This window comes from Streptomyces lichenis (genome assembly GCF_023218175.1).
Lineage (GTDB): Bacteria > Actinomycetota > Actinomycetes > Streptomycetales > Streptomycetaceae > Streptomyces > Streptomyces lichenis.
Genome location: NZ_JALPTH010000017.1, coordinates 1 through 55,624 on the forward strand (window position 1 = coordinate 1; position 55,624 = coordinate 55,624).

The 55,624-nt window shown below is 75.3% G+C and carries 48 protein-coding genes and 2 pseudogenes (1 of these 50 cut by a window edge); 23 read left to right on the plus strand and 27 right to left on the minus strand.

All coding sequences use genetic code 11. The features are described 5' to 3' along the window. Window positions 1–229: 229 nt before the first annotated feature. On the minus strand, window positions 230–862 hold the full coding sequence (locus M1O15_RS17980; protein ID WP_248634952.1) for a VanZ family protein: 633 nt from the start codon (window positions 860–862) through the stop codon (window positions 230–232). A gap of 425 nt (window positions 863–1,287) precedes the next feature. Between M1O15_RS17980 and M1O15_RS17985 the strand changes: the two genes are divergently transcribed. Then, window positions 1,288–3,654, plus strand: coding sequence for a penicillin acylase family protein (locus M1O15_RS17985; RefSeq protein ID WP_372499498.1), 2,367 nt, complete (start codon window positions 1,288–1,290; stop codon window positions 3,652–3,654). 126 nt (window positions 3,655–3,780) lie between these two features. Here M1O15_RS17985 and M1O15_RS17990 read toward each other — a convergent pair whose 3' ends face one another. Both M1O15_RS17990 and M1O15_RS17995 read right to left on the minus strand, forming a co-directional pair. Beyond that, on the minus strand, window positions 3,781–4,629 hold the full coding sequence (locus M1O15_RS17990) for an alpha/beta fold hydrolase (protein ID WP_248634953.1): 849 nt from the start codon (window positions 4,627–4,629) through the stop codon (window positions 3,781–3,783). A gap of 143 nt (window positions 4,630–4,772) precedes the next feature. Further along, window positions 4,773–5,987, minus strand: a complete 1,215-nt coding sequence (locus M1O15_RS17995) for a calcium:cation antiporter (RefSeq protein WP_248634954.1) — start codon at window positions 5,985–5,987, stop codon at window positions 4,773–4,775. 203 nt (window positions 5,988–6,190) lie between these two features. Between M1O15_RS17995 and M1O15_RS18000 the strand changes: the two genes are divergently transcribed. The 3 genes from M1O15_RS18000 (at window position 6,191) to M1O15_RS18010 (ending at window position 8,697) form a co-directional block, all read left to right on the plus strand. Next, window positions 6,191–8,002: a serine hydrolase domain-containing protein gene (locus M1O15_RS18000; RefSeq protein WP_248634955.1), complete on the plus strand. Its 1,812-nt coding sequence runs from the start codon at window positions 6,191–6,193 to the stop codon at window positions 8,000–8,002. A gap of 164 nt (window positions 8,003–8,166) precedes the next feature. After that, complete coding sequence (locus tag M1O15_RS18005; RefSeq protein WP_248634956.1) at window positions 8,167–8,361, plus strand: antitoxin; 195 nt, start codon at window positions 8,167–8,169, stop codon at window positions 8,359–8,361. A gap of 159 nt (window positions 8,362–8,520) precedes the next feature. Continuing rightward, a complete protein-coding gene (locus tag M1O15_RS18010) occupies window positions 8,521–8,697 on the plus strand; it encodes a hypothetical protein (RefSeq protein ID WP_248634957.1) in 177 nt (58 codons plus the stop codon). Window positions 8,698–8,819: 122 nt separating this feature from the next. On the opposite strand, the gene M1O15_RS18015 is transcribed toward M1O15_RS18010, so the two are convergent. Continuing rightward, the gene (locus M1O15_RS18015; protein ID WP_248634958.1) at window positions 8,820–9,890 is read right to left on the minus strand and encodes a LacI family DNA-binding transcriptional regulator; all 1,071 of its coding nucleotides are present in this window, start codon (window positions 9,888–9,890) and stop codon (window positions 8,820–8,822) included. 252 nt (window positions 9,891–10,142) lie between these two features. On the opposite strand from M1O15_RS18015, the gene M1O15_RS18020 reads away from it, so the two are divergent. Continuing rightward, window positions 10,143–12,311 carry a discoidin domain-containing protein gene (locus M1O15_RS18020; RefSeq protein ID WP_248634959.1) on the plus strand — a complete coding sequence of 723 codons (2,169 nt, stop codon included), beginning with the start codon at window positions 10,143–10,145 and terminating at the stop codon, window positions 12,309–12,311. A gap of 91 nt (window positions 12,312–12,402) precedes the next feature. Here M1O15_RS18020 and M1O15_RS18025 read toward each other — a convergent pair whose 3' ends face one another. The 6 genes from M1O15_RS18025 to M1O15_RS18050 form a co-directional block, all read right to left on the minus strand. Next, on the minus strand, window positions 12,403–14,067 hold the full coding sequence (locus M1O15_RS18025) for a phytoene desaturase family protein (RefSeq protein WP_248634960.1): 1,665 nt from the start codon (window positions 14,065–14,067) through the stop codon (window positions 12,403–12,405). 87 nt (window positions 14,068–14,154) lie between these two features. Then, entirely contained in the window at window positions 14,155–15,033 is an 879-nt protein-coding gene (locus M1O15_RS18030; RefSeq protein ID WP_248634961.1) for an oxygenase MpaB family protein, read from the minus strand. 87 nt (window positions 15,034–15,120) lie between these two features. Then, a complete protein-coding gene (locus tag M1O15_RS18035; protein ID WP_248634962.1) occupies window positions 15,121–15,537 on the minus strand; it encodes a CBS domain-containing protein in 417 nt (138 codons plus the stop codon). A gap of 55 nt (window positions 15,538–15,592) precedes the next feature. After that, entirely contained in the window at window positions 15,593–15,841 is a 249-nt protein-coding gene (locus tag M1O15_RS18040; RefSeq protein WP_248634963.1) for a DUF6480 family protein, read from the minus strand. Between the two features lie 51 nt (window positions 15,842–15,892). After that, window positions 15,893–16,087 (minus strand): CDGSH iron-sulfur domain-containing protein, encoded by a 195-nt coding sequence (locus tag M1O15_RS18045; RefSeq protein ID WP_372499505.1) that lies wholly within the window; start codon window positions 16,085–16,087, stop codon window positions 15,893–15,895. Between the two features lie 169 nt (window positions 16,088–16,256). Further along, window positions 16,257–16,910 carry a HemK2/MTQ2 family protein methyltransferase gene (locus M1O15_RS18050; protein ID WP_248634965.1) on the minus strand — a complete coding sequence of 218 codons (654 nt, stop codon included), beginning with the start codon at window positions 16,908–16,910 and terminating at the stop codon, window positions 16,257–16,259. Window positions 16,911–16,974: 64 nt separating this feature from the next. On the opposite strand from M1O15_RS18050, the gene M1O15_RS18055 reads away from it, so the two are divergent. Continuing rightward, on the plus strand, window positions 16,975–18,645 hold the full coding sequence (locus M1O15_RS18055) for an FAD-dependent oxidoreductase (protein ID WP_248634966.1): 1,671 nt from the start codon (window positions 16,975–16,977) through the stop codon (window positions 18,643–18,645). Next, window positions 18,642–19,661, plus strand: coding sequence for an iron-containing redox enzyme family protein (locus M1O15_RS18060; RefSeq protein ID WP_248634967.1), 1,020 nt, complete (start codon window positions 18,642–18,644; stop codon window positions 19,659–19,661). The genes M1O15_RS18055 and M1O15_RS18060 overlap by 4 nt, the downstream gene beginning before the upstream one ends. A gap of 68 nt (window positions 19,662–19,729) precedes the next feature. Here the strand turns inward: M1O15_RS18060 and M1O15_RS18065 are convergent, their stop codons facing one another. Further along, window positions 19,730–19,933 (minus strand): hypothetical protein, encoded by a 204-nt coding sequence (locus tag M1O15_RS18065; RefSeq protein ID WP_248634968.1) that lies wholly within the window; start codon window positions 19,931–19,933, stop codon window positions 19,730–19,732. A gap of 58 nt (window positions 19,934–19,991) precedes the next feature. Beyond that, window positions 19,992–22,268: a SpoIIE family protein phosphatase gene (locus tag M1O15_RS18070; RefSeq protein ID WP_372499499.1), complete on the minus strand. Its 2,277-nt coding sequence runs from the start codon at window positions 22,266–22,268 to the stop codon at window positions 19,992–19,994. 159 nt (window positions 22,269–22,427) lie between these two features. On the opposite strand from M1O15_RS18070, the gene M1O15_RS18075 reads away from it, so the two are divergent. Both M1O15_RS18075 and M1O15_RS18080 read left to right on the plus strand, forming a co-directional pair. Then, window positions 22,428–24,500: a SpoIIE family protein phosphatase gene (locus M1O15_RS18075; RefSeq protein ID WP_248634969.1), complete on the plus strand. Its 2,073-nt coding sequence runs from the start codon at window positions 22,428–22,430 to the stop codon at window positions 24,498–24,500. A gap of 128 nt (window positions 24,501–24,628) precedes the next feature. After that, complete coding sequence (locus tag M1O15_RS18080) at window positions 24,629–25,669, plus strand: PHP domain-containing protein (RefSeq protein ID WP_248634970.1); 1,041 nt, start codon at window positions 24,629–24,631, stop codon at window positions 25,667–25,669. A gap of 330 nt (window positions 25,670–25,999) precedes the next feature. Here M1O15_RS18080 and M1O15_RS18085 read toward each other — a convergent pair whose 3' ends face one another. Continuing rightward, window positions 26,000–27,052: a helix-turn-helix domain-containing protein gene (locus tag M1O15_RS18085; protein WP_248634971.1), complete on the minus strand. Its 1,053-nt coding sequence runs from the start codon at window positions 27,050–27,052 to the stop codon at window positions 26,000–26,002. A 281-nt stretch (window positions 27,053–27,333) separates the two neighbouring features. On the opposite strand from M1O15_RS18085, the gene M1O15_RS18090 reads away from it, so the two are divergent. Together M1O15_RS18090 and M1O15_RS18095 are read left to right on the plus strand one after the other, a co-directional pair. Beyond that, on the plus strand, window positions 27,334–28,164 hold the full coding sequence (locus M1O15_RS18090) for a helix-turn-helix transcriptional regulator (protein ID WP_248634972.1): 831 nt from the start codon (window positions 27,334–27,336) through the stop codon (window positions 28,162–28,164). A 139-nt stretch (window positions 28,165–28,303) separates the two neighbouring features. Continuing rightward, window positions 28,304–29,305: a glutathione S-transferase family protein gene (locus M1O15_RS18095; RefSeq protein WP_248634973.1), complete on the plus strand. Its 1,002-nt coding sequence runs from the start codon at window positions 28,304–28,306 to the stop codon at window positions 29,303–29,305. 110 nt (window positions 29,306–29,415) lie between these two features. Here M1O15_RS18095 and M1O15_RS18100 read toward each other — a convergent pair whose 3' ends face one another. Further along, the gene (locus M1O15_RS18100; RefSeq protein WP_248634974.1) at window positions 29,416–30,807 is read right to left on the minus strand and encodes an NADP-dependent succinic semialdehyde dehydrogenase; all 1,392 of its coding nucleotides are present in this window, start codon (window positions 30,805–30,807) and stop codon (window positions 29,416–29,418) included. Window positions 30,808–30,919: 112 nt separating this feature from the next. On the opposite strand from M1O15_RS18100, the gene M1O15_RS18105 reads away from it, so the two are divergent. Then, entirely contained in the window at window positions 30,920–32,122 is a 1,203-nt protein-coding gene (locus tag M1O15_RS18105; protein WP_372499500.1) for a YihY/virulence factor BrkB family protein, read from the plus strand. Between the two features lie 263 nt (window positions 32,123–32,385). Here the strand turns inward: M1O15_RS18105 and M1O15_RS18110 are convergent, their stop codons facing one another. Further along, entirely contained in the window at window positions 32,386–33,600 is a 1,215-nt protein-coding gene (locus M1O15_RS18110; protein ID WP_248634976.1) for an FUSC family protein, read from the minus strand. Then, entirely contained in the window at window positions 33,597–34,481 is an 885-nt protein-coding gene (locus tag M1O15_RS18115; protein WP_248634977.1) for an SDR family oxidoreductase, read from the minus strand. The genes M1O15_RS18110 and M1O15_RS18115 overlap by 4 nt, the downstream gene beginning before the upstream one ends. A 289-nt stretch (window positions 34,482–34,770) precedes the next feature. Here M1O15_RS18115 and M1O15_RS18120 point away from each other — a divergent pair, with 289 nt between their 5' ends. The 5 genes and pseudogenes from M1O15_RS18120 (at window position 34,771) to M1O15_RS18140 (ending at window position 41,668) form a co-directional block, all read left to right on the plus strand. Next, window positions 34,771–35,730, plus strand: a complete 960-nt coding sequence (locus tag M1O15_RS18120) for a reprolysin-like metallopeptidase (RefSeq protein ID WP_248634978.1) — start codon at window positions 34,771–34,773, stop codon at window positions 35,728–35,730. A gap of 88 nt (window positions 35,731–35,818) precedes the next feature. Then, window positions 35,819–36,040 (plus strand): annotated as a pseudogene (locus M1O15_RS18125) (FHA domain-containing protein); the annotation flags it as partial. Between the two features lie 1,416 nt (window positions 36,041–37,456). Next, entirely contained in the window at window positions 37,457–39,703 is a 2,247-nt protein-coding gene (locus M1O15_RS18130) for an ATP-binding cassette domain-containing protein (protein ID WP_248635083.1), read from the plus strand. A 52-nt stretch (window positions 39,704–39,755) separates the two neighbouring features. After that, the gene (locus M1O15_RS18135) at window positions 39,756–40,721 is read left to right on the plus strand and encodes a hypothetical protein (protein WP_248634979.1); all 966 of its coding nucleotides are present in this window, start codon (window positions 39,756–39,758) and stop codon (window positions 40,719–40,721) included. Next, window positions 40,718–41,668: a serine/threonine-protein kinase gene (locus tag M1O15_RS18140; protein ID WP_248634980.1), complete on the plus strand. Its 951-nt coding sequence runs from the start codon at window positions 40,718–40,720 to the stop codon at window positions 41,666–41,668. The genes M1O15_RS18135 and M1O15_RS18140 overlap by 4 nt, the downstream gene beginning before the upstream one ends. A gap of 25 nt (window positions 41,669–41,693) precedes the next feature. Here the strand turns inward: M1O15_RS18140 and M1O15_RS18145 are convergent, their stop codons facing one another. After that, the gene (locus tag M1O15_RS18145; protein WP_372499501.1) at window positions 41,694–43,028 is read right to left on the minus strand and encodes a streptophobe family protein; all 1,335 of its coding nucleotides are present in this window, start codon (window positions 43,026–43,028) and stop codon (window positions 41,694–41,696) included. Between the two features lie 180 nt (window positions 43,029–43,208). On the opposite strand from M1O15_RS18145, the gene M1O15_RS18150 reads away from it, so the two are divergent. Next, the gene (locus tag M1O15_RS18150; protein WP_372499502.1) at window positions 43,209–44,525 is read left to right on the plus strand and encodes a DUF6777 domain-containing protein; all 1,317 of its coding nucleotides are present in this window, start codon (window positions 43,209–43,211) and stop codon (window positions 44,523–44,525) included. Window positions 44,526–44,755: 230 nt separating this feature from the next. After that, window positions 44,756–45,757 carry an ABC-2 transporter permease gene (locus M1O15_RS18155; RefSeq protein ID WP_248635085.1) on the plus strand — a complete coding sequence of 334 codons (1,002 nt, stop codon included), beginning with the start codon at window positions 44,756–44,758 and terminating at the stop codon, window positions 45,755–45,757. Between the two features lie 62 nt (window positions 45,758–45,819). Here the strand turns inward: M1O15_RS18155 and M1O15_RS18160 are convergent, their stop codons facing one another. The 3 genes from M1O15_RS18160 to M1O15_RS18170 all read right to left on the minus strand — a co-directional run bounded on the left by M1O15_RS18160 (window position 45,820) and on the right by M1O15_RS18170 (window position 47,791). Then, entirely contained in the window at window positions 45,820–46,515 is a 696-nt protein-coding gene (locus M1O15_RS18160) for a DUF305 domain-containing protein (protein WP_248634982.1), read from the minus strand. Window positions 46,516–46,638: 123 nt separating this feature from the next. Beyond that, window positions 46,639–47,082: a DUF6153 family protein gene (locus tag M1O15_RS18165; RefSeq protein ID WP_248634983.1), complete on the minus strand. Its 444-nt coding sequence runs from the start codon at window positions 47,080–47,082 to the stop codon at window positions 46,639–46,641. Window positions 47,083–47,341: 259 nt separating this feature from the next. Beyond that, on the minus strand, window positions 47,342–47,791 hold the full coding sequence (locus M1O15_RS18170) for an SRPBCC family protein (protein WP_248634984.1): 450 nt from the start codon (window positions 47,789–47,791) through the stop codon (window positions 47,342–47,344). Between the two features lie 196 nt (window positions 47,792–47,987). On the opposite strand from M1O15_RS18170, the gene M1O15_RS18175 reads away from it, so the two are divergent. Next, on the plus strand, window positions 47,988–48,389 hold the full coding sequence (locus tag M1O15_RS18175; RefSeq protein ID WP_248634985.1) for a ChaB family protein: 402 nt from the start codon (window positions 47,988–47,990) through the stop codon (window positions 48,387–48,389). Window positions 48,390–48,422: 33 nt separating this feature from the next. Here the strand turns inward: M1O15_RS18175 and M1O15_RS18180 are convergent, their stop codons facing one another. Next, the gene (locus M1O15_RS18180) at window positions 48,423–48,692 is read right to left on the minus strand and encodes a DUF1876 domain-containing protein (protein WP_248634986.1); all 270 of its coding nucleotides are present in this window, start codon (window positions 48,690–48,692) and stop codon (window positions 48,423–48,425) included. 179 nt (window positions 48,693–48,871) lie between these two features. Here M1O15_RS18180 and M1O15_RS18185 point away from each other — a divergent pair, with 179 nt between their 5' ends. Both M1O15_RS18185 and ppk2 read left to right on the plus strand, forming a co-directional pair. Further along, window positions 48,872–49,288 (plus strand): hypothetical protein, encoded by a 417-nt coding sequence (locus M1O15_RS18185; RefSeq protein WP_248634987.1) that lies wholly within the window; start codon window positions 48,872–48,874, stop codon window positions 49,286–49,288. Window positions 49,289–49,506: 218 nt separating this feature from the next. Next, window positions 49,507–50,493, plus strand: coding sequence for a polyphosphate kinase 2 (gene ppk2 / locus M1O15_RS18190; protein ID WP_248634988.1), 987 nt, complete (start codon window positions 49,507–49,509; stop codon window positions 50,491–50,493). Between the two features lie 264 nt (window positions 50,494–50,757). Here the strand turns inward: ppk2 and M1O15_RS18195 are convergent, their stop codons facing one another. Both M1O15_RS18195 and M1O15_RS18200 read right to left on the minus strand, forming a co-directional pair. Beyond that, a complete protein-coding gene (locus tag M1O15_RS18195) occupies window positions 50,758–51,192 on the minus strand; it encodes a VOC family protein (protein ID WP_248634989.1) in 435 nt (144 codons plus the stop codon). A gap of 49 nt (window positions 51,193–51,241) precedes the next feature. Then, complete coding sequence (locus tag M1O15_RS18200; protein ID WP_248634990.1) at window positions 51,242–51,793, minus strand: gluconokinase; 552 nt, start codon at window positions 51,791–51,793, stop codon at window positions 51,242–51,244. Between the two features lie 171 nt (window positions 51,794–51,964). Between M1O15_RS18200 and M1O15_RS31470 the strand changes: the two genes are divergently transcribed. After that, complete coding sequence (locus tag M1O15_RS31470; protein ID WP_282576905.1) at window positions 51,965–52,576, plus strand: YflT domain-containing protein; 612 nt, start codon at window positions 51,965–51,967, stop codon at window positions 52,574–52,576. A gap of 150 nt (window positions 52,577–52,726) precedes the next feature. On the opposite strand, the gene M1O15_RS18210 is transcribed toward M1O15_RS31470, so the two are convergent. From M1O15_RS18210 to M1O15_RS18225, 4 genes and pseudogenes are all read right to left on the minus strand, one after another. Further along, the gene (locus M1O15_RS18210; RefSeq protein ID WP_248634991.1) at window positions 52,727–53,062 is read right to left on the minus strand and encodes a DUF3072 domain-containing protein; all 336 of its coding nucleotides are present in this window, start codon (window positions 53,060–53,062) and stop codon (window positions 52,727–52,729) included. 77 nt (window positions 53,063–53,139) lie between these two features. Then, the gene (locus M1O15_RS18215; protein WP_248635086.1) at window positions 53,140–54,057 is read right to left on the minus strand and encodes an NADP-dependent oxidoreductase; all 918 of its coding nucleotides are present in this window, start codon (window positions 54,055–54,057) and stop codon (window positions 53,140–53,142) included. A gap of 218 nt (window positions 54,058–54,275) precedes the next feature. Continuing rightward, window positions 54,276–54,791: pseudogene (locus tag M1O15_RS18220) on the minus strand (CAP domain-containing protein); the annotation flags it as partial. A gap of 111 nt (window positions 54,792–54,902) precedes the next feature. Beyond that, window positions 54,903–55,624, minus strand: partial view of a TetR/AcrR family transcriptional regulator gene (locus tag M1O15_RS18225; RefSeq protein WP_248634992.1) — the 3' portion only. It continues 16 nt past the right edge of the window; the window shows 722 of its 738 coding nt (coding positions 17–738); its start codon lies off the right edge, out of view; the stop codon is at window positions 54,903–54,905.

Consider the following 55,624-nt stretch of genomic DNA (forward strand, 5'->3'; position numbering starts at 1 on the left):
CGGCTGACACCGGGCAACGGGCTACGGGCTACGGGCAACGGGCAACGGGCAACGGGCAACGGGCAACGGGCAACGGGCAACGGGCAACGGGCAACGGGCAACGGGCAACGGGCAACGGGCAACGGGCAACGTTACGGGAGTGGGGCCGGCCTCTTGTGGGCCGGCCCCACTCCCGTTCACCGCCGTGTGGAGCGGGTCCCCGGCGGGGACCTGCTCCCCCACCGTCTGGCTACTCCCCCACGGGCTGACGCGACCGGGAGAAGCGGTGCCACCAGTGGCGGCGCCGCGGGTGGACGGCGCGGCCGAGCCGGCGGCCCAGGAGCAGGTAGCCGAGGAGGGCGCCGGTGCAGTTGAGCAGGACGTCGTCCACGTCGAAGGCCCGGCCGGTGACCATGGCACCCTGGACGAGCTCGACCAGGATCATCACCAGCGCGGTGAGCAGCACCACCCGTACCAGGCCGCGGGCGCGCGGGAAGAGCACCGGCAGCAGCAGTCCGAACGGCACCCCGAGCACGATGTTGCCGCCCAGTTGCTTGACGGTGTCCCGGAAGGCGGGCTGGTCGAGGTAGGAGCGGATCGAGTCGCCGGGGCGCAGGTTGGTGTGGGTGAGGGGTTCGGAGGCGATGGAGGGTTCCAGCGTCAGCCGGGCCAGCACCACGGCGAAGCCCACCATGGCGGCGAAGGCGAGGACCACCGCCAGGGCGCGGACCACGGGCGACGGCCCCTCGCGCCGCGACGCGGAGGACTCCGGGGGCTCGGGCGCGGGCGGGCCTTCCTTGGGTGCCGGGGCGGGGTCGGCGGTACCGTCGCGGACGGTGGCGGTGCGCGTCGCGATGGACCCGCGCCTGGCTGATCGCAGCATGGGAGCTCCCGAGGCGGTGTTCGGTTCTGGCAGTCCTCGCCCGGTTACCCGGGGCCGTTGGCGGCATGCCGGTGCCGTGGGACGCGGCGGAAGAAGGGCCGGCGGTGGCGACCGCGGCGGCCCGCCCGGCCCTCACCGGCAGTCACCCGGGGCCTCCCTGATGCAGGGTCAGGGACAGTCTGATGGGTTGTCAGGGTCGGTCCCCGATCTTGCCCGTGGTTCCTGGAGCCGGTGTCCCTGAGCGGTCCCGGAAGTCGTGCTCGGACCCCCCGGGGCGGTTGACAGTGTGCGGGGCGGGATGGGTGCATGAGCCGAACGCCCGGTGATGGCGGAAGCGGTCGCCCGGTGCGTTGGCCGCGCTCTGCCGACTTCCGCTGGGAGGCACGTTGCTCGCCCGAAGCACTCGCAGGAGAGTCCTCGTTCCGGTGGTGGCCGCGTTGGCGGCGCTGATCGCCGGCACCGCGCCGTCCGCCGCCGGCCCGCCGGGGCCGGTGGCCACGGGAGCCGAACGGCACCGCCCCTCGGACGGGCGGCTGTCCGCGACGATCCGCTACACCGAGCACGGCATACCGCACATCCTCGCCCGCGACTACGCGGAGCTGGGCTTCGGTACCGGCTGGGCGCAGGCGGCCGACCAGGTCTGTGTGCTGGCCGACGGCTTCACGACCGTGCGCGGTGAACGGTCGCGGCACTTCGGGCCCCAGGGCAGGAGTGACGGCTCGCTCTCCTCCGCCTCCACCAACCTGGGCAGCGACCTGTACTTCCGCGGGGTGCGGGACGCGCGGACCGTGGAGCGGCTGCTCGGCCGGCCGTCACCGCAGGGCCCCAGCCGCCAGTCCAAGGAGCTGGTCCGGGGCTGGGCGGCCGGCTACAACGCCTGGCTGAAGCAGAACCGGATCACCGATCCGGCCTGCCGGAGCGCGGACTGGGTGCGGCCGGTGAGCGAGCTGGACGTGGCCCGCCGGCTGTACGCGCTCGCCGTACTCGGCGGCGAGGGAGGCGCGGTCGACGGCATCACGGACGCACGGCCGCCGACGGCCGGCAAGGCTGCGGCCGGGGCGGCGGCCGATCCGGCGCGTTCGGCCCGGGCGGCCCGGGAGCTGTTCGCGGCCGGCAAGGCCGGCATGGGTTCCAACGCGGTGGCCTTCCGGGGCAGTACCACGGCGAACGGCCGGGGACTGCTGCTCGGCAACCCGCACTACCCCTGGCACGGCGGTCGGCGGTTCTGGCAGTCGCAGCAGACCATTCCCGGCGAACTGAACGTGTCGGGCGGCTCCCTGCTCGGCTCGCCCTCCGTCAGCATCGGCTTCACCGACAAGGTGGCGTGGAGCCACACGGTCTCGACCGGGGTGCCGCTCAACCTGCACCAGCTCACCCTGGACCCGGCGGACCCGACGGTCTACCTGGTGGACGGGGCCCGGGAGCGGATGACCGTCCGGACGGTGGCGGTGCCGCTGAAGGACGGCTCCAGCGTGCGCCGCAGCCAGTACCGGACCCGGTTCGGGCCGGTGGTCACCTCGCTGGACGCCGAGCTGCCGCTGCCCTGGTCGGCGACGACCGCGTACGCGCTCAACGATCCCAACGCGGCCCATCTGCGGATGACGGACGCCGCGCTGGGCCTGGCCAGGGCCCGCTCGGTACGAGGGGTGCGCCAGGCGCTGGACCGGGCGCAGGGGCTGCCCTGGGTGAACACCGTCGCGGCGGACTCCTCCGGGGGCACCCTGTTCACCCAGGCGCAGGTGCTGCCGAGGATCACCGACGAGCTGGCGGAGCGCTGCTCGACGCCGCTGGGCAGGGTGGTCTACCCGGCCGCGGGGCTGGCCGTGCTGGACGGCTCGCGCGGGGACTGCGCACTGGGCAGTGACCGGGACGCGGCCCAGCCGGGGATCTTCGGGCCGGGGCGGATGCCGGTCCTCCAGGACGCGCCGTACGCGGTGAACTCCAACGACAGCGCCTGGCTGGCCAACGCCGACCGGCCGCTGACCGGCTACGAGCGGGTGTTCGGCACCGTGGCGACCGAGCGGTCGCTGCGTACCCGGGGCGGCACCGAGGACGTGTCCGCGATGGCGGCCCGGGGCGGGTTGACGGTGGCCGACCTCCAACGGCAGCAGTTCGCCAACCGGGTGCCCGCCGCGGACCTGGCCGTCGCCGACGTGGTGCGGGCCTGCCCGGCGGCGCTCCCGGACGAGCCGGAGGCGTGCGCGGTACTGGCCCGGTGGGACCGGACGACGGACACCGGCAGCCGGGGCGCCCTGCTGTTCGACCGGTTCTGGCAGAAGCTGAGCGCCCTGGTGCCCTCGGGGCAGCTGTGGAAGGTGCCGTTCTCGGCGGCCGATCCGACAGGCACCCCGAACACTCTGGACACCTCCCGCCCCGGCTTCGCGATGGCGCTGCGGCAGGCGGTGGCCGAGCTGCGGTCCGCCGGCACGCCACTGGACGCGCCGCTCGGTGCGCACCAGTACGTGGTGCGCGGCGGGGAGCGGATCCCGGTGCCCGGCGGCGCCGGCCGGCTGGGGGTGTGGAACATGATCGTCGGGCAGTGGGACCCGGCGAAGGGCGCCTACACGGAGGTGGTGCACGGGACGAGCCATGTGCAGGCGGTCGGCTGGGACGGCGGCCGCTGCCCGGTGGCGCGGACGCTGCTGACGTACGCGCAGTCGTCCGACCCGCGCTCGCCGTACTTCGCGGACCAGACGAGGCTGTTCTCCGGTGAGCGCTGGGTGACGGCCCGGTTCTGCGAGCGGGACATCCTGGCGGACCCGAAGCTGAGGGTGGTGCGGGTGCGCCAGTGACGGGCCGCCCCCGGTGGCCCCGCCACGCCGGTGGCTCCCGGCGCGGTGGGGCCGGGCGCGGGGGCGGGGGTGAGCGCCGGTCGAGAGCCTCGCCCGGCCGAGGGGGCGGGGACGGCCGACGCGCGGTCAGCGGGCCGGTGGTGGGGCTGTCTCGGCGAGGAATGAGCGGATTTCGGCGGCGAGGCGTTCGGGCTGGTCCTCGGGGACGAGGGTGGAGGAGCCGGCGATCTCGACCAGCCGCCCCCGGGGGTAGAGCGCGGCGAGCCGGGGGCCGTGCTCCCGGGGCATCAGCCGGTCCTCGGCCGCCCAGACGACCAGGACGGGGCGGTCGAAGGAGCGCAGCCGTTCGCTCCAGTCGAGGAGGGTGGCGCGGTCGGGTGCCGAGGCGGCGAACCTGGCGAAGTCCCGGCGGATGGAGCGGCTTCGCAGGGCCGGGGCGAACCAGTCGTCCATGATCTCGTCCGGTACGCCGCGCAGGCTCATCCCGCCGTAGGTGGCCTTGGCGTGGCGCACCGCCGGGATGCGCAGCAGGTTCATCAGCAGCCGGATGCCGCCGGGGACGCGGGCGATCGTCTCCAGCGCCTTTCCCGGTCCGGGCGGGAAGTTGTCGAACGCCTCGCAGGCCACCAGCACCAGCCGCCCGACGCGCTCGCCCCGGCCCTCGGACAGCAGGAACTGGCCGCCGCCCCAGTCGTTGAGGACGAGCGTCACCTCGTCCAGCCCGAGCCGTTCGATGAACTCGCCGAGCAGCAGCGCCACTCCGCGCTGCGTCAGGTCGGCGTCCGGGCGCATCGGGGTGCGGTGGCCGCCCAGGGGCAGGGTGGGCAGGACGCAGCGGTAGCCGGTCATCAGCGGCACCACCTTGCGCCACTGGGTCTCGTTCATCGGGACGCCGTGGCAGAACACCAGCACCGGGCCGTCCCCGCCGGTGTCCTGGTAGTCGACCGGTCCCGCGGACAGTTCGATCCTGGCCATGCGCACTCACTCCTCGGCTGGTGGTGCTTCCCCGTGCACGGTGCCGTCCGGCGGCCTGTCCGTCACCCTACCCGCGCCGGTGGACGGGGCGGCGGCGGGCTGCCGGAGGGAAGGGGGCGGTGCGGCCCTCCCGGGGGCGGCCGTCAGGGGCTGATGGAGAGGAACACGAACGCGGCGAACAGCACCAGGTGCAGTCCGCCCTGGAGGGAGGTGGCCCGGCCCGGCACCACGGTCAGGGCGCTCACCACCGCGGTGAGGGCCAGCAGTACCAGGTGCACCGCGCCGAGGCCGAGGACCAGGGGGCCGCTCAGCCAGACGGACGCCAGCGCGATGGCCGGCACGGTCAGTCCGATGCTGGCGATGGCGGAGCCGTAGGCGAGGTTGAGGCTGGTCTGCATCCGGTCGCGGCGGGCGGCGCGGACGGCGGCGAGGGTCTCGGGTGCCAGCACCACCAGGGCGATGACCACGCCGACCACCGCCTTGGGCAGTCCGGCCGACTCGACACCGTCCTCGATCGCCGGTGAGACCAGTTTGGCGTTGCCGACGACCGCCACCAGGGCCACCAGCAGCAGGGTGACGCTCCACCACATGGTGCGGGCGCCGGGCGGCGGGGCGTGCTCCTCGGGGTCCTCGGGGGTGGCGGTCGTGCCGCCGCCTTCCGGGTGGCGGGCGACGGGGAGGAAGTAGTCGCGGTGCCGGACGGTCTGCACGGCCACGAAGTTGGCGTAGAGGCAGAGCGAGGCGACGGCGGCGAAGACGAGTTGCGCGCCGGAGAACTCGGCACCGGAGTGGCTGGTCGTGAACGACGGCAGGACCAGGGTCATGGTGGCCAGCATGGTGACGGTGGCGAGCGCGCCCCCGGAGCCCTCGGCGTTGAACACCGCGACGCGTTCGCGTACGGCCGCGACGAGCAGTGAGAGGCCGACGATGCCGTTGCAGGTGATCATCACGGCGGCGAACACGGTGTCCCGGGCGTAGGTCGCGGCCTCCGGTCCCCCGCCGGCCATCAGCATCACGATCAGCCCGACCTCGATCACCGTGACGGCGACGGCGAGGACCAGGGAGCCGAACGGCTCGCCGACCCGGTGGGCGACGACCTCGGCATGGTGGACGGCGGACAGCACCGAGCCGATCAGGACGGCGCCGACCAGTGCCAGCACCGGTCCGGGCAGGTCCCGGCCCCAGCCGAGGGCGAGGACCACCACGGCGGCGACCGGTACCCAGGTGGTCCACTGGCGCGCCGGGAACCCGTCGGGAATTTGATCCGACCCGGTGCTCCCCTCCTCCGGTTCACCGCCGCGCCGCGCCGCGGGCCGCTCGCTCGCCGCCCCGTCCCTGCCCTCCGTGCCGCTGCCCATGGCCTCACGCTGTCATCCCGTCAGGTGATCCGCCAAACCGGGTGGGCCGATGGGGCCCTCCGGCCCCGGGTACGGCGCGGGTGACGGGTTCTTGACGCGGCACCGGCGGCGGTAAGAAAGTTTCACCTACTGCGCGGGGGTCCGAAGGATTCTTTCAGCGAGCGGCCGGTCCGTGCCGCCCGCGGCGAGCGGAGAGGGCGGCGATGGCCGAGGGGGCGGAGCATGGCGGCAGGCACCCGGAGATCAGCCGTCGCCGGCTGGGCGGCGGGATGCTGGCACTGGGAGGTGCCCTGGTGATCGGTGCGGTTCCGGGGGCGGCGGCGGCCGAGGCCCGGCCCGCGGGGCGTCCGCGGCCGGAGAGCCGCCCCACCCTGCGGCTGGGCTCCGCCGAGCGGGCCGGGCTGCTGCCGGCCGCGCTGGACGACCTGGTGGCGGAGGCCGAGCGCTTCCTCGGCCCCTCCCCCACCCACCCCTGGTACGCCGGGGCGGTGCTGCTCGCCGGGCGCGGCGGCACGGTCGCCCTGCACCGGGCGATCGGCCACGCGGTGCGGTATGCGGGCTACGACGAGAAGACGGACACCGGGGTGGAGCTGCCGCCCGAGCGGCGGGTGCCGATGGCCGAGGACACCGTGTTCGACCTGGCCTCGGTGTCCAAGCTCTTCACCTCCGTCCTGGCGGTGCGGCAGATCGAGCGCGGCCGGCTGGAGCTGGAGGAGAGGGCCGCGACGTATCTGCCGGAGTTCGGCGGCGGCGGGAAGCAGGACATCACCGTGCGGCAGCTGCTGACGCACACCTCGGGGCTGCGGGCCTGGATCCCGCTGTACCAGGAGCCGACCCGGGAGGGGCAGCTGCGGCTGCTGTGGAAGGAGGCCCCGGCCGACCCGCCCGGTTCGGTCTACCGCTACTCCGACCTCAATCTGATCACGCTCCAGCTCATCCTGGAGGAGATCACCGGGCAGGCGCTGGACGGGCTGCTGCGCAACGAGATCACCGGCCCGCTGGGCATGCACCGCACCCGCTACAACCCGCCCGCCTCCTGGCGGCCCAAGATCGCCGCCACCGAGGACGCCCGCCCGCCGTGGTCTGGTCTGGACCGGGGCCTGGTGTGGGGCGAGGTGCACGACGAGAACGCCCACGCGATGGGCGGGGTGGCGGGGCACGCCGGGGTGTTCTCCTGTGCCTGGGACCTGGCCGTACTGGCCCGCACCCTGCTCAACGGCGGGGTGTACGGGCGGGCCCGCATCCTGGAGCCGTCCTCGGTCACCCTGATGTTCACCGACTTCAACACGGACTTCCCGGGCGACGAGCACGGACTCGGCTTCGAGCTGAACCAGCACTGGTACATGGGGGCGATGGCCACCCCGCTGACCGCCGGTCACACCGGCTTCACCGGGACCAGTCTGGTGATCGACCCCACCACCGACTCCTTCCTGGTGGTGCTCGGCAACTCGGTGCACCCGGTGCGCTCCTGGCGCTCGGGCTCGGCGCCCCGGGTCGCCACCGCCGACCGGATGGCCCGCGCCGTCGCCGTACGCCCCGCGCACGGGCGCACCGCCTGGTTCGGCGGGATGGCCTCCGGCCGGACGGCGGTGCTGGCGCTGCCCGCGCTCACCCCCCGTTCGCCCCGCCCCCGGTTGCGCTGCTCCCTGTGGTGGGACACCGAGCCCCGTACCGACGCGGTGTTCCTGGAGGCGTCGGGGGACGGCGGGGCGAGCTGGCGGCCGGTGCCGTTCACCACCGCGCGCCCCGGCGCGGCCGCCGAGTCCCGTCCGCAGGGGACGGTCACCGGCTGGTCCGGACGGGTGTGGCACCGGGTGGAGGCGGACCTGTCCGGCTGGCGGGGCACCGAGGTGCGGCTGCGCTGGCGGTACACCACGGACCCGCGGTACGTGGGCCGGGGGGTGTACGTGGACGGGATGCGGGTCCTGGACGGTGCCCGGACCCTCTTCGACGAGACCCGGCCCGCGGACGCCGCGCGCGTCGAGGCGGACGGCTGGACGCTCTCGGCGGACTGACCGGCGGGGGCGGGGAGTCACTTCTGGGCCTGCGGCGCCGGGAAACCCCCTCTGACGTGCGATTTCGCCGATGGGGAAACCGGGGGCGGCCGCGCGCGGATGCGAAGCCCGGACCGCCGCGTGAGACTGAGGGGCGGGGGATCGCTCGGCGAGGAGGATGACCCATGTCCATGATGGACAAGATCAAGGCGAAGCTCAAAGGCCACGAGTCCCAGGTCGACAAAGGTGTCGAGAAGGGCGGTGACTATGTCGACAAGCGGACCGGGGGCAAGTACAGCGGCCAGGTCGACTCCGCCCAGGACCGGATGAAGGACGAGTTCGGCAGGGACCCGAACCAGGACCCGCCGACCCGTACGTGAGCCGCGCGCTCCTTCTCACCCGCGCCCCCGTCCCGCGCCCCGAGCGCGGCGGCGGGGGCGCGTCCGTGCGCGGCGCCACCCGGGCGGACCGCTCGGGGTGCGGGGGCGCGCGGGGTGGTGAACAGTCGTCACGGAAGTCCCCACTCGAAGGAGAAACCCATGCTTCGGCGTATCGCTTTCGTTCTGGCCGGTCTGATGGCCGTCGGCCTCGCCGCCGCCGGTCCCGCCGCCGCCCACACCTCCGATGTCGAGGGCGCCTGGTTCGACGCCGGTCGGGCGCAGGCCGGCGACGTCCGGGTGGAGTGGATCCACGGCGGCGAGTACGAGATCGACTGACGTGGCGCTCCGGGTGCCGGTGTGACCGGCGCCCGGGCCCCGCACCGGCCGTCCCCTCGGGGGCGGCCGGCGGCATGTCCGGAGGCGTGACGGACAGCGGCCCGGGGGCGGGGCCGGGCGGGTCAGGCGGACTCACGCAGGACCAGTCGCGGGGCGAAGACGACGGTGGTGGCCGGGCGGTCGGGGTGCTCGATGTGGCCTTGGAGCAGCCGGGCCATCTCGGCGGCCATGTCCTCGACGGGCTGGCGGACCGTGGTGAGCGCCGGGCGGCAGGAGGCGGCCACCGGGCCGTCGTCGAAGCCGATGACGGCGACGTCCTCGGGGATCCGGCGCCCCCGGTCCCGCAGGACGTGGCAGGCGCCCTGGGCCATGACGTCGTTGGCGGCGAACACCGCGTCGAGGTCGGGGTGGCGGGCCAGCAGCCGGGCCATCGCGGCCTCGCCCGACTCCTGGCTGAACCCGCCCTCGGCGACGGGCACCGCGGTGACGCCGTGGCGGGCCATGGTGTCGCGGAAGCCGCCGAGGCGCTCCTGGACGGCGGGCAGGGCGGTGGGGCCGGTGATGGTGACCGGGCGGGCGCGGCCGAGGGCGAGGAGGTGCTCGGCGGCCAGCCGGGCGCCCTCCCGGTGGTCGAGGTCGACGCAGCTGAGCGGGACCGGGAGGGCGGGGCGGGCGAACACCACGGCCGGCAGGCCGGCGGCGGCGAGCTGGGCGGGCAGCGGGTCGTCGGCGTGGTTGGAGACGACGAGGGCGCCGTCGGCGCTGCCCTGGCGGAGGTAGGACACCACATGGTCGCGGTCGGCCGGGGACTCCGCGAACATCAGCACCGGGTGCATGGAGCGCGGCCGGAGGAACTGGACCACTCCGGTGACGACCCGGCCGAAGAAGGGGTCGGTGACGGTCCGTCCGGCGAACGCGGTGGAGGCGGAGGGCGAGTCGTCGTCGGCTCCGGAGACGACCAGCGCGATGGTCTCGGCCCGGCGGGTCACCAGTGAGCGGGCCGCCCGGTTGGGCGCGTAGCCGGTGGCGGCGACCGCCCGGCGTACCGCGTCCTGGATGACCGGGTCGACGTTGCGGACCCCGTTGACCACCCGGGAGACGGTGGCGCGGGAGACGCCGGCGGCGCGGGCCACGTCCTCCAGGGTGGGGGCACCCGCGGACCGTCCGAAGCCTCTGCTCATGGCGGCGCTCATGGGCGTCTTTATAGCACTGAGCCGACTCTTCGGGAGAGCGCTCCACCGAAGTGTGCAGGTCGGCCAACTGGCCTCTGATCATTGGTTGTCGCATCGGTGCACGCCTCTTGACGCGGAGTGTCACCCGGCTGAAGCTTCCGGATAGCCGGAGAGCGCTCTCCCATTCTCCGATCCCCCTTTCCTCCTCCCCTCGCGGCGTGTCCGCGCCGCCGAGTCCGCCGCACCCGCCGATCCGCCAGTCAGGAGACCCCCATGTCCTTCGCACCACGGAGCAGTGGTCCGCCACGGGCCCGCGGCACCGCCGCGCTCCTCGCGGCCGCGCTGTTCGCGGCCCTGCTCGCCCTCGTCCCGGCGCCTCCCGCGCACGCCGAGCCGGTCCTGCTCTCCCAGGGCAGGCCGGCCACCGCCTCCAGTCAGGAGCACACCTGGTCCTCGGCCGCCGCGGCGGTCGACGGCGATCCGGGCACCCGCTGGTCCAGTGCGGCGTCCGACCCCCAGTGGCTCCAGGTCGACCTGGGCGCGCAGGCGTCCGTGGAGCGGGTGGTGCTGCGCTGGGAGGCCGCGTACGCCCGGGCGTACCGGATCCAGCTGTCCGGCAACGGGACCGACTGGAGCGACGCCCACACGACCACCACCTCGACCGGCGGCACCCAGACCGTGGCCGTCTCCGGCAGCGCCCGCTTCGTGCGGATGCTGGGGACGGCCCGCGCCACGCAGTGGGGCTACTCGCTCTGGGAGTTCCAGGTGTACGGCACCACCACAAGCGGTCCGCAGCTGCCGGGCGGCGGCGACCTCGGCCCCAACGTCCTGGTCTTCGACCCCTCGACGCCGAACATCCAGGGCCGGCTGGACGAGGTGTTCCGGCGGCAGGAGTCGGCGCAGTTCGGCAGCGGCCGCTACCAGCTGCTGTTCAAGCCGGGCACGTACAGCAATATCAACGCGCAGATCGGGTTCTACACCTCGATCTCGGGCCTGGGCCTCTCCCCCGACGACACCACCTTCAACGGCGATGTGACGGTCGACGCGGGCTGGTTCAACGGCAACGCCACCCAGAACTTCTGGCGCTCGGCGGAGAACCTGGCGCTGAACCCGGTGAGCGGCACCAACCGGTGGGCGGTGTCGCAGGCGGCCCCGTTCCGCCGGATGCATGTGAAGGGCGGGCTCAACCTGGCCCCGGACGGCTACGGTTGGGCCAGCGGCGGCTATATCGCGGACAGCAGGATCGACGGCACCGTGGGGCCGTACTCCCAGCAGCAGTGGTACACCCGGGACAGCTCGGTGGGCGGCTGGACCAACGGCGTGTGGAACATGGTCTTCTCCGGGGTGCAGGGCGCACCCGCGACGGGCTTCCCCAACCCGCCGTACACCACCCTGGACACCACGCCGGTCTCCCGGGAGAAGCCGTTCCTGTACCTGGACGGCAGCGAGTACAAGGTGTTCGTGCCGGCCAAGCGGACCGGCGCGCGCGGCACGTCGTGGGGGAACGGGGCGCCGCAGGGCACCTCGCTGCCGCTGAGCCGCTTCTACGTGGTCAAGCCGGGCGCCACCGCGGCCACCGTCAACCAGGCGCTGGCGCAGGGGCTGCACCTGCTGTTCACCCCGGGCGTCTACCACGTGGACCGGCCCATCGAGGTGAACCGGGCGGACACCGTGGTGCTGGGACTCGGCTACGCCACGATCATCCCGGACAACGGGGTGACCGCGCTGAAGGTCGCCGATGTGGACGGGGTGCGGCTGGCGGGTCTGCTGGTCGACGCGGGCCCGGTCAACTCCCGTACGCTCGTGGAGATCGGCCCGGAGGGCGCGTCCGCGGACCATGCGGCCGATCCGACCACGGTGCAGGACGTGTTCATCCGGATCGGCGGCGCCGGCCCGGGCAAGGCGACCACCAGCATGGTGGTCAACAGCGATGACACGATCATCGACCACACCTGGGTGTGGCGCGCCGACCACGGCGAGGGCTGGGGCTGGGAGACCAACCGGGCCGACTACGGGGTGCGGGTCAACGGCGACGACGTGCTGGCGACCGGGCTGTTCGTGGAGCACTTCAACAAGTACGACGTGGAGTGGTTCGGGGAGCGCGGCCGGACGATCTTCTTCCAGAACGAGAAGGCGTACGACGCGCCCAACCAGGCCGCCATCCAGAACGGTGCGACCAAGGGGTACGCCGCCTACCGGGTGGACGACTCGGTGGACACCCATGAGGGCTGGGGGCTGGGCAGCTACTGCTACTACAACGTCGATCCGACGATCCGGCAGGACCACGGCTTCAAGGCGCCGGTGAAGCCCGGGGTGAGGTTCCACAGCCTGTCGGTGGTCTCCCTGGGCGGCAACGGCCAGTTCGAGCATGTGATCAACGACCGGGGAGGCCCGACCTCGGGCACCTCCACCATCCCCTCGACGGTGACCCACTTCCCGTAAGGCCGGGAAACGCCCCGACGGCCTGCTCCGCCCTCGCGTCGGGGGCGGGGCCGGTCGGGGTCATCCGGTCCGGGGGGGGGAGGCGGGGCGGTCAGCGGCCGGGGGCGGGGTGCAGGACGGCCATGGCGGCGTTGTGGCCGGGGATGCCGCTGACGCCGCCGCCGCGCAGGGCGCCGGCGCCGCAGAGCAGGATGCCGGGGTGTCCGGTGGCCACGCCCCACTGTGCGGCGGCATCTTCCGTCCCGGCCGGGTCGGCGGTGTCCGGGGCGTGCGGGAAGGACAGGTCGCCGTGGAAGATATGGCCGCCGGGCAGGCCGAGTTCGCGTTCCAGGTCGAGGGGGGTTTTGGCCTCGATACAGGGGCGGCCGTCCGCGTCGCGGGCGAGGCAGTCGCTGAGGGGTTCGGCGAGGTGGGCGTCGAGTTCGGCGAGGACCGCGTCCAGCAGGGCGGCGCGGGTGGCGTCGTGGTCGCCGGTGAACAGCCGGGCGGGGGTGTGCAGGCCGAAGAGGGTGAGGGTGTGGTGGCCGCTCGCGGCGAGCTCGGGCGCGAGGATGCCCGGGTCGGTGAGGGAGTGGCAGTACAGCTCGGCGGGCGGGGCGGTGGGCGCCCGGCCGGCGGCGGCCTCGCGGTAGGCGCGGGCCAGTTGGCCGTACCCCTCGGCGACATGGAAGGTGCCGGCGAAGGCGGTCGCCGGGTCGACGGCGGGGTCGCGCAACCGGGGCAGCCGGGTCAGCAGCATGTTGACCTTCAGCTGGGAGCCCTCGGCGGGCGGCGGGGGCGGGTCGCCGAGCAGAGCGGCGAGGGTGTGCGGGGAGGCGCCGACCAGGATGTGGGAGGCGGCGACGGTGCCTTCGCCGTCGGCGGTGCGGTAGACGACCTCGCTCTCGCCCTGGCCGGGGTGGATCCGCACCGCCTCGTGGCCGGTGGCGATGCGGGCGCCGGCCGCGCGGGCGGAATGCTCCAGGGCGGCGGTGAGGGCGCCCATGCCGCCGACCGGCACGTCCCAGTCGCCGGTGCCGCCGCCGATGACGTGGTAGAGGAAGCAGCGGTTCTGGACGAGGGAGGGGTCGTGGGCGTCGGCGAAGGTGCCGATGAGCCCGTCGGTGAGCACCACCCCGCGGACCAGGTCGTCGGCGAAGTGCGCTTCGAGGGTGACGCCGAGGGGTTCTTCGAACAGGGCGCGCCAGGCGGTGTCGTCGGCGATCCGGGCGCGGAGCGCGGCACGGGTGGGCAGCGGTTCGGTGAGGGTGGGGAAGACCTGGGCGGCGACCCGCGCGGTCATGGCGTGGAACCGCCGCCAGGCCTCGTACTCCCGGTCGGATCCGGTGAGGGCGGCGAGGGAGGCGCGGGTGCGGCCCGCGCCGACGAGCAGGCCGGTGGGGGCGGCGCCGGGGCGCCGGACCGGTGTGTAGGAGGACACCGTCCGCTTGCGGGTGGCGAAGCGCAGGCCGAGGTCGCGGACGATGCTGGAGGGAAGGAGGGAGACCAGGTAGGAGTAGCGGGAGAGCCGGGCGTCCACCCCGGGGAAGGGCCGCGTGGAGACGGCGGCGCCCCCCGTGGCGGGCAGGCGCTCCAGGACGAGGACGGAGCGGCCGGCCCGGGCCAGATAGGCGGCGGCGACCAGCCCGTTGTGCCCGCCGCCGATGACGACGGCGTCATAGCGGCGGGTGCCCGGGGACGTCTGCCGGGCGGGGTGGCTGTCCGGGTGGGCGGCGCGGTCCGGGGCGGGGTCGTGGGCGCGCGGTGCGGCGGTCATGGCCTCTGGTTAGCACGGGTGCGGCCGGTCGGGCCAGGGCGCGGGCCGGGACGGGGAGCGGGGTGGGGGCGGCTGGCCGCCGGGCGGTCAGGCGGCCCGTTCGTCGCCCGGCGGAGTGGGGGCGGTGCCGGTGGGGAGGCGGAGTTTGTACGGCGCGGGGCGGGTGTGGCGGCCGAGGCGGTCGATGGCGCGGTGGATGTGCTGGGGCGGCAGCTGCCAGCGGACGTCGGCGGGGATGCAGCGGAGCAGGTTGCCCGCGGCGCGCAGCTGCCGGTCGACCGTGTCGGGAGCGGGGGCGGGCCGCCCGTACAGGGTGTGGGCCCAGGCGGGCAGGGCGTGGTAGGCCAGCGCCGAGACGTTGCGCCACAGCAGCGCGCGGGCCGGGACGAGGACGGGCCGGACCGGGGGGCGGCGCAGGAAGGCGTCCACCGTCAAGGCGTCCTCGCCGGCACTCAACTCGGGCCGGACACGGGCGAAGTAGGCAGCCAGCTCCGCGCGGGAGGCGGGCACCTCGGCGGGGTCCAGCCCGACCTGGCGGGCGCTCGCCCGGTGCTCGTCCACATAGCGGTCGGCCTGGGCGTCGGTGAGGGCGACACCGGAGCGGCGGACCACGTCCAGGTAGGAGTCGGTCTCGGCGCAGTGCACCCACAGCAGCAGCTCGGGGTCGTCCACGCCGAGCAGCCGGTGGATGCGGCGGACCCGGGCGCCGGCGCGTTCGGCGGTCTCGGTGGAGTCGTAGGTGAGGGTGGCGACGAAGTCGGCGGTGCGCATCAGCCGGCCCCAGGCGTCGTCCATGAAGGTGCTGTTGATCAGCACTCCGCGGACCGCGCGGGGGTGCAGCGCCTGGAGGTACAACGCCCGGACCCCGGCGACCCACATCATCGGGTCGCTGTGCAGGTGCCAGGTGACGGTGGAGGGGCCGTAGAGGCCGGGATCCGGCTGGGGGTTACCCGTGGTTGCACCCATGACCCGACGGTACCGCCGTTCGGCTGGCGGGGGCAGCCCCCGCGCAGCGGACCCGTCGGCCGGCCAGTCGGTCAATCGGTCAATCGGTCAATCGGTGGAGAGGGCCTCCAGGAGGTCGCCGACCTCCGGTTCGGGCAGGGCACGGGCCACATCGGCCTGGGAGACCATGCCGACCAGGCGGTGGTCCTCGATCACCGGCAGCCGGCGCACCTTGTGCTCGGTCATCCGGCGCAGCACGAACCGGGCGTCGTCCTCGGCGTCCACGGAGACCACCTCGCCCTGGGCGAGGTCGCCCGCGGTGGTGGTCGCCGGGTCGCGGTCCGCGCCGAGCGCCTTCACCACGATGTCGCGGTCGGTCAGCATGCCCTTGAGGCGGTCGTCGGCGCCGCAGATGGGCAGGGCCCCGACGCCGAGCTGCCGCATCCTGCGGGCCGCCTCCAGGACGGTGTCCCCCTCGGCGACGCAGTCGGCGCTCTCGGTCATCAGCTGGCGTGCGTTGGGCATGGCGCTGTTCCTCTCGTCGGACGGGGGTCGGTGGGGGGGTCGGTGGGGTGCGGTCTCAGCGGGCGATGATCAGCGCCATGGCGGCGAACAGCCCGGCGACCAGGAGGGCGAGCAGCAGGATCAGGGCGAGGGGCGCCTTGGCCCAGCCGCTGGTGGGGTTGTGCGTCTCCCGGGGCCCGGCCCCGGGCATGCTGGACTCGGCCGGCGGGGTCTCGCCCGGCGGGACGCCGCCGCCCGGCTCCAGGCCGGGGGTGTCGTCGGGGTCGGGATCGGGGCGGCCGGCGGCTGAACTGGGGTGCGTCATGGCGTACGGGTACGCACTCCGGCGCCTTTCATGCCCGCCCGGCCGCCTCCGTCATGCCGTACGGTCGCCGGGCGCCGCGTCGGGGCGGGTGCGGCGGCGGTGGCTGGTGTCGCACCAGGGGTAGCGGCGGCTGCGGCGGCAGGTGCAGACGGCCACCATGAAGCGGTCGGAGCAGGCGGTGGAGCCGTCCGGCAGCTCGATCTCCACCGGGCCCTCCAGCAGCAGCGGGCCCTCGGGGTCGACCACGACCCGGACGGCACCGCGCCGGTTCCCCGGTCCGCCGCGGCCGCCGGGGACGTCGGACGGGTCGGGCACGTCGGGCCCCTCGGAAGCGCCGGGCGCACCAGCGGCGTCGGGCCGGCCTGAACCGCCGGGCACGTCAGGGGCGTCGGGCACGTCAGGAGCGCCGGGCATGTCAGCGGCGTTGGGCACGGATGACCACCAGTTCCTCCTTGCGGGTGCCGGGTTCGATCAGGCCGCGTTCCTCCAGCCAGGCGGCGTGGCGGGCCATGACGGGGCCGAACGGGATGGATGTGCGCAGCTCCACGCGGCTCTCCAGACCGGTGTCCGCCAGCCGCCGTACCGTCTGCTCCACCCCGCAGAGCGCCGACTGCACCAGCAGCAGCACCCCGGAGTCGCGCAGCAGCGCCGGGGCGTCGGCGCAGAGCCGGTCGAGCACGGTCCGCCCGTCGGCGCCGGCGTGCCAGGTGCGGGAGGCGGCGCTGACCCGGCCGGGGGCGAGGACGTAGGGCGGGTTGGAGAGGATGAGGTCGAAGCGCCGGCCGTCCGCCGGTGCGACCAGGTCGCCCCGGCGGACGGCCACCCGCAGGCCGCGGCGGCGGGCGTTGTAGCGGGCGGCGAGCACGGCGCGCCGGGAGATGTCCACGGCGGTGACCCGGGCGGTGCCGGACTCGGCGGCCAGCAAGGCCAGCGCGCCGGTGCCGGTGCCCACGTCGAGGACGTCGACGCCCAGCCGGTCGAGGACGCGCAGTTCCGCGCGCGCGGCCCGGGCCAGCAGTTCGGTGTCCTCCTGGGGCGCGTACACACCGCGCGGTCTGAGTAGACGCATGCGCTCTGGGTACCTCGGACCTCTCCGGCGAAACGCCGGTGATTCGGCGTGGGAGGAGTACGCGATGGGCCTGGAGTCCGCTTCCGGTTCCGGTTCCGGTTCGCCGGGGGATCTCGGTTCGCTGTGGATGGAGTACGCCCCGGGGCCCGACCGGCCGCCGCTGGACGGGCCGGTGGAGGCGGACGTGGCCGTGGTCGGCGGCGGCGTGGCGGGGCTGTGCACCGCCTGGGAGCTGGCCCGGGCCGGGCGGTCGGTGGTGCTGCTGGAGGCGGACCGCGTCGCGGCCGGGGTGACCGGCTACACCTCGGCGAAGGTCTCCGCGCTGCACGGCGCGGTGTACTCGCGGATCCGGGAGGTGCACGGGGCCCGGGGCGCGCGGCTGTACGGGCGCTCGCAGCAGCTGGCGGTGGAGCGGGTGGCCGCGGTGAGCGAGGAGCTGGGCATCGACTGCGATCTGGAGCGCGTCCCGGCGTACACCTGGACCGAGGACCCGGAGCGGCTGGACGACTTCCGCGACGAGGCGGACGCGGCCCGGGCGGCGGGGCTGGCCGCCTCCTTCACCACCGAGACCCCGCTGCCGTTCCCGGTGGTGGCGGCGGTCCGGGTGGAGGACCAGGCGCAGTTCCATCCGCGCAAGTACCTGCTGGGGCTGGCCGCGGACCTGGAGGTGCTGGGCGGGCGGATCTTCGAGCGGACCCGGGTGACCGGGCTGAAGGAGGGCTCCCCGTGCGAGGTGCAGACCGCCGAGGGGCACCGGGTGCGGGCCCGGGACGTGGTGGTGGCCACGCACTACCCGGTGTTCGACCGGGCGCTGCTGTTCAGCCGGCTGGAGGTGCGTCGCGAGCTGGTGGTGGCCGGGCCGGTGCCCGCGGCGGTGGACCCGGGCGGCGCGTTCCTGACCCCGGAGGGCGGGACCCGGTCGGTGCGGACGGCCCCGCTGGACCCCGGGCGGCGGCTGCTGATCGTCACCGGTGAGAAGTTCACCCCGGGCGCGGTCGGCGCGGGCGAGGTGGCCGAGCGGTTCGAGCGGCTGGCCGACTGGGCGCGGGAGCGGTTCGGCGAGGTGCCGATCACCCACCGCTGGGCGACGCAGGACAACTGGACCACCGACTCGGTGCCGTATGTGGGGCGGCTGCACGCCGCCTCCCGGCACGCGTATGTGGCGACCGGCTTCGCGGGCTGGGGCATGAGCGGCGGGGTGATGGCCGGTGCGCTGCTGGCCGACCGGATCCGGGGCCGGGAGCCGGCCTGGTCGAGCCTGTACGACCCGGTGCGGCTGCACCCGGTGAGGGAGGCGCCGGCGATGCTGCGGTTGCAGGCGAAGGTGGCGAAGCACTTCGTCGGGGACCGGTTCGCCTCGGGGCACGCGGACGCGGTCGACCAGATCCCGCCGGGCGGCGGCGCGGTGGTACGGGTCGGGGGGCGGCGCCTGGCGGTGCACCGGGACGAGGCGGGCGCCCTGCACGCGGTGTCGGCGCGCTGTACGCATCTGGGGTGCCTGGTGCGGTTCAACGACGAGGAGCGGGCGTGGGAGTGCCCGTGCCACGGCTCGCGGTTCGGCGTGGACGGCTGTGTGCTCCAGGGTCCGGCGGTGCGGCCGCTGGAGCGGGCGGAGACCCGGGCGGAGTCCCCGGCGGCGGGGCCGGAGGTCCCGGTCGGGGACGGTGGCTCCGGTTCCGCTTCGGATTCCGGTTCGGTGTCCGGTCAGGGCGGTACGGGCGGGGGTGCGCGATGAGGGCCGGGGCGCCGCTGCCCGAGGCGCGCGGGCCGCTGTCGGCGGCGGTGCTCGACGTCCTGCGCGCGGGTGCGGCGCCGGAGGTGGAGGTGGCCGGGGCCGACCCGCTGGGCGACGATCTGCAACTGGCGCTCTATCTCGCCTACGAGCCGCACTACCGGGCCCTGGAGGGGGTGGCCGACGAGCGCGAGTGGGACCCGGCGCTGCTCGGGCTGCGCCGCCCGATGGAGCGGGCCTTCCTGGCGGCGCTGCGGTCGGCGGTGCCGGACCCGGAAGGGCCGGACGGCGGTGCCGGGGCAGGTGGCGGCGGGGTGGCGGAGGCGCTGGAACCGCTGCTGGTGGAGCCGGTGGACGGCGAGGGCGTCTCGCACCGGTTGATGGCGGATGGGGACTGGGGGCGGATGCGCGAGTACCTGGCGCACCGCTCGCTGTACCAGCTGAAGGAGTCCGATCCGCAGGCGTGGCTGATCCCCCGGCTGGAGGGGCAGGCGAAGGCGTCGCTGGTGGCGGTGGCGTTCGACGAGTTCGGCGGCGGGCGGGGCGAGCGGGTGCACGCCCGGCTGTTCGCCGAGCTGATGGAGGGCGCCGGGCTGGACTCCTCCTACGGGCGGTATCTGGAGCTCGCCCCGGCGGCCACCCTGGCCACGGTGAACGTGATGTCGCTGTTCGGGCTGCACCGCGCCCTGCGGGGTGCGGCGGCGGGGAACTTCGCGGTGCTGGAGATCACCTCGCCGCCGGGTGCCCGGCGGATGGCGAAGGCCCTGGAGCGGCTGGGCGCCGAGGAGCGGTGCCTGCGCTTCTTCACCGAGCACATCGAGGCGGACGCGGTGCACGAGCAGGTGATGCGCCGCGATGTGCTGGGCGATCTGCTGGCGCGGGAGCCGGAGTTGGCCGCGGATGTGGCGTTCGGTATCCGGGCCACGGTCTGGCTGGACGACCGCTGGGCGGCCGGGGTGCTGGCGGCCTGGGACGAGGGCCGCTCCTCGCTGCGGGGGCCGCTGGACGGCCGTACCTGACACCGGTGTTCCGACGCGGGTGCGCCCCGCCCCCGGTGGGGACGGGGCGCATGGCCGGGGGCCGGACGTCAGGGAAGCAGTTCGTCGAGGGCCGCCGGGCCCTTCTCCGCGAGTTTGCGCTCGGCCCAGGCCAGGTTCCTGGGGTTGACGTCGCGACCGGATGCCAGGACCAGGTCCTCCGCGCTGACCTGGCCGCTCTCTGCTCCGCTGTGCAGCAGCCGGTCGGGCGTGCAGCGCTCCCCCGCGGAGTTCTTGTCGGGCTCAGCGTTCATGCCGCCTCCTTGCTCGTCGTGGAGTCATTGTCGACCCCGGGTACCCGGATCGCATCCGCTACACCGGCCGTCCCGGCTCGCCGCCCGGTCGCTCGGGCGAGCCGGTCACCCGGATCAGCAGCAGTGCCATGTCGTCGTGGCGGGGTGCGGCGGCGCGGGCGTGGCCGACCAGGGCGTCGGCGAGGGCGTCCAGGTCGCCGGCCTCGCCGCGGGAGAGCTGTTCGGCGAGGTCGGCGGTGGCCTCGTCCAGGCCCAGCCCGCGCTGCTCGACCAGGCCGTCGGTGTAGAGGGCGAGCAGGGTGCCCGGGGGCAGGGTGAGCCCGCCGGCGGCGTAGCGGGCGGCCGGGTCGATGCCCAGGAGCAGCCCGGGCGGCAGGTCCAGGGGCTCGGTCCGGCCGTCGGGGTGGCGCACCAGGGGCGGTGGGTGCCCGGCGGTGGCGAGCAGCGCCCGGTGGTGGGCGAGGTCGATATGGGCGTACAGGCAGCTGGTGAAGAGCCCGGGATCGAGGTCGGTGAGCAGCCGGTTGGTGCGGGCGAGGACCTCGCCGGGCGGTGCTCCGGCGGAGGCGTGGACGGCGGTGCGGACCTGGCCCATCAGCGCGGCGGCCTCCACGTTGTGGCCCTGGACGTCGCCGATGGTGGCGGCGGTGGTGGTGCCGGTGAGCCGGATGACGTCGTAGAAGTCGCCGCCGATGCCGACGCCCCGGCCGGCGGGCAGGTAGCGGGCGGCGATCTCCAGTCCGGGGACGCGGGGCAGGCTGTGCGGGAGCAGTCCGGCCTGGAGGCGGTGGGCGAGTTCCTGCTTGCTGTCGTAGAGCCGGGCCCGGTCCAGGGCCTGGGCGGTCAGTCCGGCGAGCGCGGTGAGGATGGCGCGCTCGCCGGGGTGGAACGGGCGGGAGCGGTCGTAGGTGAGGACCAGGGAGCCGACCGGGCGGCCGGAGGCGATCAGCGGCAGATAGGCCCAGGCCTCGCCCTGGCCCTTCAGCACGGCGGCGCGGGGGTGGGCGAGGGCCAGTTCGGCGCGGGTGGTGAAGAACAGCGGGGTGCCGGTGAGCAGGACCTTGGCGGCGGGGATGCCGGAGGTGAGCGGCGCGGACTCGTCGCGGACGTCGGCGCGGTAGGGGGCGCCGCGGTAGGCGATGACCCGCAGCCGGTTCTCCTCGGCGGTGAGCAGGGCGAGGGCCTGGGCGCCGAGCGCGGGGACGAGCTGGTCGGCTGCCTGGTCGACGACGTCCTGGACGCCGGCCGCCTCGGTGAGGGTGGCCGCCAGGTGCATCAGCTGGTAGAGCGCGGTGGCCCGGCTGGGCAGCGGGGAGTGCGCCGAGTGCTCGGGGTCGCCGCTCGGTACGGCGGCGTCCTCGGCGGGGGCGGGGGTGATGCGGACGCTGATACCGGTGGGGCCGGGGTGCAGTTCGAAGCAGAGCCGTACCCCCGGGGGCCGGATGGCGGTCAGCGAGGTGGTCTGGCGGCTGATGGCGGCGGCCCGGTAGCGGTCCTCCACGGCCGGGTCGTCCATCCAGGACAGGGCCTCCCAGGGCAGGGTGCCGAGCAGGTCCTCCACCTCGGCGCCGAGCAGGCCGGCGGCCTCCTCGGTGGCGTAGGTGATGACGCCGTTGAGGTCGAGGGCGACGCTGCCGCCGGGCAGCCGCTCGATGAACTCGACGGCGGCGGTGGCCTCGATCGGTCCGGGGGTGCGGCGGTGGGGCCGTACGAGCCGGGGCTGCGGTCCGGGCCGCAGCGGCCGGCCGTTCCCGGCGGCCCGCCGGCACACCCCGGCCAGCCGGGCGCAGCCGGCGGCGATGCCGTCGCGCTGGGCGGTGGTCAGCCGGGGCGGGTGGTCGCCGGGCCAGAGCAGCACCAGGCCGCCCCAGTCGGTCTCGGGGTCGCTCACCGGGGTGGCGGCGAGGGCGAAGCGGTACGGCAGGATCAGCCCGGGCCGGGGGTAGCGGCGGGCCATCTCCTCCTGGCCGCCGACCCACACCAGCCGGCGCTGGGCGACGGCGTCGGCCAGCGGCACCGGGTCGTCCGGCGCGACGCGGTACCAGGGCACGGCGAACTCGCGGGAGACCCCGCCGAGGACGGTGAGGCGCAGGACCCGGTCGTGCGCCGGGCGCGGCGCCGGCAGGGTGGCGGCGCCGGAAGCGGCGGGTGCGCCGCCGGGCAGCCCGCCCGCCTGCTCGTGCGAGGGGGCGGCCGCGGCCGGGGGGTCCACCGTCTCGTCGTCCGGCGCGGGGAGGTAGAGCATGCCGACGGAGGCGCCGGTGCGGCGCATCAGCTCGTCCAGGGCGGCGCCGAGCGGCCGCAGGCCGGAGCCCGCCTCCCACGGATGGTCCACGCTCCAAGCTTGCCCCGGCGGGTGGGGCGGCGCAGGTCGGCGCGGTGCGGGGACGGGGCCGCCCGGGGGCCGCCGGGGGCCGGGCGCCGGGTGCCTCGGCGGGCTGCCGGGCGGCGGTCGGCGCGACCGCGGGGGCGGGCATGTCCGACAATGAGGGTGATGACCGACAGACAGGGGCACAGCGGCGAGTTCGGGCCCGAGGAACGGCTCGCCATGAACCGTACCGGCAGCTTCGACTGGGACCTCGACACCGTCACCATCGACGTGGACGAGGCCGGGCTGCTGGTCTTCGGGGTGCGGCCGGAGGCCTTCGACGGGCGCCCCGGGTCCCTGGTGCGGCGGCTGGAGCCCGCTGAGCGGGCCCGGCTGGAGGCGGTGATCAAGGACGCGCTGCGCAGCGGGCGCTCCTCGTACGAGGCGCGGTTCCCGATCCCGCAGGAGGACGGCGCGGCGCAGTGGACCCATGTCCAGGCCCGCATCCTGCGGGACGGGTCCGGGCACGCGCACCGGATCGTCGGGGTGGTCCGGGACGCGACGGCGGAACTGGCCCACTCCGCGTTCCTGCTGGAGCTGCGCAAGCAGCGGGAGCGGCAGACCGACATGGTGGAGCGGACCACTCGGGCGCTGTCGCGGGCGGTGACGGTGGAAGACGTGACCGCCGCGCTGACCGGCCCCGGCGGGCTGACCCGGCTGGGCGCGGACGGGTTCGCGCTCGGCCTGGTGGAGAACGGCACCCTGCGGGTGATCGCGCTGAGCGGGGAGTCCCTGGAGGTGCTGGACCACATGCGCGACCAGCGGCTGGAGCCGGGCCGGCCGCTGGCGGAGACGGTGATCAGCGGCCGCCCGCTGTTCACCGGGGCCTTCCCCGAGCTGATCCGCGGCTATCCGGTGCTCGCCCCGTACGCGGACCGGCTGCGCTTCCGGGCGGCGGCCTATCTGCCGCTGGTGGCGCAGGCCCGGACGCTGGGCGGGATGGCGCTGTACTACCGGCGGCGCACCGCGTTCAGCGCGGACGAGCGGAACCTGACGCTGGGGCTGGCCGCGATCGTCGCCCAGTCGCTCCAGCGGGCCATCCTCTTCGACGAGGAGCGGGAGCTGGCGACCGGCCTGCAGGCGGCGATGCTGCCCCGCCGCATCGCGGAGGTGGAGGGCGGGGAGGTCGCGGTGCGGTACCACTCGGCCTGGCGCGGCCGGGAGGTGGGCGGTGACTGGTACGACGTGATCCCGCTGCCCCGGGGCCGGGTGGGCGTGGTCGTGGGGGACGTACAGGGGCACGACACCCACGCCGCGGCGATCATGGGGCAGCTGCGGATCGCGCTGCGGGCGTACGCGGGCGAGGGCCACGCCCCCTCCACGGTGCTGGCGCGGGCCTCGCGGTTCCTGGCGGAGCTGGACACCGAGCGGTTCGCCACCTGCACCTACGCCCAGGCCGATCTGGCGACCGGCACGGTCTCGGTGGTGCGGGCGGGGCATCTGGCGCCGCTGATCCGCCACACCGACGGCCGGGTGGGCGAGCCGAAGGTGGCGGGCGGGCTGCCGCTGGGGGTGGCCTCGGTCTTCGGGGACGAGGAGTATCCGGAGACGCGGCTGGACCTGGTGCCCGGCGAGACGCTGGTGATGTGCACCGACGGGCTGGTGGAGCAGCCGGGCCGGGACATCGGGGAGGGGCTGGCGGCGCTGGAGGCGGCGGTGAGCAGCGGCCCGCCGGGCGCGGAGGCGCTGGCCGACCACCTCTCGGAGCGGTTCTGGGAGCGGTGGGGCGCGGAGGACGACGTGGCGCTGCTGGTGCTGCGGCGCAGCCCCGATCCGGGCACGCCCCGGGCGCCGCGGGTGCACCAGTACATCCACCAGGCCGATCCGCAGGGCCTGTCGGAGGCGCGGGCGGTGGTGCGCCGGGCGCTGCGGGACTGGGGGCTGCGGCTCTACGCGGACGACGCGGAGCTGCTCACCGGTGAGCTGCTGGGCAACGTCCTGCTGCACACCGAGGGCGGCGCGGTGCTGACCCTGGAGGTGCTCCCCGAGCCGGAGCGCCGGGTGCGGCTGTCGGTGCAGGACCGTTCCAGCGCCTTCCCCCGCCGCCGTACGCCCGGGGAGGCGGCCACCTCGGGCCGGGGGCTGCTGCTCCTGGACGCGCTGGCGCTGCGCTGGGGAGTGGAACCGCGCGGCGAGGGCAAGGCGGTGTGGTGCGAGATCGGCCCGCCGCCGGCCGGCCAGGCGGTGCGGGACGGATAGCCGTACGGCGGGAGGCGCGGACCGGGGAAGCAGGGGACCGGGAGGCGTGGGACCGGGGATGCGTGGGACCGGGGAGGCTCGGGACCGAGGACACCGCGACACCGAGGACCGAAGAGACCGGAGGCAGCGTGGAACCCGTCGAGGCGCTGGAGAGTATCGCGTTCCTGCTGGAGCGGGCGCAGGCCCCCACCTACCGGGTGCGGGCCTTCCGGGGCGCCGCGGCGGCGCTGCGTGAGCTGGGCGGCGCCGAGGCGGCCCGCCGGGCCTCGGACGGGACGCTGGAGGGGGTCCGGGGCATCGGCCCGAAGACGGCGCAGGTGGTGCGGGAGGCGCTGGCCGGCCAGGTGCCCGGGTATCTGCGGCGGCTGGAGGAGGACGGGGAGGCCGAGGAGTGGCGCCGGCGCGCCGCGGGTCCGGGTGCGGAGCTGCGGGCCGTGCTGCGCGGTGACTGCCACACCCACTCGGACTGGTCCGACGGCGGCAGCCCGATCGAGGAGATGGGCCGCACCGCCGCCGCGCTGGGCCATGAGTGGATGGTGCTCAGTGACCACTCGCCCCGGCTGACCGTGGCGAACGGGCTGTCGGCGGCGCGGCTGCGCGAGCAGCTGGAGGTGGTGGCGGCGCTGAACGGGCGCTGGGCGCCGTTCCGGATGCTGACCGGCATCGAGGTGGACATCCTGCCCGACGGTTCGCTGGACCAGGAGCCGGAGCTGCTGGAGCGGGTGGACGTGGTGGTGGCCTCGGTCCACTCCAAGCTGCGGATGGACGGGCCGGCGATGACCCGGCGGATGGTGCGGGCGGTGCGCGATCCGGCGGTGGACGTGCTGGGCCACTGCACCGGGCGGATGGTGACCGGGCGGGGCCGGCCGGAGTCGGAGTTCGACGCGGACGCGGTGTTCGCGGCGTGCGCGGAGTCGGGGACGGCGGTGGAGGTCAACAGCCGCCCGGAGCGGCTGGACCCGCCGCGGCGGCTGCTGCGCCGGGCGGTGGCGGCGGGGGCGCTCTTCGCGGTGGACACCGACGCGCACGCGCCGGGCCAGCTGGACTGGCAGATCCTGGGCTGCGCCCGGGCCGAGGAGTGCGGGGTGCCGGCCGAGCGGGTGGTCACCGGCTGGTCGGCCGACCAGCTGCTGGAGTGGACCCGCACCCGGCGGCCGCCGGGCGGCTGAGCGGTCCGGAGGGGGACTGCCCCATCGCGGGGGACGTACCGGTCGTCCGGTGGGGTGGTCCGCAAGGCCCTGGCTCGACCTTCCGGTATCCACGCGATGCCCGGCAGGGCACACTGCCCGTGCCCTGCGTTGCCCGGTTCTGGCATGAGGCGTGGAAAACGTCCCCCGCGATGGCGGTTGCGCGGCCCGCTGCGCCCGGCGGGCGGAGTGCCGATCAACTCGTCCAGCATGCAGCAATCAACGGGCGTTTTCTTCTGACGCTTCTTCAGGGAAAATGTTCGGCCATCCGGCGGGCCGAAAGCACCGCCCGGGTGGCCGGAGGGCCGCTGGTCAGGTGGTTTCCGGCCGCTCGGCGGCCGGAACACCCTCCTCCGCGCCGCCGTCCGGCCGCCGTTCCGCGGACAGCGCCCACTGGTAGGCCAGGGCGGCCAGGGTGGGCACGCCCCAGCGGGCCCGCAGCACGCCGAGCTCCTTGGTGAGGGTGCGCAGTCCGATGCCGAGCCGGCGGGCGGTGATGCGCTGGTCCACCCCGGCGGCGGTGTCGGAGAGGATCTCCCGCTGGCGGCGGGTCAGGCCCGCGCGCTCGTTCGGACGCCCGCCGTCGCCGTCCCAGACGTCCGCGCGCCGCCAGGCGTCCTCGAAGCCCTCGGCGATGAAGGCGACCAGCGCCCGGTCGGCGACATGCCAGGCCGTGTACGCGGGGCTGCTGCCGACCAGGTCGGGGATGAACGCCTGCCGCCGGTCCACCACCAGGCAGCCCTGGAACGGGGCGGCCAGGGTGCGGACCCGGCCGCCCCGGGCGGTGAGCGCGGCCGCGTGGGCGCGGGTCGCGGGCGCCTCGCGGTCGCCGTCCCGGTACAGCGCCCGCACCGCCACGCCACGCCCGGCCGCGCCGGTGCCCGGCCCGCGCACCGCCCATGGGTCGCCCAGCTCACCGGTCCCGGCGGGGGCGGCGGTCAGCAGCTCGGTCTCGGCCCCGGCGGCCACCTCGGCCACCCGGGCGGCGACCCGCCCGGGTTCGGCGAGGAACTCGCTGCCCGAGCCGGAGCGCCAGGCGGTGCGGGCGAAGTGCGGGGCGAGCGCGTCGGCGACCTCGGAGAGCGCGGCCAGCCCGGCCGCGCGGGCCGACAGCTCGCGCAGCCCCTCGTCCAGTCGGCGCCGCACCGCGGCCGCGGGGTCGTGGGCCACCGGGGCGCCGGGCAGCCGCGGGCCGGAGGTGACCAGGTGCCAGGAGCCCAGCTCCGCGAGGGCCGGCTCGTCCCCGGGGCCCGTGGGCTCCCCGCGCGTCACCCGGGCGTACAGCTCCCGCGCCGCCGGCGACAGCCCGGCCGGCGGCCCCTCGCCGGTGCCGCCGCCGGTGGGGCGGGCGGACTCGCCGGACACCGCTGAACCCACTGGCCTCGCCCCCGTTGACGCCCCGGCGGGCGCCGCCCCGCCGTGTGCCTGTCCGCGCCCGTTCGCGTGTCCGCCCCGTGCGCGCCGTTGCGTGTCTGCGCCGTGCGTACACGCGCACCCCCGGGGTGCTTGATCGCCCGTGGCGCTGCCGTCAGCGTACCGTTGCGTGCGTTCGGTTTTCCGCCCCCCGGTGCACCCGGGGCGGGGCGGCTCCGGGGCGGCGCGGACGACCCGGCGGCGGTGGCCGCCTCCCCTGGGAAAGACATCGCATGGACAAGACCGCACTGCGTTCCCTGCTCAGCGTACGGCGGGCGGCGATCGCCCCGGAGAGCCACGGCCTGACGCGGCCGACCCGGCAGGGCAGACGGGCGCGCGGCCTGTCGCAGGCCCAGGTGGACCAGATCCTGCACCGCGCCCCGGACACCTACGGGCGGCTGGAGTCGGGCCGCTACCCCAACCCGCCGCTCGGGCTGCTCCAGGACGTGGCGCGGCTGTTCCGGATGGACGAGCAGGAGTGGATGGCGCTGTGGCGGTACGCGCTGGGGCAGGACCCGCCGCATCCGCTGGACGCGCGGTCCGGCACCGAGCTCCCGGGCGTGTGGCGGACCCTGCTGGAGGGCTTCGCGCATCCCGCGTACATCACCGACCGCTCCTGGAACGTGCTGGCCGGCAACGCGCCCCTGGCGGCGATGTTCCCGGACCGCCGGGTGCCGACCAACACCATGCGGTGGATGGCGCTGGACCCGGGGGCGCGCCGGATGCTGACCGACTGGGCGGAGTCCTGGGCGCCGGTGCTGCTGCCGCAGCTGCGGGTGGCGCTGGCCGCCGTACCGGAGGACCCGGTGCTGCGCCGGATCGAACGGGAGGTGCTGGACGATCCGGTGGCCGGCCCGGTGTACGCGTCGTCGGGCGCCTCGGTCCATCTGGACGGCGCGGTACGGCCGCTGCACCACGCGGAACTGGGTCCGGGCTGGGTGACGATGTGCGCGGCCCAGCCGCTCGCCTCGCCCGGCTCGCGGCTGGTGCTGATGCACTTCGAACCGGGCGCGCGGCGCGGCCCGGCCCGGCTCCCGGCGCTGCGCTCGGCCTCGGGGGCCTGAGCACCGGGGTGGTACGGGAGGAGGGGCGGTACGCGGGGCCGGGGCGGTACGCGGGGCCGGGGCGGGGTACTCACCGGGTGTTCCGCGTACGGGGCCGCCGAGGTCTTTCGTGCGCACCCCCGAGGGAGAGGTTGCCGCCGTGAGCGAGTCCGGCGAGTTCCAGCGTTCGTCGAGCCACTTCACCGACCGGATCACGGCCGGCGGGGCGGGCGGCGGCGGGAGGGACGGGCAGTGGCCGGTGGAGGCGGGGCGCTACCGGCTGGTGGTCAGCCGGGCCTGCCCGTGGGCCAGCCGCGCGCTGGTGGTGCGGCGGCTGCTGGGTCTGGAGGAGGCGCTGTCCCTAGCGGTCACCGACCCGATCCAGGACGAGCGGAGCTGGCGTTTCACCCTGGACCCGGACGACCGCGACCCGGTGCTCGGCATCCGGTTCCTCGGCGAGGCGTACCAGGCGCGTGAGCCGGGCTACGACGGCGGGATCAGCGTGCCCGCGATCGTGGACGTGCCCAGCGGGGAACTGGTCACCAACGACTACCAGCGGCTGACCCTGGACCTGTCCACCGAGTGGGGCCCGCTGCACCGGGACGGGGCGCCGGAGCTCTATCCGGAGGCGCTGCGGGACGAGATCGACGAGCGGATGGAGGGCATCTACCAGGACGTCAACAACGGGGTGTACCGGGCCGGGTTCGCGGGCGGCCAGGAGGCGTACGACGCGGCCTACGCCCGGTTGTTCGCCCGGCTGGACCAGGTGTCGGAGCATCTGGCGGAGCGGCGCTACCTGGTCGGCGACACCATCACCGAGGCGGATGTGCGGCTGTTCACCACGCTGGTGCGGTTCGACGCGGTCTACCACGGCCACTTCAAGTGCAACCGGAACAAGCTGACCGAGGACCGGGTGCTGTGGGCGTACGCCCGGGACCTGTTCCAGACCCCGGGGTTCGGCGACACGGTCGACTTCGACCACATCAAGCGGCACTACTACCAGGTGCACCAGGACATCAACCCGACCCGGATCGTGCCCCGCGGCCCGGACCTGCGCGGCTGGCGCACCGCCCACCACCGTCAGGAGCTGGGCGGCCGGCCGTTCGGCGACGGCACTCCCCCGCCGCCCCCGCCGACCGCCGAGGTGATCCAGCCGCTCTGACCGGGCCCCGGCGCGGGCGGGAGTACGGGAAGGCCGGTCCACCCCCTCATCGGCGGAGGCCGGTCCGCCCCCCGTCGGTGGAGGACGGTCCGCCCCTCACCCGGTGGGGGTCAGTCGGCCTCCCACACGGTGGTGGCGTTGCAGAACTCCTTGATGCCGTGGCCGGCCAGCTCGCGCCCGTAGCCGGAGCGCTTGACCCCGCCGAACGGCAGCGCCGGGTGCGAGGCGGTCATGCCGTTGACGAACACCCCGCCGGCCTCGACGTCCCGGACGAACCGCTCCACCTCGTCCCGGTCCCGGGTCCACAGGTTGGAGCTGAGGCCGAAGGGCGAGTCGTTGGCGAGTTCGACGGCCTCGCCGAGGTCGGCGACCCGGTAGACGACGGCCACCGGGCCGAAGGCCTCCTCCCGGTGGATGCGCATCTCGGGGGTGACGCCGGTGAGCACGGTCGGCTCGTAGTACCAGCCGCGCTCCAGACCCTCGGGGCGGCGCCCGCCGCAGCGCACGACCGCCCCGGCGCGTACCGCGTCGTCCACCAGCTCCTCCAGGTCGGCGCGGCCCTGCTCGGTGGCGAGCGGGCCGACGTCGGTGGCCTCGTCCATCGGGTCGCCGACGGTGAGCGCCGCCATCTTCGCGGTGAAGCGCTCCTCGAAGGCCTCGTAGGCGTCGGTGTGGACGATGAACCGCTTGGCGGCGATACAGGACTGGCCGTTGTTCTGCACCCGCGCGGTGACGGCCGTGTCGGCGGCCCTGGCCACGTCGGCGGAGGGCATCACCACATAGGGGTCGCTGCCGCCGAGTTCGAGCACGGTCTTCTTGATCTCGTCGCCCGCGGTGGCGGCCACCGCGCGGCCGGCCGGTTCGCTGCCGGTGAGGGTGGCCGCGGCGATCCGGGGGTCGCGCAGCACGGCGTCCACGGCGCGGGAGCCGATCAGCAGCGTCTGGAAGCAGCCCTCGGGGAAGCCGGCGCGGCGGAACAGCTCCTCCAGGTAGAGCGCGGTCTGCGGGACGTTGGAGGCGTGCTTCAGCAGACCGGTGTTGCCGGCCATCAGGGCGGGCGCGGCGAACCGGACCACCTGCCAGAGCGGGAAGTTCCACGGCATCACGGCCAGCACCGGGCCGATCGGCCGGTAGCGGACGACTGCCCGGACGGCTCCGGAGTCCTTGACGTCCGCGTCGGACGGGTGCTCGTCGGCGAGCAGGCTCTCGGCGTTCTCGGCGTACCAGCGCATCGCCTTGGCGCACTTGGCGGCCTCGGCCCGGGCGGCCGCCAGGGGCTTGCCCATCTCGGTGGTCATGGTGCGGGCGATCTCGTCCTGGTCCTCGTCCAGCAGCTCGGCGGCCTTCCGCAGCAGCCGGGCGCGCTCGGCGAAGGAGGTGGTGCGGTGCGTACGGTAGGCGCCGACGGCGGCGGCGAGGCGCTGCTCGACGCCCTGGGAGTCCAGCTCGTCGAAGGTCCTCAGGGTCTCCCCGGTCGCGGGGTTGATGGTGGCGATGGGCATGGGATGGTCCTCCTCCTGGCGGCACGCTGCCTTGACCCTGCCGCGCTGCTCGCGGCCCCGCAACGCGAGCCGCCGCGGGTTGAGCCCGGTCTGCCGGGTAACCCGTGGCCGTATGGCACACACCGGTGAGGGCAGGGACAATGCGGCGCACGCGCCGGCGGCAGGGGCGGACGCGGCGGCGTCCCGAGGGGGCGAGGAGGATCCGGGCGGTGATCCAGCGGGCGGGACGGCGAGGGAGACGGCCGGGGAAACCGTGAGGGAAACGGCCGGGGAAACGGCGGCGGACCGGGAAACGGCGGGGGAAACGGCCGGGCGGCCGGGTGCCGGCGGGGACGAGGTGGAGCAGCCGACCGACCTCTCGGCGTCCTCGTGGCGGGCGGTGCTCAAGCGCACCGGGGCGGAGTTCATGGAGGACGAGCTGCCCGACAAGGCGGCCTCCCTCACCTACTACAGCGTGCTGTCGATCTTCCCGGCGCTGCTGGTGATGGTCTCCGTGCTGGGCGTCGTCGGCGAGTCGGCGACCCGCTCGGTGCTGGACAACCTCCAGAAGCTGGCACCGGGGCCGGTGCGGGACATCCTCGGCGACGCGGTGCGGCAGTTGCAGGACGCCTCCGGGGCCAGCGGTGTGGTGGCGGTGATCAGCCTGGTGGCGGCGATCTGGTCGGCCTCGGGGTACGTCGGCGCGTTCATCCGCACCGCCAACGCCGTGTACGACGTGCCGGAGGGGCGTCCGGTGTGGAAGCTGACCCCGCTGCAGGTCGGGCTGACGCTGGTGCTGATGGTGCTGCTGGCGGTGAGCGCGGTGATCGTGGTGTTCACCGGTCCGCTGGCGGAGCGCGCCGGGGCGGCGATCGGGCTGGGTGACGCGGCGGTCGCCGTATGGGGCTTCGCCAAGTGGCCGGTGCTGCTGGTGCTGGTCATCGCGATGATCGCGCTGCTGTTCTGGCGGGCGCCCAATGTGCACGGCCAGGGGTTCCGCTGGCTGAGCCCGGGCAGTGTGGTGGCGGTGCTGCTGTGGCTGCTGGCCTCGGGCGGCTTCGCGCTGTACGTCGCCAACTTCGGCTCGTACAACAAGACCTACGGCACCCTGGCCGGTGTGATCACCTTCCTGGTGTGGCTGTGGCTGTCGAACCTGGCCATTCTGCTGGGGCTGGAGCTGGACGCGGAACTGGCCCGCCAGCGGGCGATCAGCGGGGGCCTGCCGCCGAGCGAGGAGCCGTACGTGGAGCCCCGGGACACCCGCAAGTGGCCCCGCCCGCTCACCAAGCGGCTGGACGCGCGCCGGAGCGGGGCGGGCGGAGCGTCGTCCGCCTGAGGGGCGGACGGGGGGCCGGGGGCCGGCCGGACCGGCCGCGGTTGGCCGTTCGGCCGGTGCGGCCGGTTCCGGGAGGCGGGCTGGTCTCGGAGCCGGGGTCGATCTCCGTCGACCGTCTCCGGTAGCGGTCTCGTTCGGGTCCCGGGGGCCGATCCGGGGAGGCGGTCGCCCGCGGCCGGACCGGTCTCGCAGGCCCGGCCTTCGGGGGGGCGAAGCCCGGTCTGGCCGACCGGCTCCTGGAGGCGGTCCCGGACTCCGGGGGCTCAGGGCGTGCGGCCCGGTTGCCGGGAGCGGGGGCCGCCGGTGCGCGGCGCCCAGGGGCCGTGGCGGCGGCCGACCATCGCGTCCCCCAGGTCGTACAGCGTCTGCTGGAGCTCGGAGACCAGGGCGCCGAGCGAGACCGCGGTCTCCTCGTCCTGGTGGGCGACCCAGGCCTTGAGCCGGCGGTGGGCCTCCCAGGCGCGGGCCATCGCCTCGTCCCGGTCGACCGGCCGCGCGGGGCAGCCGCCGCCGAGCGCCGCGCAGTCGCCCTCGCACACGTCGGCCATCGCCTGCATCAGGTCCGGCAGATCGGCCAGGGCCTCGCCCGAGGGCGGCCGCAGCCGTGCCTCGTCCCCCACCGCCTCGGCGAGCAGCCCGGTGAGCGTGGAGAGATGGTCGGTGATCCGCTCCCAAGCCGCGTCCCAGTCGGAGGAGGGCAGCTCCGGCCCGCGCCGGCGCATCCGGCGCGCCGGGTTGAAGCGGTCGCTCTCCCGCTTCCAGAGGCGGGCGTTGCGGATGTCGTCCAGCAGCTTCGGCAGCCGCCGGGCACGGGTGTGCCACTCCTGCGCCTCGGCCCGGTCGTAACCGTCCTTCATCTCCTCGGCCATGCCCCGCAGTACCGCGGCGGTGTCCCGGGGCAGCCGGTAGAGGGTGTCATGGGCGTGGCGCAGGTGCTCCGGCGGTAGGACGAAGGCGTTGACGCCGATGCCGATCACCGCTCCGACCAGGGTCTCCAGCAGCCGGTGGGCGATGTCGTAGCCGCTGAAGGAGCCGTAGACCAGCACGAACAGGGCGGTGGTGGAGGCGTAGACGCCCTGGTCGCCGAAGCGGGAGTAGTTGCCGAGCAGCATGGTGACGGGCAGCACCAGCGCCATGGCCGCCATGGTGTTGCCGGTCAGCGCGTAGGCCAGGGCGGCCAGCACGGTGCCCGCGGCGATCAGCACGACCTGCTGGAGGCCGGTGCGCAGCGAGCGGTAGACGGTGTTCTGGACCAGGACGATCGCGGTCCAGGGGGCCATCAACGCGAGCGGGGCGCTCCACCACCAGCCGGCCACCGCCCAGGCGAGGACGGCGGCCGCGGCCGCTTTCAGCGCCTGGACGGCGAGGTCGCGCTCCGGTCCGGCCCCGGTGAAGGCGGCGCGCACGGACCGGCCGGTCGCCGCCGCCTCCCAGCGGATCCGGTGCCAGATCCGGCCGGGCGCGAAGGAGATGCTCACGGCAGTGGGGTTCCTCCGGTCGCGTTGACGATCTCGCCGGTGATGTAGCTGGACTGGGGTGAGGCGAGGAAGACGTAGGCGGGTGCCATCTCGGCCGGCTGGGCGGGGCGGCCCAGCGGCGACTGCTTGCCGAACTCGGAGGTGTCCGGCATGGTCGCCGGGATCAGCGGCGTCCAGACCGGGCCGGGGGCGACCGCGTTGACCCGGATGCCGCGTTCGGCGACCATCTGCGCCAGCCCGTGGGTGAAGGTGACGATCGCGCCCTTGGTCATGGCGTAGTCGAGCAGCGGCGGGCTGGGCTGGTAGGCCTGCACGGAGGTGGTGTTGATGACGCTGCCGCCGCGCGGGATGTGCTTCAGCGCGGCCCGGGTCAGCCAGAACATGCCGTACAGGTTGGTCTTCATCACCCGGTCGAACTGCTCGGTGGTGATCGCCTCGATGCCGTCGGGCTGGGCCATCTGGTACGCGGCGTTGTTGACCAGCACGTCGATCCGGCCGAACTCGCGGGCCACCCGCTCGATCAGCCGCTCGCAGCTCTGCTCGTCGCGGTTGTCGGCGTCCACCGCCACCGCCTTGCGCCCGGCGGACTCGACCAGCCGGGCCGTCTCACGGGCCTCCGCCTCCTCCTCGGGCAGATGGGTGAGCACCAGGTCGGCGCCCTCCCGGGCGAAGGCGAGGCACACCGCCCGGCCGATGCCTGAGTCGCCGCCGGTGACCAGGGCGACCAGGCCGTCCAGCCGGCCGCTGCCCCGGTAGGACTCCTCCCCGTGGTCCGGCGGCGGGTCCATGGGCCCGGTGAAGCCGGGGTGGTCCTGCTCCTGGTCGGGGAAGTCGGGGCGGGGGTGGCGGGTCACCGGGTCGCGCGGCTGGGGATCGGTCATCGTGCCTCTTTCCGGTCGTCGGCGGCCGACGGGGCGGTCGACGGGAGGGGTGTACGTGGTCCGCCCTCCGCGTTCCCAACGGCCGCCGCCCGAATCGCGCCCGGTGGTGTGGCGTGGCGGACACGGCGAGGGGCGGCCGGGGGCGGCGGGTGTTGGGCCATCGCGGTGAACCCCGGCGTGGCGGCGCATGCGGTGCCGGGCTCGTGCAAGACGCACCTCACGTTCCCCCCGTGCCCTGCACTCCGCACCTTGCCGCTCTCAGCGGGTTCCTCTCAGCGAAAGGATGGAGATGCGCCTCGCCACCACCTCCGCCGGCGCCGTCGCGCTGGCGTTCGTGCTCAGCGCGACCGGGCCCGCGCTCACCGCCCCCGCGCACGCCGCCGCCATCTGCCGTGCCGCCGAGCCGATGCGGGATCCGGCCCGGGAGTCGGTACGGGATCCGGCCCGGGAGTCGATACGGGAATCGGCCCGGGAATTCATGCAGGAACGTTTCTGCGTCGAGCCGCCCTTGCCACGCCACGCGGCCCGGACGGTGGTGATCGACGTGCTGGCCGCCTTCACTCCCCAGGCGTCCCGGGAGGCGGGCGGGGAGCGGTCGGTACGGGCCCGAATAGCCCGGGCGGTGGCCTCGGCCTCGCAGGCGTTCGCGGCGAGCGGGGTGAACGCCCGGCTCCGGCTGGCGGGGGTCACCGCGGTCGCGGTGCCCGCCCGCATGGACCGCCCGGTGGACGCCCTGCTCAAGGGGGCCTCCCGGCGCGGCGACGGGATCGCGGACGGGCTGCCGGGCCTGCGCGACCGGCTGGGCGCCGACCTGGTCACGGTGGTGACCGGAAGCCAGGGCTCGGCGGGGCTGGCGCACCGCCCCCGCCAGGTGACCCCGCGCACCGGCGGCTATGCCTACAGCCTGGTCGCCCAGTCGGCGCTGGCCCACCACTCGCTCGCCCACGAGATCGGGCACAACCTCGGGGCGATGCACGACCAGGTGACCGAGCCGGGCGGCCAGGGCAGCGCCCGCGGCTACTTCCCGGCCTCCGGAGCCTGGTCCACGCTGGAGGCGTACGAGTCGAGCTGCCGTCAGGTGACGGACGGCCCCTGCACCCGGATCAACCGGTTCTCCAACCCCCGCCTCACCCACCAGGGCGAACGGCTCGGCAGACCCGTGGGAGGTTCCGGGGCGGCGGACAGCGTCCGGGTGTTCAACGCGGTGGTCCGCCATGTTGCCGACTACCGGCGGCGCCCGGCCGGCTGAATCGACCGGGCGGCCGAGGCGACCCGGGTGATGAGCGGAAGATCCGTTCCGCCAGGCATGTCCAAGTATGTCCCGATAGCATTCTCATATGGGAGAACACCCGTCCGAGCCACCCGCCGCTCCCGAGCTGGTCCTCGACATCGACGGGGATTCCACCGTGCTCGCCCCGGGCCGCGCGTACCGCATCGGCCGCGACCCCGACAGCGATGTCGTCCTCACCGACGCCCGGGTCTCCTGGCACCATGCCGTGCTGCGGGCGGACGACGGGCACTGGACCGTGCGCGACCAGGACAGCACCAACGGCACCTTCAGCGAGGGCGTGCGGGTGCGCGAACGGGATGTCGGCCCCGGCAGCGTCCTGCGCTTCGGCCACCCGGTGGACGGCCCCCGCGCCGCGCTCTCCGCCCGTCCGGGCGGCGGACGCGGTCCCGGGGACGGGCAGGGTGGCACCGCCCGCCCCTCCGGCCCCCGGGCGCGGGGCGCGGAGGCCTGGTTCGGCCAGGGCCCCGGGCGCGGCAGTCGCCGAGGAGCCCCGGCGGACGAGGACTCCGGCACCGCCCACGTCCCACGAGTGCCGCCGGAGACCGCCGACCCGGCCCGGCGCACCGGACGCCACGCACGGCCCGCCGGGGAGGCCGGGCAGCCGCAAGGGCCGGCCCCGCGCGGCGCCGAGTCGGCCCGTACCGACGACCGGTCAGCGGCCGGACCGGACTCCGGCGTACCGGACCCTGGTGCGGCGGCGGCGCCCGCGCCGGCCGATGCGGGCGGGTCCGCCCGTACCGGCGGCCTCCCGTCAGGGACTGCCGCCCCGGAGGGCGGTCCGGCAGCACCGCCGGACGACCGGGCGGGACCGCGGGACGGCGTACGAGCAGCGAGTGACGGGCTGACGGGACCGGAGGGCCGCCCACGAGAGCCGCGCCACGGGCGGCCCGGGCCGCAGGAGGGCCTACGAGAGCCGCGCGACGGGCCGACAGGGCCGGAGGACGGCGTACGAGAGTCACGCAACGGGGTGGCCGGACCGCCGGAGGGCGTACGAGGGCCACGCCACGGGCTGAGCGGGCCGCAGGATGGTGCCGGGCCGCCGCGCGACGGACTGACGGCCGCGGAGGGCGGCGCCGCGGCGCCGGAGAAGGGCCCGGCGGCACCAGACGGCCGGTCGGCCGCACCGGAGAGCAGCTCGGCAGCACCAGAAGACCGCTCGTCGCCACCCGAGCACGGCCAGGGCGCACCGGAAGGCCGCTCGCCCGCGCCCGAGAACGGCCCGAGAGCACCAGAGGGCCGGTCGGCCGCACCGCACAACGTCCCGGTGGCACCGGAGACTGGCGCGGTGACGCCGGAGAACGGGTGGGTGGCGCCGGGGAACGGGTGGATGGCACCCGAGCACGGCCGGGCGGCGCCAGGGAACGGCCGGGTAGCGCCGGAGAACGGGCGGGCGGCTTCAGGGAACCGCTCAGCCGCACCGCGCAGCGGCCCGATGGCACCGGAGACAGACGCAGTGGCGCCGGGGAACGGGCAGGTGGCACCCGAGCACGGCCGGGTGGCACCAGGGAACGGCCGGGTAGCGCCGGAGAACAGGCGGGCGGCACCCGAGCACGGCCGGGTGCCGCCAGAGGGCCGCTCGGTAGCGCCGGGGAACGGCCCGGGGAGACCGGAGAACGACCCGGTGGCACCGGAGGAACGCTCGGCTTCACCGCATGGCGGGCCGGTGGCACCGGCGAGCGGACCGATGGCCCCAGAGGGCCACCCGGTGACACCGGAGGGCATCCCGGGCCCACCCGAGAGCATCCCAGGAACGCCCGAACGCATCCCGGGCAGGCCCGAACGCATCCCGGGGGCGCCCGAGAGCGTCCCGGGTGGGCCGGAGAGCGTTCCCGCGAGGCCGGAGGACGGGCTCACCGCGCCGATCGGGGCCGACGGGGTGCGGCAGGGGCCCGGTGGCCGGGCCGGCGGGGTGCCGCCCAGGCCTTCCGGGGTCGCCCACCCGGCGGCCACCGGCACCTTCCGGCAGCCCACCTCCGTACGCCCATTGCCCGCCCGGACCGTCCGCATCGGCCGCGGGCCCGACAACGACCTGGTGCTGGACGACCTGACGGTCTCCCGGTCGCACGCCGAACTGCTCGTCCAGTCCGACGGCACCTACTGGATCCACGACCTCGGCAGCCACAACGGCACCTTCCTCAACGGCCGCCGGATCGAGCGGGACGCGGTCCGGCTGGCGGCCGAGGACATCATCGGCATCGGGCACTCGGCGTTCTGCCTGGTCGGCGGGCGGCTGGTGGAGTTCACCGACACCGGTGAGGTCTCCCTCGACGTCCAGGACCTGGCCGTGACGGTGGACCGCGGGTCCAAGACCCTGCTGGAGGGGATGACCTTCCCGGTCGGCGAGAAGTGCCTGCTGGCGGTCGTGGGCCCCAGCGGCTCGGGCAAGTCGACCCTGCTCAACGCGCTGACCGGGCTGCGCCCGGCCGACCACGGCACCGTGCTCTACGACGGCCGCGACCTGTACCGGGACTACGCGGAGCTGCGCCGGCGCATCGGGCTGGTGCCGCAGGACGACATCCTGCACCTCCAGCTGACCGTGCGGCGCGCCTTGACCTACGCGGCCGAGCTGCGCTTCCCGGAGGACACCGCCGCCGAGGAGCGCGAGGCCCGGGTGGCCGAGGTGATCGGCGAACTCGGGCTGGAGCAGCGGGCGGAGCAGCCGATCCACAGCCTGTCCGGCGGCCAGCGCAAGCGGGTCAGCGTGGCGCTGGAGCTGCTCACCAAGCCCTCGCTGCTGTTCCTGGACGAGCCGACCTCGGGTCTGGACCCGGGGATGGACCGCTCGGTGATGCACATGCTGCGCGGGCTGGCTGACGACGGCCGCACGGTCGTGGTGGTCACCCACAGCGTGCTGAGCCTCGATGTCTGCGACCGGCTGCTGGTACTGGCGCCGGGCGGGCGGATCGCCTACTTCGGGCCGCCCGAGGAGGCGCTGCCGTTCTTCGGCTTCGCGCACTGGCCGGAGGCCTTCGAGGCGTTCGAGAACGACCGGGATCGGGACTGGGCGGAGCGCTTCCGGGAGTCCCGGCTGCACCGCCAGTACATCGCGGGCGCCATGGAGCGGCCCGAGGCGCCCGAGGACCATGACGCGGCTCCTCCCGCCCCGCCGCCCAAGGCGCAGAGCTGGCTCGGCCAGTCGGGAACCCTGGTGCGGCGGTACGCGGCGGCGCTCAGCGCCGACCGGACCTTCCTGATGATCATGGTGGCGCTGCCGTTCGTCATGGGGGCGATGGCCCGGGCGCTCTCCGAGGGCCGGTTCGGACCGGAGTCCGCGCTGAACGTGCTGCTGATCCTGTGCGTCGGCGGGGTGCTCACCGGCGCCGCCAACGCGGTGCGGGAGCTGGTCAAGGAGCGCACCATCTACCGGCGGGAGAGAGCCGTCGGCCTGTCCCGGTCGGCCTATCTGATGTCCAAGGTGGTGGTCCTCGGCACGGTCACGATGGTCCAGTCGGTGGTGCTGACCCTGGTGGCGCTGATCGGTGTGCCACTGAACGCCCCGGGCGGCAAGGGCGTGCTGATGCCCCCGCTGGTCGAACTCACGCTGGCCGTGGCGCTGCTGTCGTTCACCGCGATGATGCTCGGCCTCCTCGTCTCCGCCCTGGTGAAGAAGGAGGAGGTGACCATGCCGCTGCTGGTGCTCCTGGCCATCGTGCAGGTGGTGTTCTGCGGCGGGCTGCTCACGGTGCACGGCTCCCCGGTGATCGAGCAGCTGTCCTGGCTGGTGCCCTCGCGGTGGGCGTTCGGGGCGATGGGCGCGACCATCGGGATCCGGCAGATCGTGCCCGGTGAGAAGACGGACGACCCGCTGTTCGACCACACCGCCATGGCGTGGCTGGTGGACATGGGGATGCTGGTGGTGCTGTGCGTGCTCTTCGGGCTGCTGGTGCTCTGGCTGCTGCGGCGCCATGAGCCGGCCGTGATGCGCAAGTGACCCGCCGCGCCGGCGGCGCGGAAGGAACGAAGCAGGCGAGACGAGGCGTGCGATGACGGATTCCGCGGAGCCGGGCGGGGCAGCCGGTGACAGCCTCCGGGACTTCCGGCCGAGCCATGTCGTCCCGGCGGACGGGCTGCCGGCCTGGGAGGCGCCCGATCCGGCGCGGCCGACGGTCCCGCTCGACCCCTTCCTGCCGGTGCGGCTGGTGGACCGGGTCGGCGACTGGGGGCAGGTGCTCTGCTCCAACGGCTGGGCGGCCTGGGTCGACGGCCGGCTGCTGGTGGCCGTGCCCTCCGCTCCCCCGGTGGCCGGGCGTCCGATGGGCACGGCGGACGACCCCCGGCCGCTGCTCGCCCGTACCGAGGAGGAGCTGGGCCGCTACCGGCGGGCGGTGGAGGACCTGGCCGCCGGGCGGTCGGACGGGGAGATGTTCGCCCGCCGGACGGAGGGGCTGCGCTTCGGCCTGGTGGCGTCCGGTGGGGCCCTGTGGGTGTTCGACACCGGACAGGACCGGTGGCTGTACTGCGACGGAGCCGGGCTCAGCCCGTACGCGACCGCCGACGCGCCCTCCGCCGAGGCGCGCCCGGGGCGGCCGGACCAGCCGGAGCCACGGGCCTCCGAGCGGCCGGCCGCCGCCGGTACGGGGAGTAAGGGCGCGCCGGAGCAAGGTGCCCGGCCCGCACCCGAGCCGACCCGCCTGGTCACCCCGGACGAACTGCCCGGCGCGCCCCCGCCCGCCACCGAGCAGACCCGGGTCGTGGACCCCGGCGAGCTGCCCGCCACACCACCCGACGGCACCCGGGTGGTCGACCCTGACGAGCTCCCGACGGCCCCTCCGGCCGCGGACGCCGAACGGACCCGGGTCGTAGACCCGGACGACCTCCCCCCCGCCGCCGAACGGCAAGGCCCCCAACGGACCCGCGTCGTCGACCCCGACGAGCTGCGCACCCGAGCCGTGGCCGAGCCTCCCGTACCGCCTGATCGGGGGCCCGGCGGGCCGGTGGAGGAGCGGTGAGCGCGGGCGGGGGCCGCGAGGGGCTGCCGGCCGGGCGGCAGTCCGGGCTGGTGGGGGCCCGGGTGGCCGGCTACCGGGTCGAGGGCGAGATCGGCCGGGGCGGGATGGCGGTGGTGTACCGCGCCCGGGACCTGCGGCTGGACCGTACGGTGGCGTTGAAGCTGCTCGCCCCCGAGCTGGCCCGGAACGACACCTTCCGCAAGCGCTTCGCCCATGAGTCCCGGGTGGCCGCGGCCATCGACCACCCGCATATCGTGCCGGTCTTCGAGGCCGGGGAGACCGAGGGCGTGCTCTACATCGCCATGCGGTACGTCGCCGGACAGGACCTGCGGGCGCTGCTGGACCGCGAGGGCCCGCTGGAGCCCGCGCAGGCCGGGCGGATCGCCGCGCAGGTGGCGTCCGCGCTGGACGCCGCGCACGCGCACGAGCTGGTGCACCGCGATGTGAAGCCGGGCAACATCCTCATCGCGGCGGGGACGGACAGCGAGCATCCGGAGCACGCCTATCTGACCGACTTCGGGCTCACCAAGAAGTCGCTGTCGCTGACCGGGCTGACCACCGTGGGGCAGTTCGTCGGCACCCTCGACTATGTGGCGCCCGAGCAGATCTCCGGGCGGCCGGTGGACGGGCGCTGCGATGTCTACAGCCTGGGCTGCGTGGTGTACGAGACCCTGACCGGGGCCCCGCCCTTCCGGCGCGACGACGACATGGCGCTGCTCTGGGCGCACCAGTACGACCCGCCGCCGGCGGCGAGCGGCGAACGGCCGGGGCTGCCCGAGGCGGTGGACGCCGTGCTGGCCAGGGCGCTGGCGAAGGCGCCGGTGGACCGGTACGGGACCTGCCGGCAGTTCGTCGCCGAACTGCGGGCCGCGCTGGCCGGCGACCCCGGGGCCGCCGCGCCGCCCGCGCCCCCGGCCTGGGCGCTGCCGGTCTTCCGCGAGCGCTAGCCGGTACGGGGAGGGGGCGGCGGGCTCAGAGGGCTCCGGGCCGCCGGCGGTGGGCGCCGCCTTCGCCGTCCCGCTCCCGCCCGGGTGGGACGGCGCCGTGGTGGCGGGTGCGGGAGGCCAGCAGCCCGCCGAGGAGGCCGGCGACCAGGCCCCAGAGCAGCCCGAGCCCCACCGCGGCCCACAGCCGCGGTTGGAGCAGCACCTGGCCGCCCAGTTCGTCGAGTTCGATGACGCCGAGCACCGAGAGGCCCAGCCGGGCGACCACCCGGGTCAGGGGGATGACCACCAGCAGGGTGAGGGCGAAGGCGGCACCGAAGCGGAGGGCATGCTGCCAGGGCCGGGTGGACGGGGCGGAGCGGGCCGCCATGGTGAAGGCGGCGGCGATCAGCAGCACCGCGGCCACCGGGATGAGCCACCAGGCGCGGCCGTCCTGCTGGGCGAGCGAGGCCACGTCCAGGGTGGTGGTCTCCTCGCCGCGCAGCACCGCGTCGAGGGCCTGCGGCATCGGCAGCCCGAACGGCCCCTGGACCCGGCCTTCCCAGGAGGCGCCGATGCCGAGGCCCAGGGCGAGCCAGACGACGTTGGGCAGGCCGAGCAGCAGCACCGCGAAGGTCTCGGCCGGGTGCCCCTTGGTCGCGGCCACCACCAGCCCGGCGGCCAGGCCCACCACCACATAGGCGAGGAGCAGGAGCAGCATCGCGGAGGCGGCCGGGCGGACGGCCTCCTGGAAGCGGAGCAGGGCGGCGGGGAGCGCGGCCGCCCGGGACACCAGCAGGGCGATCAGGAGCACGCCGAGCAGCCACAGCAGGCCGTAGAGCAGGGTGGGGCCGGTGTCGGGGCGGAAGCCGACCGTAGGGGCGGCGTCCAGCAGTCCGGTGATGATGTCCACGGGCGAGTCGGGCTGGGCCACCTGGAAGGTGTGCCGGGCGAAGGTGCCGAGCACCGCGAGGGCGACGATCCAGAGGACGGCGGTGAGGGCGGTCCGGCCGAGGAGTTCGCCGGCCCCGGCGACGGCGCGGTGGCGCAGCGGGCGGAGGAAGCAGGCACCGGCGACGAGGGCGCCGGCCAGGGTCACCGACAGCGGCATCAGCGTGAGATCGGCGTCGGTGTCGGCGAGTTCCCCGGCCTGTCCGGAGACGTCGACCGAGCCGCCCGCGGCGATCAGCACCACGGCGGCCACCACATGCGGGAACGCCCCCGCGGGGAGTTCGGAGGCGCCGGCCGCCCAGAGGCCGAGCGCGGCGAGTACGGCCATGGCGGCGAGCGGGGCGAGCACGGTGAGCAGGGCGCCGCCCACGACCGGGAGGGCTCGGCGTGCCCCGCCCGGCCGGGCGGGCGCGGAAGGTACCTGTCGGCTCACCCCGCCACCGTAAGCAGCCCGTGCCGGACCCGCCCGCCGACCGCGTCCCACCGGGGCACGCCCCAACCCACCGCCGTGGTGCGACGGGCTTCCGCGCGGGCCCCAGGCGCGCGAGGGGCAGGCTGCGGATCTCCGGTTGCGGGGCGGGCCGGTTTCGGACGGACAATGAGCGCGTTACGGATGAAAGGGGCACACGTGCCTTCCGACGCGCCTTCGGACCGCCCCACGGGCCCGCCCCGGGGGCCCATGTCGGGCTCACCCGGGAGACCGCCCGGACCTCCGCCCGCCTCGGGTGAGACCCGCCCGGGCGGTCCGCCGTCCGGCCCGTCGGGCCCCTCCGGCGGCTCCGGCGGCTCCGGCGGACCGGGGGGCTCCGGCGGGGGAGGCGGTGCGGCCCCCGCCCCGGGCGGCCCCGGCGGCAGGCCGCCCCGGTGGCGCTCGGTTCCGGTGCTCGCGGCGATCGCCGCCGTGGTGGTCGCGGCGGTGGTGCTGGCGTTCGTCCTCACCCGCTCCGGAGGAAACGGCGGCGGAGGCGAGGCGAGCGGCGGGCAGGAGACCATCCGGCTCCAGCCGGCGGCCGCCACCGGACCCGATCCCTTCACCCCCTCCACCGCCGGGAAGGCCGCCGCCTCCGCCTCGCCGAGCACGCCGGCCCCCTCCTCGCCCGCGCCGTCCGGGAACGGCACGATCCGGCAGTACGAGGGCTCGCGGCCCGGGCTGTACGGCGGCACCCGCAACCGGGCGAGCTGCGATGTGGAGCGGCAGATCACCTATCTGACGGCCGAGCCGGCCAAGAACAAGGCGTTCGCCGGGGCGCTGCGCATCCGCCCGGGCGATGTGCCCGACTACCTCCGCTCGCTCTCGCCGCTGATGCTGCGCGCCGACACCTGGGTGACCAACCACGGCTACCGGGACGGCGCCGCGCGCCCGTACCAGGCGGTGCTCCAGGCCGGTACGGCGGTGCTGGTGGACGACCGGGGCGCGCCGCGGGTGCGCTGCGCCTGCGGCAACCCACTGGGCGATCCGGTGGTGACCGGGAAGGCCCCCCGTACGGTGGGCACTCCCTGGCCGGGGTACTCGCTGTCCCGCACGGTGGTGGTCAAGCCGGCGCCGAAACCGGTGGAGAAGTTCGTCATCGTGGACACCGGGACCGGCGGCTGGATGACCCGCGAGACGGGCGACTCCAACGCCGACCGAGACCGGCCCACCACTCCCCCGGCCACCGAGCCGACGGACGGGACGACGGCGCCGACGACCTCGCCCGCGACCGAGACCGGGCCGCCCACCTCCGTACCGCCGGAGCAGCCCGAGCCGGAGTCGCCGGCCGATCCGGGCACCTCCCAGGCCCCCGAGCCGCCGCCGGACACCGACACCCGGGGGCCGGCGACCGGGACCGAGCCGCCGCCCGGGGACACCACCACCGGCCCGCCGCCCGGCGACGGCTCACCGGAGGCCCCGCCGTCCCAGGAGCCGGTCCCACCGCCCTCGGCGCCCTGACCGGACCCGCCGGGGCGGCATCACCACCGCTGAGCTGCGCGTTCCACACCGTTCGCGGCATATCGTCGGATTAGCCTGTGATCATGTCCGACATGCATGACCACAGGCCGACCGAGGAGACCGAGCACCCCGAACGGGGAGGAAGGGGCGGGGAGGAGCCTGCCCACGAGGACGGGCATCCGCCGCACGGCGCCCATGGACGCCCGCCGACCCGCGCGGACACCTGGGCGATGTTCAAGCGGTCGCCCTTCCTGCCCGCCACGGTGCTGGTGTTCATCCTGGCCCTGGCCGCAGCGCTGTTCGCCGGCTCGTACACGTACACGATGGCCAACCCCACCCCCCGGCACATCCCGACCGCCGTGGTCGGACCGGCGGACTCCCCGGCCGGCGAGGCGTTCACCGGCGGGATGGAGAAGGCCCTCAACTCCTCGCTGACCCTGCGCCCCTACCGGAACCGGGCCCAGGCCCTGGAGGCGGTCAACGAGCAGCGGGTGTTCGCCATCCTGACGGTACGGCCGCACGGGGGCGGGGTCGGCTTCGATGTGGCCGGCGCCTCGGGTTCGTCGGTGGCGCAGCTGCTGGCCCAGTCCGCGCTGACCGTGGGGAAGGCCACCGGGGTGCCGGTGCGGGTGGCGGACGTCAAGCCGCTGCAGAAGGGTGATCCCCGGGGGCTGGCGCTGTTCTACATCTCGCTCGCCGCGGTGATCATCGGCTTCGTCGGCGCGATCCAGCTCAGTGTGCACGCCCGGCCGCTCAACCCGGCCGAGCGGATCGCCTTCACCGCGCTGTACGCGCTGCTCGGCGGGTTCGCGATCGCCGCGACCGTGGACTGGCTGCTGGGCGCGCTGGACCTGCCGTTCGTGGAGTCCTGGCTGATCCTGGCGCTGACGATGTTCACCTCCGGGATGGTCTTCTCGATGTTCAACACCCTGATCGGCCGGTGGGCGATGCTGCCGACCTGGGGGCTGATGGTGCTGCTGGGCAACCCCTCGTCCGGCGGCGCGGTCTCCTGGCCGCTGCTGCCCTCGGTGCTCGGGCACATCGGCCAGTGGCTGCCGCCGGGGGCCTCGATCAACGCCCAGCACACGGCGGTCTACTTCGGGGGCCACCAGCACCTCTTCCCGTTCGCGGTGCTGGCCGGATGGGCGCTGCTGTCCTCCGCGGTGTTCTGGTTCTGGCGCCACCGCCACCCCGGCGGCCGCGACCGGGGCGGGGCGCACGCGGCGCTGTGAGGTGAGACCGCGGGGCCCGACTCCACCGGCGGCGGAGCCGGCGGGGTCGGGCCCCGGGCCGGTCAGCCCTCGGCGAGCAGCTTCCGCATCCGGGTGATCTCGGCGCTCTGCGAGGCGACGACGGACTCGGCCAGCTTCCTGGCCGGCCGGTGGACGCCCTCGGCGAGCTCGGTGCGGGCCATCTCCACCGCGCCCTGGTGGTGCCGGACCATCAGCTCCAGGAAGGCCCGGTCGAAGGCCTGGCCGGAGGCGCGCTCCAGCCGGTCCATCTCGGCCCCGCTCATCATCCCGGCCATGGCGTGGCCGCCCTCGTGGCCGCCGTGGCCGCCGGGCTCCTCGGCGGGCACCCGCTCACCCCAGGCGGTCAGCCAGCCGGTCAGGGTGGCGATCTCCGGGCCCTGCTCCTTGTCGATGGCGGCGGCCAGCGCCTTGACCTCGGCCGATCCGGCCCGGTCGCGGGCCAGCTCCGCCATGGCGATCGCCTGGCGGTGGTGCGGGATCATCCCCTGCGCGAACGCGGTGTCGGCGGCGTTGCGGGCCCCCTTCCCCGGGTCCGCGGAAGAGGACGCGGAGGCGGAGGCGGAAGGGGCCGGGGTGGAAGTGGCGCCATGGCCGGAGTGGCCGGTGGAGCCGGTGGAGTCCGCGCCGCCGCAGCCGGCCAGCAGCAGGGCGGCGGCGGTGAGGGCGGCGGCCGCCCCCGCGGCCCGGCGGGCGCGGGCGGTGGGCGGAAGGGTACGGCGGAAGGGACGTGCGGTCATGGTGGTGCGACTCCTTGCGCGTGCGGCGGGCCCGGCCGAGGGCCGTGGCGGGCCGCGATGACGGGTGAACAGGCTCGGAGGCACGGCGTAGCCCTGTTCGGGGAGGGCGCCGTGCGGGCGGGCCTATATGCGCAGGAGTTGGAGGCGGGCCAGATCCGGTGGCGCCCGGTCGGTCGCCGTGGCGGCGGAGAGCTGGGCGCGCGGGACTTCGGCGGTGGCCGCCTCGACCGTGCCGGGCGCCAGGGGCGCGGGCACGGGGGCGGTGGAGACGCCGCTCGCCGCACAGGTCGGGTCGGCGTGCTCCAGGTGGCCGCGGTGGCCGCCACCGGGGGCGGCGAGATGGTCGCAGTGGTCGCCGGCCACATGCTCGGCGGCCGTCCGGGCGGTCCCGGAAGGCCGCTCGGAGCCATGGTGTCCGCTGTGGGCGGCGGGTGCTGCGGTGACGCCCATGGTGAGCGGGCCGGGGGCCAGCCCGTGCATGGCCACCACCCCGGCGAGCACGGCCAGCACCAGCAGCAGCCGGTACGCCGCGGGGCGTACGGGGCGGATGCGGTGGCCAGGGCTCATGGTGACCCATCGTAAGGGTGGAGCCGGGTGCGCCGTCCGGCGGCCGGCACAGCGGCGGCCCCCGGACGGTTACCGCCCGTCCGGGGGCCGTGGCCAGCAGCCCCGAGAGGTGGTGGGGCGCTTGGAGTTAACAGAGCGAGTCTGCCGCGAGGAGGCGCCGGGAGGGCGCAGGCGGCACCCGGAGGGGGTCCGATGTCACCCGTCCGGTCCTCGCGCCGGCTCTGTCGCCGGTCCTCGGGAGTGGACTCGCCCCGGCGGATCAGACCTCGCCGCGCCAGGAGCCGCTCTCGGCGCCACGGGACTCGATGAACCCCTTGAACCGCTTCAGATCACCGATGACCTGCCGCTTGACCACGCCGAGCTTGTCCCCGACGGTCTCCTTCAAGCCGTCCGGCTCGAAGTCCATCTGGAGCATGATCTTGGTGGTGGTGTCGTCGATCCGGTGGAAGGTCACCACGCCGGCCTGCCGCGCCTCGCCCGCGACGGTGGTCCAGGCGACCCGCTCGTCCGGGATCTGCTCGGTGATCTCGGCGTCGAACTCGCGCACGGCCCCGTCCACCTTGGTCACCCAGTGCGTCAGGGTGTCCGAGCGCTGCTCGATGCGCTCCACACCCTCCATGAACTCGGGGAAGGACTCGAACTGCGTCCACTGGTTGTAGGCGGTGCGCACCGGGACGCGGACCTCGACGGACTCCTCGACCTTCGACATGTGTGGCGTGTCCTTTCCGGGCCCGACTGCCTCCGGCCGTACGCCGGCGGCGACCGCGTCGGTCCCTGCCGGCAGTCCTTGTGCCCCCGGCAACCGCCTCTATGGCCCTGTTTGTTCGGCCCGGATCGGGACACTCGTCCGCCGCCCTCTGTCCCGCGTCCGGCCGGACGGGGCGCGTTTCGCGGAGGTGACGAGGATGCCGGGAGAGCAGGAACTCCCCTCGACGCTGCGGCGGTCCGAGCAGGGCGCGCGGCGCACCTGGATCGCGGCGCACGACTCGGCCGTGGAGCAGTACGGCGAGGGCGAGCGGGCGCACCGGGTCGCGTACAGCGCCCTCAAGCACAGCTACGAGAAGGTGGGCGACCACTGGGAGCGCAAGGAGGGCGGTCGCAAGGGGCCGTCCGACGAACTGGCCGCCACGCCCCGCGGGACGGGCGGGCACAGCGGCGGCGGCACCGACGAGAACGCCTCCAAGGGCCATCTGTACGAGCTGGCCAAGCGCCTGGGGGTGGAGGGCCGTTCGCGGATGTCCAAGGCCGAACTGGCCGCCGCGGTCGAGAAGGCCAACCGCTCGGCGACCCGCAGGGCGCGGTCCTGAGCCGTCACCACCCCGCGAGAGGGGCGGCGGTCGTCACATGGCAAGGTGCGCGGGGATGTGCGTCTCCTCCTCGATCTCGCCGCCGGCCTTGCGCATCAGGGTGCGGGAGAGCTCGTTGAGGCAGCGTGCGGCGGCGATCTCCTCGCCGATCCGCTGCTGCTCCCGGTCGTCCGGGTGCCGGCGGGCATGTCCGTGCGCCCGCATCTCGGTGCCGTCCGGCAGCCGCACCAGGCAGGCCGCCCGGGTCTTGCCGGCCTCCTCGGTGAACTCGACGTCCACATGCCATCCGACGATCGTCTGCATCCTCGCCACCTCCCGGTCGTCGCGTCCCCTCCTCCCAGCGTGCACCCGCCGGGTGGAGGCCGCCGCCCGGGCACCCGGGGCTGAACGGCCGGCCTCCGGGCTCCGTACCAGTGACCGATCCGCCCGGGGCGCGGCCGCGGCCCGGGCGGGAAGGCACGGACGGCGACGGGAGTGGGGCCATGACGGAGCGGGACGAGCGGGTGGTGCGGGGTCTGCCGGACGGCGGCGCGGAGGTGGCGGTGGTGCTCCGGCTGCGCTGGGACGACATCGCGGCCCTCGGCCGGGAGGCGAGCCGGCTGGCCGAGCAGCGGGGCGCCCCGGTGAGCCTGGACGACGCCGTCAGCCACCGGTTGCGCACCTGGTCGTCGGTGGCCGCCGCCCCGGAGGACCGGGGCGGCGGCCGGATGGCGGAGGGGCCGCGCACGGTGGGCGCGGGTCCCACCGGGCCGTCCGCGGCACCGGCCGGGGTCGCCGGGGCCGGCGGCGCGCCGGTGCTGCCGTCGGCCGGTGCGGCGGCCGAGCACCCCGGGCACCCGGTGGGCCGGCTCGGCGGTCCTCCGGCGGCCGTGGGCGCCGGTCCGCAGCACGCCCGGTAGGCCGGTGCGGCCGGTGGGCCCGGCCCTGCCCGTACCGGATCGCGCAACCGGTCCGCGGACACCGTCCGCCACCCCGTCCGCGTACACCGCCCGCCATCCCGTCCGCGTGAACCGTCCCCGCAACCGGTCCGCGTGACCGGGATTCCTCCCGCCCAGCCCGGGCAGGCGGGCGTACGTACGCTGGGTGGGAGGCGCGAGGACGGGTGGTGGGACGGACCATGGACGAACGGCCGGCCGAAGAGGACGAGGCGGAACTGCTGCTCCACGGGCTGACCGTGGACACCAGCCGGCCCGAGCAGCCGGTGCTGCTCGACGAGGACGGGGAGCCGATCCAGACCTGGCGGGAGAACTACCCGTACGACCGCAAGGTGCGGCGCCGGGAGTACGACCTGGCCAAGCGGGTGCTGCAGATCGAGATGCTGAAGCTCCAGCGGTGGGTCAAGGACACCGGGCAGCGGCTGGTGGTGATCTGCGAGGGGCGGGACGCGGCCGGCAAGGGCGGCACCATCCAGCGGTTCACCGAGCGGCTGAACCCCCGCGGTGCCCGGGTGGTGGCCCTGGAGAAGCCGACCGAGCGGGAGGCCACCCAGTGGTACTTCCAGCGGTATGTGGCCCACCTGCCGGCCGCCGGGGAGATCGTGTTCTTCGACCGCTCCTGGTACAACCGGGCCGGGGTGGAGCGGGTCATGGACTTCTGCACCGAGGAGGAGTACGGGCTGTTCCTGCGCCAGTGCCCGGCCTTCGAGCGGATGCTGGTCGAGGACGGCGTGCTGCTGGTGAAGTTCTGGTTCTCGGTGTCCCGGCGGGAGCAGCGGACCCGGTTCGCGATACGGCAGGTCGATCCGGTGCGCCAGTGGAAGCTGTCGCCTACCGACCTCGCCTCGCTGGACCTGTGGGACGAGTACACCACCGCCAAGGTGGACATGTTCCGGGCCACCGACACCACCGAGGCGCCGTGGACGGTGGTGAAGAGCAACGACAAGAAGCGCGGCCGGCTGGAGGCGATGCGCTCGCTGCTGTCCCGCTTCGACTACCCGAGCAAGGACGTCAAGGCGGTCGGCGAGCCGGACCCGCTGATCGTGGGCGCCGCCGACACCCTGCTGGAGCCGGGCGAGGAGAGCACCGCCCTCTCCCCCACCCCGCTGGCACCGGCCGCCGACGGCCCGGGTGCCCACCCGCCCGAGCACTCGGGCGCGGCCGGGTAGCCCGCCGTACCGGCCCCGCCGTCATCCGTCCGCTGCGGTGGCGGCGGGCCAGGATGCGCAGCACGGTGCACCTCGCCGGTGAAGCCGCGCAGGAAGAGGTCCTGGTGGCCGCGACACGGGCGGAGCGGTGGGGGGCTTCGCGGTCGGTCGTGGCGTGACGTTGTACGGGTGATGACGCCAGGGCAAGCGCTACCGCCCGATCGCGCACGCAGACAGGCCCCGGGGCCCCGAACCGGTGCGGTCCGGGGCCCGGGGGCAGGCGGCTCAGGCGGGGTTGCCCGGTCCCGCGATGTTGACCATCCACATCACGCCGAAGCGGTCGACGCACATACCGAACTCGTCGCCCCACATCTGCGTCTCCAGCGGTACGGCGACGGTACCGCCGTCGCCGGAGACCCCCTCCCACCAGCCGCGCAGCGCGGTGGCGTCGTCGCCGCTGAGGCAGACGGCCATGGTGTTGCCCGGCCGGTACTCCACCCCGGGCGGGGTGTCCGCGCCCATCAGGGTGAGGACGCCCGGCACCTCCAGCATGGCGTGCATGATCTTGTCCTCGGTGCCGGGCGGGGCGTCGCCCAACTCACCGCCGATCTCACCGAAGGTGCCGAGGGTCAGCTCACCCCCGAAGACCCGCTGGTAGAACTGCATGGCCTGCCGGGCGTTGCCGTCGAAGCTCAGATAGGGATTGAGTCGCTTTGTCATGATGAGCCCCTTTCCGTGGCGACATCGTCACAGAGATCGGGGAGGGGGGTCACAGTCCGATGGGCGGCCGGCGGGCGGCGTCCGGCAGCAGATGCGCCCGTACGGCGGCGATCGCCAGGGCGGCGGTGTCCTCCGGGGTGCCGTCCACCGGCACCACCGCGCCCTGCTCGTCGTGCTGGAGCGGCTCCAGGGTGTCGAGCTGGGACCGCAGCAGCGCCGGCGGCATGAAGTGCCCCTGCCGCTGGGCCATCCGGGCGGCGATCAGCTCGGCGGAGCCGTGCAGATGGACGAGGAAGAGGTACGGGGCGGCGGCCACCAGCAGGTCGCGGTAGCCGCGCCGCAGTGCCGAGCAGGCGACTACGCCGCCCGTCCGCGTATGGCCGGCCAGCCAGTCGGCGATCGCGTGCAGCCACGGCAGGCGGTCCTCGTCGGTGAGCGGCACCCCGGCGCGCATCTTCGCCACGTTGCGGGCGGGATGGAAGTCGTCCCCCTCCGCGTACGGCACGTCCAGCGCCCGGGCGAGGGCGGTTCCGACGGTGGACTTGCCCGATCCTGAGACGCCGATGACGGCGACCAGCGGGACGGCTTGTTCGTCTGCCATGGCCGGCGGGTACCCGTCGGGCCGCCGGCGGAACCGCTCTCCCCTCGGCCGGGTGCGACGCGTCCGGAGGCGGAGAGCCGTCCGGTGGCCAAGAGTGGAGACAGGCGCGTACGCGGCGGGGTGGGCGGCGCGCACCGGTAGGACACACAGGACAGCGGAAGGAGGGCCGGTATGGCATCCATCGGTCCCGGGGCACCCGTCGAGCGCGGAGCCCGCAACCCCGTCAGCGACGCGTGGAACACCGTCGGCAGCTACGACTCCTACGAGGAGGCGCAGGCCGCGGTGGACCGGCTGTCGGACGAGATGTTCCCGGTCGAGAACATCGACATCGTGGGCTCGGGGCTGCGGCTGGTCGAGCATGTCACCGGGCGGCTCACCAAGGGCCGGGCGGCCGGCGCGGGTGCCGCGAGCGGCGCGTGGTTCGGCCTGTTCATCGGCCTGCTGGTGGGGCTGTTCACCCCGGGGCCGACCTGGCTCGGCCTCATCCTGGGCGGTGTGCTGATCGGCGCGCTGTGGGGCGCGGTGTTCGGCTTCGTGGGCCACGCGGCGACCGGTGGGCGGCGGGACTTCTCCTCCACCCAGCGCCTGGTGGCCTCGAAGTACGACGTGATCGCACGCGGCGGGCAGGCCGAGCGGGCCCGGGAGATCCTGCGCGGGGCGGGCCCGGCCGCCGGCGGTGCGACCCCGGGGGCGTCGGCTCCCGGCTCGGCCCCGGGGGCGGGCGGGACGCCCGGACCGCTGGACAAGCCCGGCCCGGGCGGCTCCGGCGGCGCACCGGCGTAGCGCGTCGGCCCCCCTGGACGGGCGGTGTCCCCCGGCCCCGGTGGTACGGGGCCGGGGGACACCGCTCCGCTTGCCCCTGCGGCGGGACGCGGCGCCCGCGGCTCGTTTCAGCGCCGTGCCGGTCCTGTGCTCGGAGGAGCGTCCACCGGGTCAGCCCTGGCCGGGGCCGTCGGGCGGCCCGGAGGTTCCGGCACCGCCGGTACCGCCGCCACCCGTGCGCGGGGAGGCCTGCTGGAGGCGGTCGATCATCTGGGACGCCTGGGCCTTGGTGAGGTCCGACGGCAGCTCTTCGCCGGCCTCCCGGGCGAGCGTGTGCAGGTAGCTGAGCTGCGGTCCGGTGGCGGGCTCGCCACCGGTGACCCAGTCGTCGACGTCCTTGTTCGGGTCCTGTCCGGCGTCCTGGCCGGGGGCCTGTCCGCCATTCTGTACGGGGTTCTGGCCCGGGTTCTGGCCGGGGGCCTGGTCATGGGGGTCGGTCGCGTTCATGCACCCCCGACTACCCCGGGCGCCGATCACCACCCCTCCCCGGGGCAGGAGCGCGAAAAGGGACGGACGGGATCCAGTCAGGGCCGCACGATGATCTTGCCGTGGACATGGCCCTTCTGGCTGAGCTCGAAGGCCTCGGCGAGCCGGTCCAGCGGGAAGACCTCGGCCACCGGGACGGTGAGCTTGCCCGCGTCGGCGAGGGCGCCCAGTTCGGCCAGGTCGCCGCCGTCCGGGCGTACCCAGATCCACTGGCCGCCCGCGCCGGTCACCGAGTCGTCGGCGATGGACGCGTGCCGGCCGCCCTCGGCGAGCACGGCGAGGGTGTCGTCCAGGACCCCGCCCACGAAGTCGGCGACCACGTCCGCCCCGCCGGGGGCCAGCTCGCGCACCCGGTCGGGGAGCCCGTCCCCGTAGGCGACCGGCTCGGCGCCGAAGTGCCGCAGCCGGTCGTGGTTGGCCTCGGAGGCGGTGCCGATGACCCGGGCGCCCAGCGCGCGGGCGATCTGCACCGCGAAGGTGCCGACGCCGCCGGAGGCGTTGTGCACCAGCACGGTGTCCCCCTCGCCGGTGCCCAGGCGGGTGAGGGTCTGGTACGCGGTGAGGCCGGCCAGCGGGAGGCCGGCGGCCTCCTCCCAGGAGAGCGAGGACGGCTTGCGCGCCAGGCACCGCACAGGGACGGTGACCAGCTCGGCGAAGGTGCCGCCGTGCACGTAGTCCTTGCGGGCGTAGGCGACCACCTCGTCCCCGGCGGAGAACTCCGGCACGTCGATCCCGGTCCGCTCGACCACGCCCGCCACGTCCCAGCCCGGGACCACCGGGAAGACGGTGTCCATCAGGTCCTTCAGCCCGCCGGCCATGAGCTTCCAGTCGACCGGGTTGACCGAGGCGGCCCGCACCCGGACCAGCACCTCGCCCGGTCCGACCTTGGGCTGCGGCCGCCGGGTGGCCGACAGCACCTCGGTGCCGCCGAACCGGTCGTAGGCCATGGCCCGCATGGTCGTGTCCTCGCTGGTCGCCTCGGTCATGTCCGCGCCTTTCGTCGTCGGTCGGTCACCGTCCTCTACGGGTGATCGGATCGCGGGGCTTCGAAACCGGCCGGCCGGGACCAGCCGGGGGGCCGCCGGCCCGGTCCACCGGGCGGAACCGCGCCGATGGCCGGGGGTCAGCTGACGGGCACGCTCACCGGGGCGGGCAGAGGGGGGCTGCGGGGGTGTCACATGGCCGCGCCGAAGACCTGGGTCCACCAGGGGCCGCCGGAGCCGTCGTGCTTGCCGATGCCGATCTCCTTGAAGGAGCAGTTGAGGATGTTGGCGCGGTGGCCGGGGCTGTTCATCCAGGAGTCCATCACCGAGGCCGGGGTCTGCTGGCCGCGCGCGATGTTCTCGCCGTAGGTGCTCCAGCGGTAGCCGGCGGCGGTGATCCGGTCGCCGGGGTCGGTGCCGTCGGGCGAGGTGTGGTCGAAGTAGCCGCGGGCGGCCATGTCCTCGGAGTGGCGCTGGGCCGCGGTGTCCAGTTGCCCGTTCTGGCTGACCGGCCCGCAGCCGCTGCGCTGCCGCTCGGTGTTGACCAGTGCGGTCACCTGCTGCCCGAAGGACCCGGTGGGGGCGGGCGGATCGGCGGGCCGCGGCTGCGAGGGGGGGGGCCGGGGGGGGGGGGGGGGGGGGGGGGGGGGCGGGGGGGGGGGGGGGGCGGGGCCGGGCGGGGGGGGGGGGGGGGCCGCCCCCCCCCCGGGCCCCCCCCCCCCGCACCCCCCCCCCCCCCCCCCCCCCCTCCCCCCCCCCCCCCCCCCCCCCCCCCCCCCTCCCCCCCCCCCCCCCCCCCCCCCCCCCCCCCCCGCCGCCTACGCCCCCGTACCGCCCGCCTCCGTACCGGCCGCTCCCGCCCCCATACCGCCCGCCCCCGTCTCCGTACCCCGACCGGACGCGTCGCCGGAGCCCTGGCTCACCTGGGCCGCGTACCGTACCGCCAGCCCGTCCAGCAGCGCCGCGAGCCCCGTCTCGAACGCCCCCTCGTCCACCTTCCGCTGCCGCTCGGCGAGCAGATGGGCCTGGCCGAGGTGCGGGTAGTCGGCCGGGTCGTAGGCGGCCTCGTCGTCCACGAAGCCGCGGGCGAACGAGCCCAGCGCCGAACCGGTGACGAAGTACCGCATCAGCGCGCCGATCGAGGTGGCCTGGGCGGGCGGCCAGCCGGCCCGGACCATCGCGCCGAACACCGCGTCGGCCACCCGCAGCCCGGCCGGGCGCCGACCGGGCCCGCGGGCCAGCAGCGGCACCACCTGCGGATGGTCGGCCAGTGCGGCCCGGTAGGAGACGGCCCAGTCGTGCAGCGCGGTCCGCCAGTCCCGCGGATCGTCCTCCGCGAACATCGACAGGTCGATCCGCGCGCTCACCGCGTCGGCGACCGCCTCCAGGATCTCGTCCTTGGTGCGGAAGTGGTTGTACAGCGACGGCCCGCTGACCCCGAGCTCCGCGGCCAGCCGCCGGGTGGAGACCGCCTCCACCCCCTCCGCGTCCACCAGCGCCGCCGCCGTCGCGACGATCCGTTCGGTGCTCAGCAGGGGCT

Coding starts and splice junctions, on each gene's coding strand:
- M1O15_RS18030 (WP_248634961.1), bottom strand. CDS start 15,033: ATGGGTGCAACCACGGGTAACCCCCAGCCGGATCCCGGCCTCTACGGC.
- M1O15_RS17980 (WP_248634952.1), bottom strand. CDS start 862: ATGCTGCGATCAGCCAGGCGCGGGTCCATCGCGACGCGCACCGCCACC.
- M1O15_RS18020 (WP_248634959.1), top strand. CDS start 10,143: ATGTCCTTCGCACCACGGAGCAGTGGTCCGCCACGGGCCCGCGGCACC.
- M1O15_RS18105 (WP_372499500.1), top strand. CDS start 30,920: ATGGCACACACCGGTGAGGGCAGGGACAATGCGGCGCACGCGCCGGCG.
- M1O15_RS31470 (WP_282576905.1), top strand. CDS start 51,965: ATGGCATCCATCGGTCCCGGGGCACCCGTCGAGCGCGGAGCCCGCAAC.
- M1O15_RS17995 (WP_248634954.1), bottom strand. CDS start 5,987: ATGGGCAGCGGCACGGAGGGCAGGGACGGGGCGGCGAGCGAGCGGCCC.
- M1O15_RS18180 (WP_248634986.1), bottom strand. CDS start 48,692: ATGCAGACGATCGTCGGATGGCATGTGGACGTCGAGTTCACCGAGGAG.
- M1O15_RS18135 (WP_248634979.1), top strand. CDS start 39,756: ATGACGGATTCCGCGGAGCCGGGCGGGGCAGCCGGTGACAGCCTCCGG.
- M1O15_RS18155 (WP_248635085.1), top strand. CDS start 44,756: ATGTTCAAGCGGTCGCCCTTCCTGCCCGCCACGGTGCTGGTGTTCATC.
- M1O15_RS18100 (WP_248634974.1), bottom strand. CDS start 30,807: ATGCCCATCGCCACCATCAACCCCGCGACCGGGGAGACCCTGAGGACC.
- M1O15_RS18010 (WP_248634957.1), top strand. CDS start 8,521: ATGCTTCGGCGTATCGCTTTCGTTCTGGCCGGTCTGATGGCCGTCGGC.
- M1O15_RS18060 (WP_248634967.1), top strand. CDS start 18,642: ATGAGGGCCGGGGCGCCGCTGCCCGAGGCGCGCGGGCCGCTGTCGGCG.
- M1O15_RS18055 (WP_248634966.1), top strand. CDS start 16,975: ATGGGCCTGGAGTCCGCTTCCGGTTCCGGTTCCGGTTCGCCGGGGGAT.
- M1O15_RS18040 (WP_248634963.1), bottom strand. CDS start 15,841: ATGACGCACCCCAGTTCAGCCGCCGGCCGCCCCGATCCCGACCCCGAC.
- M1O15_RS18200 (WP_248634990.1), bottom strand. CDS start 51,793: ATGGCAGACGAACAAGCCGTCCCGCTGGTCGCCGTCATCGGCGTCTCA.
- M1O15_RS18065 (WP_248634968.1), bottom strand. CDS start 19,933: ATGAACGCTGAGCCCGACAAGAACTCCGCGGGGGAGCGCTGCACGCCC.
- M1O15_RS18185 (WP_248634987.1), top strand. CDS start 48,872: ATGACGGAGCGGGACGAGCGGGTGGTGCGGGGTCTGCCGGACGGCGGC.
- M1O15_RS18115 (WP_248634977.1), bottom strand. CDS start 34,481: ATGACCGATCCCCAGCCGCGCGACCCGGTGACCCGCCACCCCCGCCCC.
- ppk2 (WP_248634988.1), top strand. CDS start 49,507: ATGGACGAACGGCCGGCCGAAGAGGACGAGGCGGAACTGCTGCTCCAC.
- M1O15_RS18210 (WP_248634991.1), bottom strand. CDS start 53,062: ATGAACGCGACCGACCCCCATGACCAGGCCCCCGGCCAGAACCCGGGC.
- M1O15_RS18215 (WP_248635086.1), bottom strand. CDS start 54,057: ATGCGGGCCATGGCCTACGACCGGTTCGGCGGCACCGAGGTGCTGTCG.
- M1O15_RS18175 (WP_248634985.1), top strand. CDS start 47,988: ATGCCGGGAGAGCAGGAACTCCCCTCGACGCTGCGGCGGTCCGAGCAG.
- M1O15_RS18035 (WP_248634962.1), bottom strand. CDS start 15,537: ATGCCCAACGCACGCCAGCTGATGACCGAGAGCGCCGACTGCGTCGCC.
- M1O15_RS18150 (WP_372499502.1), top strand. CDS start 43,209: ATGAAAGGGGCACACGTGCCTTCCGACGCGCCTTCGGACCGCCCCACG.
- M1O15_RS18195 (WP_248634989.1), bottom strand. CDS start 51,192: ATGACAAAGCGACTCAATCCCTATCTGAGCTTCGACGGCAACGCCCGG.
- M1O15_RS18015 (WP_248634958.1), bottom strand. CDS start 9,890: ATGAGCGCCGCCATGAGCAGAGGCTTCGGACGGTCCGCGGGTGCCCCC.
- M1O15_RS18075 (WP_248634969.1), top strand. CDS start 22,428: ATGACCGACAGACAGGGGCACAGCGGCGAGTTCGGGCCCGAGGAACGG.
- M1O15_RS18050 (WP_248634965.1), bottom strand. CDS start 16,910: ATGCGTCTACTCAGACCGCGCGGTGTGTACGCGCCCCAGGAGGACACC.
- M1O15_RS17990 (WP_248634953.1), bottom strand. CDS start 4,629: ATGGCCAGGATCGAACTGTCCGCGGGACCGGTCGACTACCAGGACACC.
- M1O15_RS18160 (WP_248634982.1), bottom strand. CDS start 46,515: ATGACCGCACGTCCCTTCCGCCGTACCCTTCCGCCCACCGCCCGCGCC.
- M1O15_RS18170 (WP_248634984.1), bottom strand. CDS start 47,791: ATGTCGAAGGTCGAGGAGTCCGTCGAGGTCCGCGTCCCGGTGCGCACC.
- M1O15_RS18000 (WP_248634955.1), top strand. CDS start 6,191: ATGGCCGAGGGGGCGGAGCATGGCGGCAGGCACCCGGAGATCAGCCGT.
- M1O15_RS18120 (WP_248634978.1), top strand. CDS start 34,771: ATGCGCCTCGCCACCACCTCCGCCGGCGCCGTCGCGCTGGCGTTCGTG.
- M1O15_RS18165 (WP_248634983.1), bottom strand. CDS start 47,082: ATGAGCCCTGGCCACCGCATCCGCCCCGTACGCCCCGCGGCGTACCGG.
- M1O15_RS18005 (WP_248634956.1), top strand. CDS start 8,167: ATGTCCATGATGGACAAGATCAAGGCGAAGCTCAAAGGCCACGAGTCC.
- M1O15_RS18130 (WP_248635083.1), top strand. CDS start 37,457: ATGGCCCCAGAGGGCCACCCGGTGACACCGGAGGGCATCCCGGGCCCA.
- M1O15_RS18090 (WP_248634972.1), top strand. CDS start 27,334: ATGGACAAGACCGCACTGCGTTCCCTGCTCAGCGTACGGCGGGCGGCG.
- M1O15_RS18025 (WP_248634960.1), bottom strand. CDS start 14,067: ATGACCGCCGCACCGCGCGCCCACGACCCCGCCCCGGACCGCGCCGCC.